The organism is Actinoplanes sp. G11-F43 (assembly GCF_050589265.1).
Lineage (GTDB): Bacteria > Actinomycetota > Actinomycetes > Mycobacteriales > Micromonosporaceae > Actinoplanes.
This window is the reverse complement of record NZ_JBNZCE010000018.1, coordinates 169,578-227,248: the sequence shown is the minus strand read 5'-3', so window position 1 is coordinate 227,248 and position 57,671 is coordinate 169,578. Positions and strand designations below refer to the sequence as shown.

Below are 57,671 nucleotides of genomic sequence, written 5' to 3'. Positions count from 1 at the left end.
GTCCACACTCTCCCGCAGTTTCATCACCGCACCCTTTCCAGTACGACGGCGAGGCCCTGCCCGACGCCGATGCAGATCGCGGCCACCCCGTACCGTTCGTCCCGCTCGTGCAGCACCTTCGCCAGGGTGCCCAGGATCCGGCCGCCGCTGGCACCGAGCGGGTGACCGATCGCGATCGCACCGCCCCGGGTGTTCACGATCTCCGGGTCGATGCCCCAGGCGTCCACGCACGCCAGTGACTGCACGGCGAACGCCTCGTTCAGTTCGACCGCGCCGACCTGATCCCAGCCGATGCCGGCCCGGGCCAGCGCCCGGTTCGCGGCCTCCACCGGGGCGTACCCGAAATCGCGGGGGTCCAGGGCGGACACGCCCCGGCCGACGATCGCGGCCAGTGGGTCCCGGCCGAGCGCCGCGTTCTCCGAGCCGAGCAGCACCGCGCTCGCGCCGTCACTGAGCGGGGAGGCGTTGCCGGCGGTGATGGTGCCGTCCGGGCGGAAGCTGGGCCTCAGGATGCTCAGCTTCTCCGGCGAGCTGTCCGGGCGTACCCCCTCGTCGGTGGTCAGGCCCTCGACCGGGACCACCAGGTCGTCGTAGAACCCGTCCGCCCACGCTTGCGCGGCCAGCCGGTGGGACCGGGCGGCGAACGCGTCCTGGCGTACCCGGTCGATCCCGTGTTTCTCGCCCAGCATCTCGTTGCACTCACCGAGCGATACGGTCCACTCGGCCGGCATCCGCGGATTGACCAGACGCCAGCCCAGCGTCGTCGACACGGCCGTCAGGTCGCCGGGCGGGAACCCCTTCGCCGGTTTCGGCAGCACCCAGGGCGCACGGGTCATCGACTCGACCCCACCGGCCACGATCACGTCGGCGTCCCCGGTCTCGATCGCCCGGGAACCGATCATCACCGCGTCCAGCCCCGACCCGCACAGCCGGTTCACCGTGGTGGCCGGGACCCCGGCGGGCAGCCCGGCGAGCAGCGCGGCCATCCGGCCCACGTTGCGGTTGTCCTCGCCGGCCCCGTTCGCGTTGCCCCAGATCACCTCGTCGACGGCCATGCCGGTCGCGCCGGTCGCGCCGGTCGCGCCGGTCTCGCCATTGAGCAGCGCCCGGATGGTGCCGGCGGCCAGGTCGTCGGGCCGGACGCCGGCCAGCGCGCCGTTGAACCGGCCGAACGGGGTGCGCACCGCGTGATAGACGAAGGCTCTCATCTCGACCACGCTATGCCGTCGGCTTGATACGTTGAAGTATCAATATCATGCGCCATTGAGAGTCCTGAGGTATCAATCCGTGGAGTTGCGGCAGCTGCGCTACTTCGTGGTCGTCGCCGAGGAACGCCACTTCGGCCGGGCCGCCGCCCGCCTGCACATGGCCCAGCCGCCACTCTCCCAGGCCATCCGCCGCCTGGAGGCGTCACTCGGCGTCGAACTGCTGCACCGGACCACCCGGCGGGTGACCCTCACCGACGCCGGCCGCGCCTACCTGGACCGGGTGCGGGCGATCCTCGCCGACCTGGACGACGCCGGGCACGAGGCCCGCCGGGTGGCCGCCGGAGCGGTCGGCCACCTGACCGTCGGGTGCGTGGGCTCGGCCACGTACAGCCTGCTCCCGGCGTTGTCCCGGCACCTGGCCGTGGAACTGCCCGGCGTCGACTTCTCGTTCCGGGGTGAGATGCTGGCCCCCGACCAGATCGAGGCGCTGCGCACCGGCGAGATCGACGTGGCCCTGCTCCGCCCGCCGGTCGACGACCCCACCCTCACGGTGATCCCGCTGCGCAGCGACCCGCTGATGGTGGCCCTACCCGCCGCGCACCCACTGGCCGCCCGGCCCACGGTGGGCGTCGCCGATCTGCGGGACGAGGCGCTGATCGTGCACTCCGCGGACCGCCGCTCGACGATGTACACCCTGGTCCTGGGCCTGTTCCGGGACGCCGCGGTGGAGCCCCGGATCCGGCACGAGGTGGGCGAGACGTCCACGCTGATCACCCTGGTGGCCGGCGGCCTGGGCGTCGCGGTGGTCCCGGCCCCGGTGGCGGCCCTGGCCCTGGACGGCGTGACATACCGCCCCCTGACCCCGCCCTCGGCGACGGTCGATCTGGCCCTGGCCCACCGCGCCGACCGCACCGAACCCCACCTCACCCGCACCCTGTCCCTGATCCGCTCCCTGACCCGATAGCGCCCCGCGCCGAAACGCGGCACGCACCCAGCGGTCACAGCGCGCGTGCCGACTTGCGGTCCGTTCCGGGCCGTTGTGCGGCACGTATCCGGTGGTCAGGGCGCGCGTGCCGATTTGCGGTGCGTTTCGGGCCGTTGTGCGGCACGTTTGCGGTGGTCAGGGCGCGCGTGCCGATTTGCGGTGCGTTTCGCGCCGTTGTGCGGCACGCGGCTGGGGTTGCTGGTTCGCGTGGTTACTTGCGGTTTGTTCTGCGCCGTGGTTCGGGGATGCGGCTTCTCGCGGTTGTTGATTTTTTACAACCGCGGGGGTACGCCAATCGGCTCCACGGAGATCGGGTCGTTCGGTGCCGTCCCCGCGAGGTCCGCGGCAGACCGGACCGAAACGCGACCGCCGGGCGAATGCGGCCGTCACCGGTGAGAGGGCGAGCGGCCCCGAGCGGGCTCGGATCCCGCGTGGTGCTTTCCGGCTCGATCCGCACCGGAAGGTGCCACACGGGTGAGGGCGGGACGCGACCAGCGGTGGGTTGGGGGGAACGAGTGGGGGCGTGTCGTTTCTGTCCAAGACGGGGGAGTGGTGGGGATCTAGCGTGGGCCCGGTAACCGCTATCGAGGAGAGAACAACCATGCGGAACCTTGTCTGGACCGGCTTCATGTCGCTCGACGGCGTTGTGGACTCGCCCGGTGGGACGGAGGAGGGGCACCGTGGTGGGGGCTGGGTTTTCAAGGATCTGGAGTTCGTGCCGGAGGCCTGGTCGCTCAAGGGCGAGGAGCTGGCCGACACGAGTGCGCTGATGTTCGGGCGGGCCAGCTACCAGGCGTTCGCCAGTGTCTGGCCGGGCTCGGAGGATCACGCGGACTATCGGGAGCTGCCCAAGTTCGTGGTCTCCGGCACGCTCACCGACGACGGCCTGGTCGAGGGCTGGGGGGCTACCACGATCCTGCGTTCCACCGAGGACGTGGCGGCGCTCAAGGAGACCGAGGGCGGGGCGATCTTCATCCACGGCAGTGCCGAGCTGGCCCGGCGGCTGTCCGACGCGGGGCTGATCGACCAGTACAACCTGCTGGTGTTCCCGGTGCTGCTGGGTGCGGGCAAGAGCCTGTTCGGGCGGGCCGATCGGGACAAGTACATGCTGTCGTTGCGGGAGTCGGGCACGTACGACAATGGGATCCTGAAGTTGATCTATGACGTGAAGCGCTGATCAGAGGCCTATCGCGCCGCCGGAACGGTCGCGTAGCTGCCCGGCGGTGCGCCCGATGTAGGTCCGCAGCGCCCGGGCCAGGTGCGGCTCGTCGAAGTAGTCGAGCTCGGCGACCACGTCGGGAGCCGTGGTCCCGGCGGTGAGCAGCCCGGCGGCGGTGCGGGCCCGGTCGATCTGCCGGATCGTGCCGTGGGTGAGGCCGGTCGCGGCGCGGAACCGGCGTTGCACGGTGCGGGCGGCCACGTCCGGCCGGTGCCCGCGCAGCACGTCGGCGACGAGCGGGTCACGCACCACCACACCGGCCCTGACCAGGGCGCTGACCAGGGCTTCGGCGTCGTCCGGGCCGGGTGTGGACCAGCGGGTGCCGTCCAGCCGGAAGGTGCGGGCGGTGGTGTCGGGCAGTTCGATGCCGCCGTCGACGAGGGCCGGGGTGGGCACCGCCCGCAGTGTGGTGCCGGTGGCGAACTCGATGCCGGTGAAGATCGCGTCCTCCGGGACGGGCGCCGTGCGGGTGCGGGTCTCGGGGCCGGTGACGGCGGCGAACGACCGGCCGTCCCGCGCCCAGAAGACCAGGCCCCAATGCGTCCCGGCGACCGAGGTCATGGTGGTGACCTGATCGCTGGTGGACGTCCAGACGGTGTCGATCCAGATCGAGTCGGATCGCCGTGTTTCGAACCGCAGCCCCACCGGCCGAACGATAACGCATGGACGTTATCAACCGAATTGGGCAATATGTGACTTATGGTAGAAAAATGAACCGCTCACTCTCCACCAGGTCGGCGCTCGTCGCGCTGGCCACCACCGGCACGCTGCTCCTCGGATCCCCGGCCCTCGCCGACACCGACCCGCCCTGGGAGAGCGTGCAGGTCAGCGGCACCGGCGAGGTGTTCGGCGAGCCCGACAAGCTGACCGCCAACCTGGCCGCCGAGACCACCGCGCCGACCGTCGCCGCGGCCCTGAACGGCACCACCGCGGCCGCCGCCAAGATGCGCGACGCGCTGGTCAAGGCCGGCATCGCCAAGGTCGACCTGCAGACCTCCAACGTCGACGTCGAGGCCAAGACCGACGACGACGGCAAGATCACCGGATACACGGTGAACCAGGGCGTCACCGTGACGATCCGGAACCTGACCAAGGCCGGCACGATCCTCTCCGACACCATCACCGCCGGTGGCGACGCGGCCCGGCTCAACGGGGTGTCCTTCGGCATCGAGGACGAGAGCGGCCTGCTGAACCAGGCCCGCAAGCGGGCCTTCGGCACCGCCCGCGGCAAGGCCGAACTCTTCGCCAAGGAGGCCGGCCGCCCGCTCGGCCGGGTCCTCAAGGTCACCGAGACGACACCCGGCTGGGGCGGCGGAGGCGAACAGTACAAGGCCATGGCCGCCTTCGCCGCCGACGCGTCACTGCCGATCGAGCCCGGCCGTCAGCGCCTGTCGGTCACCGTGTCGGTGGAGTGGGCGCTGGACACGTCAACGTCAGCGAAGTGAGATCGGCCGTGGCGTCCACCAGCACGGTCTGACCCGGGCGCAGCTCGTTGCGGAGGATCCGCTCGGACAGCGGATCCTCCAGCTCCCGCTGCACGGCCCGGCGCAACGGCCGGGCCCCGAGCAGCGGATCGAACCCCTCGGCGGCCAGGAACCGGCGGGCGGCATCGGTGAGCGTCAGACCCATGTCCAGGTCCCGGAGCCGCTCCTCGACCTGGCCGGCGAACACGTCGACGATCCGCAGGATCTCCGGCTGCCCCAGACGGCCGAACACGATCGTCTCGTCGATCCGGTTCAGGAACTCCGGCCGGAAGAACTCCGCCAGCCGGGCGTCCACCAGCGACGGCGACTCCACCGAACCGAAGCCGGCGGTCCGGGCGGACTCCCGCGTGCCCAGATTGGTGGTCAGCACCACGACAGTGTTCGCGAAGTCGACGATCCGGCCCCGGCCGTCGGTCAGCCGGCCCTCCTCCAGAACCTGCAACAGGGTGTGGAAGACATCCGGATGAGCCTTCTCGATCTCGTCGAACAACACCACCGAGAACGGCCGCCGCCGGACCCGCTCGGTCAACTGCCCGCCCTCCTCGTGACCGACATAGCCGGGCGGCGCCCCGACCAGGCGCGACACCGTCGACCGGTCGTGGAACTCGGACATGTCGAACTGGATCAGGGTGTCCTCGGACCCGAACAGGAAGGCGGCCAGCGTACGACACAATTCGGTCTTCCCCACGCCGGACGGCCCGGCGAAGATGAACGACCCGGACGGCCGCCGGGGATCCTTGACACCGGCCCGGGCCCGCCGGACCGCCCGCGCCACCGCCCGCACCGCGTCGTCCTGGCCGATCACCCGGCGGCGCAGCTCGTCCTCCATGTGCCGCAGCCGGGCGGACTCCGCCTCGGTGATCCGGTGCACCGGAATCCCGGTCCGGTCGGCGAGCACCTCGGCGATCTCCTCGTCCCCCACCTCGGCCAGCACGTCCAGGTCACCGGAGAGGCGGCGCACCGCCAGCCGGGCGCCGGCCTCGTCCAGCAGATCGATCGCCTTGTCCGGCAGGAACCGGTCCGTGAGGTAACGTCCGGCCAGCGTCGCCGCCGCCACGATCGCCCCATCGGTGTACGTCACCTGGTGATGCGTCTCGTACGCGTCCCGCAGCCCCCGCAGAATCGACACCGTGTGCTCCGTCGTCGGCTCACCCACCCGGATCGGCGACAGCCGCCGCTCCAGAGCCCGGTCCCGCTCCAGGAAACGGCGATACTCGTCCAGGGTGGTCGCCCCGACCAGCTGCAACTCGCCCCGGGCCAGCAGCGGCTTGAGAATGCTCGCCGCGTCGATCGAGCCCTCGGCCGAACCCGCCCCCACCAGAGTGTGGATCTCGTCGATGAACAGGACCACATCACCGGCCGCGGCCACCTCCGCCAGCACCCGCTTCAGCCGCTCCTCGAAATCACCCCGGTAGCGGGCGCCGGCCACCAGGGCACTCAGGTCCAGAGTGCACACCCGCTTGCCGGCCAGGGTGTCCGGGACGTCACCGGCGACGATCGCCCGGGCCAGCCCCTCGACCGCCGCGGTCTTGCCCACCCCCGGCTCGCCGACCAGCACCGGATTGTTCTTCCGGCGCCGCGACAGCGCCAGCATCACCTGCTCGATCTCCGGCTCCCGGCCGATCACCGGATCCAGCCGCCCGTCCCGGGCCAGCCGGGTCAGATCGACGCCGTACCGCTCCAGCGGCGCGGAACCATCCGCCGTCGCCGGCCGGAAACGATCAGTGAAACGCTCGACCACGACACTCACGTCCTCGCGGCAAGGCCCCACGCACCCCGCCCAAGGAGACAGAGTGGAGTCGATCGCGCTGAGTCGGAGCCTCTTGGCGCTGATGCGGGACCCGCGTGGGCGGCCCCGCGACGCTCGTGCAGGCGCGCTGCCCCCCGAGCGTAGCGCGCTTCGATTTACGATGCGTTCGGGAGGAGTCGCCATGAGTCGTCGCGCTGTTCCGGACCGAGCCCGCAAACGTGCCGTCCGTGCCCTGGCCGCCCGGCTCGGGGTGGCCTATTCGGTGGCCGCCCGCCTGCTGGAGTCCGCTCCGCCGGATTCCGGTCCCCGCCCGCCGGATGATCATCGGGCGTGGATGTTCGCCGCCCGCGAACAGCGCGGTTTCCTCGCCCGGGTCGCCGACACCAGGCTCGCCGCCGACCTGCCCCTCGGCCGGGCCACCCACCTGGTCCGCCGCTTCCCTCCGTTGCGCCCCTTCTACGACGGTGCGGGACGAGAGACCACGATCGCCATGTCGTACGCGGTGGTCCTGCACGAATATCCGCGACTCCGCCCACCCGCCGGCGAGCTGGCCTGGGCCGCCGAGCTGGGAGAGGAGACCGCCGTCGACGTGCCGTGCGCGGCCCTGGACCGGCGGGCCCGCCTGCTGCTGGACGCCGACCGCTGGCGCTTGTGGTCCCGGGTGGAGGCGGCGCTGACCGCCGGCGAGTCCAGCCCCGACCGGCACCGGCGGGACGCGGCGATCATCCTCGGCCGGGAGCTGCGCTCGACCAGTCTGCGCGGCTCGGTCGACGGTGCCCGGCACACCCTGGACGCTCTGCTGGTGGAGGCGTTCGGCGGGCACGCCCCGGGCATCCGGTTGGGGTCCGGCACGGTGGTCGGCGTCCACTGGACCGAGGCGGGGCCACCCACCTCGTACGACATCCGCCCCGATCGCTCTCCGGTCCCGGCCTGATCCGCCTTCCGGGGACGGCAGGTCCCGGTCTGATCTGCCGTCCCCCGCACCTTCTCGTTCCGGTGTGATCCGGCATCCTGGCGCCCGCCGGTCCTGGTCTGATCCAGCCGCTCGGTGCCGGCGGGCCCGCCCTTCCCGCGCCAGCCGGACCGGGCTGGATCGGCACCTCGGTCTCGGTGTGGTCCGGGTCGCCGATTCAGTCCAGGTTCCTAGGATGCTTTAGGGGGTGTGACCTCGGCCCGGGGAGCCGGCCGTCAGCGAACCCGTGCCGAACCGAGCGGCCCAGGGGTGTTCGCACGTTGTGCCAGCGGACACCAACCAGTGGATCAACCGGACAGATCGGCGGATGATGGCCGAGAATCCGTGGCGTTTCGGCTCTTCCACGAATTCTGGTGGTGAAGCGGCTTATCTCCGCGCGCGAAGTACCGATCTTGTCGTCGTGACGATTCTGACCCGTATGCGGCTCGGTGTGCGCCTGGCGGTCTCGTTCGCTGTCGTGGTCGGTCTGCTGCTGGTGATGCTGACGGTGGCGCTGATGACGTCGAACAGTCAGCAGTCCGCGGCTGACCGGATGGAGCGCAGCCAGCAGTTCGTCACCGAGGTGAAGGACGCGAAGTTCGCCGCCGCCGACTTCAACGGCTGGCAGACGGCGTACGCGTTCGACGCCTTGCGCGGGGTGCCCGGCGCGGCCCGGGACAGCGGCGAGTCGCGTGCCTCGTTCCTGGCCGCGGTGGCGACCTTCCGGGAGCGTGTCACGGCGATCAGTGCGGACGCGCCGGAGGACGCCCAGCAGATCACCGAGCTGGTCGACGAGTTCATGTCGGTGGACGAGGAGATCGCCCGGCTCTACCTCGCCGGTTCGGCCACCGCGGCGAACGCGCTGGTGCTGGGCCGGGAGATCGAGCTGTTCCAGGAGATCGGGGTGCAGCTGGACGAGGCGGCCACGCTCGCCGACGCCGAGTTCGCCGCGGCCAAGGGTGACGCGCACGCCGCGCACGATTCCGGTACGGCGACGGTGTGGGGTGTGGGTGTCGGGGCGGCGGTGCTGGCGGTGGTGCTGGCGGTGATGGTGACGTTGTCGGTGACCCGGCCGGTGGAGAAGGTGCGCCGGCGGCTGGAGTCGCTGGCCGAGGGGGATCTGGCGACGCCGGTGGAGGTGTCCGGGCAGGACGAGGTGGCGCAGATGGCCGGTGCGCTGCGGCGCAGTCTGGAGTCGTTGGGCCGGGTGGTGCGCACCATCGATGAGTCGTCGGCGTCGCTGGCCGCGGCGGCGGAGCAGATGTCGACGGTGGCGACGGAGATCTCCGCGTCGGCGGAGGAGTCGGCGGCGCAGGCGCAGGTGGTGTCGGAGGCGGCGAACCAGGTGTCGAGCAATGTGCAGATGGTGTCGGCGGGTAGTGAGCAGATGGGTGCGTCGATCCGGGAGATCGCGCATTCGACGACGGAGGCGGCGGCGGTGGCGGTGACGGCGGTGCAGGCGGCGGAGGCGGCGAATGCGACGGTGTCGTCGTTGGGGGAGTCGTCGCGGGAGATCAGCAAGGTGGTGGAGGCGATCACCGCGATCGCTGAGCAGACGAATCTGCTGGCGTTGAACGCGACGATCGAGGCGGCGCGGGCGGGGGAGTCGGGTAAGGGGTTCGCGGTGGTGGCGGGTGAGGTGAAGGAGTTGGCGCAGGAGACGGCGCGGGCGACTGAGGACATCATCCGGCGGGTGGAGGCGATCCAGTCGGGGACGGGGTCGGCGGTGTCGGCGATCGCCGAGATCACGACGGTGATCGGCAAGGTGAGTGACTATCAGACGACGATCGCGTCGGCGGTGGAGGAGCAGACGGCGACGACGGCGGAGATGAACCGGAACGTGGCGGACACGGCGACGACGGCGGAGCAGATCGCGGCGAATGTGGCGACGGTGGCGGTGGCGGCGCAGCACACCACGGAGGGGGTGTCGCAGGCGCAGCAGGCGACGGCGGAGCTGGCGCGGATGTCGGGGGATCTGCGGGCCCTGGTGTCGCATTTCCGGTACTGATCGACGGTACTGATCGACGGTACTGATCGAAAATAGTTGTTATCCGGGGGTTCCGGAACTCGTCGGCATTGACCGATGACACTCGAAATGTAAACAATGTTTCGAGTAGTTGTGCCTTTCCCCCCGGAGGATCCCCCTATGCGCAGATTACGCATGCTGCTGGGTATTGCCGTGGTCGCGACCACGCTCACCGGAGCCCTCACCGTGGCCTCCCGCGGTGACGTCGCCGACGCCGCGGTCGGGCCGGTGACCTGGTCAGACGAGTTCAACGGCGCGGCCGGCGCCCCGGTCGACGGGTCGAAGTGGAACTTCGACGTCGGCGGTGGCGGCTTCGGCAACAACGAGCTGCAGTACTACACCAACTCCACCAACAACGTGCGCCAGGACGGGCAGGGGCGCCTGGCGATCACCGCCCGCAAGGAGAACCCGAACAACTTCCAGTGCTGGTACGGCTCCTGCCAGTACACGTCCGGCCGCATCCTGACCTCGGGCAAGTTCACCCAGAAGTACGGCCGGTTCGAGGCCAGCATCAAGGTGCCGAAGGGGCAGGGCATCTGGCCGGCGTTCTGGATGCTGGGCGACAACCTGGGCAGTGTCGGCTGGCCGCAGTCCGGCGAGATCGACATCATGGAGAACGTCGGCAAGGAGCCGAACAACCTGTACGGCACCATCCACGGCCCCGGCTACAACGGTGGCAGCGCGATCAGTGGCAAGCGGACCCTGAACGCGCCGCTCGGGGACGCCTTCCACTCGTACGCGGTGGAATGGTCGCCGAATCTGATCGTCTGGCAGCTGGACGGTGTCGAGTACTTCCGGGTGACCCCGGCCTCGCTCGGCGGCCGTCAGTGGGTGTTCGACCACCCGTTCTTCCTGATCCTGAACGTGGCCGTCGGCGGCAACTGGCCGGGCAGCCCGGACGCGTCCACCTCGTTCCCGCAGACCATGCTGGTCGACTGGGTGCGGGTGTCGGCGTGGAACGAGGGCACTCCGGCGCCGGCCGGCAGCGCGCTGCGGAGCAACCTCAACGGCCGCTGCATCGACATCCCCTCGGGCAACACCGCCGACGGGACCCGGCTGCAGATGTACGACTGCAACGGTCTGGCCCCGCAGAAGTGGGCGTTCCAGGGTGACGGCACGCTGCGCGCGATGGGCAAGTGCATGGACCCGGCCGGTGGGGCGCTGGCCAACGGCACCCCGATCCAGCTGGTCACCTGCAACGGCAACCCGGTTCAGCGGTTCACCCTGTCCGGCGCCGGTGATCTGGTGAACATCTCGGCCAACCGGTGCGTGGACATCGTCGACAACAACGGCGCCAACGGTGCGCGGCTGCAGTTGTGGGACTGCGCCGGCACCGCGAACCAGAAGTGGCGGGTGGCCTAGCCGTCATCGCACAGGGGGCCGGTCCGGTCCCCTGTGCAACCTTTTCGCACTCGTGGGGAGCCGGGACGGCACCCGGGGCTCGGCACAGTCGGTGGTTCACGTTCGACTGGAGCTGAGGAGCGTACGAAAAGGTGCATGGTAGACGTCTCGCCGCCGCTGTCGTCCTGACCCTCGCGACGGCCGCGCCCGTCCTGTCCGTGCCGGCCGCGGCGCAGGCCGCCGTGCCGGCGGTGGCCACGAGTTACTCCAGCCTGATGTATCGCAGTCTGACCGCCGACGCGACGATGGCCTCGCTGCGGCTCACTCTCAAGGATCAACAGCGAGTGCTTGCGGTACGGGCGGGCGAGGTGAGCGTGGCCACCCGCGCCGAGGTGGCCGCGCAGAAGACGCTGAGCGCGGTGTCGGTCACCCACCAGGGCGTCCACGACCGGCTCAAGGCCGCCGAGCGGGCGCTGACCGACGCGAACAACGTCTTGAAGAAGGTGTCGAAGCAGCGCCCGGTGAAGAAGAGCGCGGTGACCAAGGCCAGGAAGGCCGTCGCCGCCGCCACCGTCACCCGGGACCAGCGCCGTAAGAAGCTGCACGAGGCCGCGGTGCCGTTGCGGGCCGCGCAGGCCGGGGTGAGGAGCGCCACCGTGGTGCTGAGGGCCGCCGCCACCGCGCACACCACCGCCGCCACCGCGGTGACCGGAACCCAGCGCCGGATCGCGAACCAGGGCACCGCGGCCGAGTATGCCACCCGGGCCGCCGCGCTCAGCCGCGGTGTCGTCGACCAGGTCCGCCCGGCGTTCACGGTCGCCGACACCACCAGCGTGTACGGGGTGACCGTGCACCGTACCGTGGCGTTCGCGTTCAAGCGGATGGTCGACGACGCGGCCGCGGCCGGGGTGGTGATCTCCGGTGGGGGTTTCCGCACCAAGGAGCGGCAGATCGAACTCCGGAAGATCAACGGTTGTCCGGACGTGTGGACCGCCCCGGCGTCGTCGTGCCGGGTGCCGACGGCGATCCCGGGCCGTTCGCTGCACGAGATCGGCCTGGCCGTCGACATCAGCTCCGGTGGGAAGACGATCAGCCGCAAGACGAAGGCCTTCACCTGGTTGCAGGCCAACGCGGCGAAGTACGGCTACGTCAACCTGCCGTCGGAGGCCTGGCACTGGTCCATCACCGGCGGCTGACCGGGCACGTCCGAAGCGCCCCACCGATGCGGTGGGGCGCTTCGTCGTGTCAGCGGAAGGCGGGCCAGTGTCTGGCCTGGCTCTCGATCAGGGCCTTGGAGGTGGGCACGGTGTCGGCGGTGGGCCAGCCGGCCGGGTCCCACAGCGAGGAGCGGCGCAGGGCCTGGCCGCAGTGCACGAACAGTTCCTCGACCCGGACGGTCACGCCGATCGAGGTGCCGCGGACGTCGGCCGGGGCGTAGGACGGGTCGCGCAGCAGGGTGGCGGTGCCGTTGACGCGGACGCATTCGCGCATGCCGGGGACGATGAACAGCATCCCGACCCGGGGGTGGTCCAGGATGTTGTGGAAGCTGTCCAGGCGTCGGTTGCCGGGCCGGTCCACGAAGGCCAGGTGGTGGTCGTCGAGGACCCGCACGCCGCCGGGGGTCTCGCCGCGGGGGGACACGTCCAGGGAGCCGTCGGCGCCGGTGGTGGCCAGGACGAAGAACGTGGAGGCGAGCAGGAACCGGCGGGACTCCTCGTCGATGAGGTCGAGGGCCTTGTCGCGGATGTGCGGGTGCGGCGGTTCGACCAGCTCCCGGAGTTGTTCGCTGCTGGTGATCCGGGTGTCGGTCACGGATGCTCCTGATCGATGGTGACGTACGGCCTGCCGCACCGGACGATACGGCAGGCCGTGCCGGGGTCTACCGGCCGCCGACGGTCACCGCTGTGTCGGCGCCGGTTGCCGGTTGTGGTTTTCCGGCCAGCACGACACGGTTCCGGCCGGCCTTCTTGGCCTGGTAGAGGGCGCTGTCGGCGGCTTTCAGGGCGGCGTCGAGTGTCGTGCGGGCCGGGTCGGCCGGGCAGACACCGACACTGACCGTGACGGCGAGGGGGCCGCCGTCGGTTTCGACCGGGGTGCCGGTGATCGTCTGGCGCAGGCGTTCGGCGGCGGTGGCCGGGTCGCCGTCGACGGCCCAGACCGCGGCGAACTCCTCGCCGCCGTAGCGGCCGAGTTCGCCGCCGTCGGGCAGGGCGTCGCGCAGCCGGGCGGCGACGGTGGCGATCACCTGGTCGCCGGCCTGGTGGCCGTGCTGGTCGTTGATCTTCTTGAAGTGGTCGATGTCGATCATGACGGCGGCGAACTGCTGCTCCCGCCCGGCCGCGGCGGTGTGCGCCCGCTCGGCGACGGTGAAGAAGTGCCGGCGGTTGCTGACACCGGTCAGCGCGTCGGTGGTGGCCATGTACTGGACCTGCGCGAACAGCACCGCGTTGTGGTAGGCCAGCATCGCCTCCTCGGCGATCGCGGCGGCCAGCGTGATCTCGGTCGGCCCGAACGCGGCCGGTTCCGGGGCGGCCAGCACGATCAGCCCCACCTGGGCCTCCTGCCGGTGCAGCGGCACCACCAGGTGCTTGCCGCCGTCGTCCAGGAACGGCAGCGCCAGGTGCGACACCACGATCGGGCCGGGCGCGGCCAGCAGCTGGTTCAGCATCGGGGTGCGCTCCACCGGGGTCTTCTGAGGCCCGGTCAGGTCACCGTCGTCGGAGGCGGTGATCAGGTGCGCGGCCGCGGCCGGCAGCACCCCGGTCAGGGTGTCGCACAGCTCGTCCAGGATGGCCTGCGGGTCGAGCAGCCGGCTGAACCTGATCAGCGACTCGCGCAGGGTCTCGGCCATGTCGCGCTGCTGTTCGGCGGCGCGCACGGCGACCGCCAGCTGGGCGGCCCGCGCCGTCTCCACCGCCGCCGCCACGTGCTGGGTGATCGCGGTGAGGATGCCGACGTCGGCCGCGGTGAACATGCCCTTGGCGACCCGGCTGTCCATGTAGACCACGCCCAGCAGCCGGCCGTCCATCACCAGCGGCGCGGCCATGATGCTGCGCAGCCCGTGCAGCACGACACTCTGCGAGCCGAGGGCCGCGCCCTCCTCGGTGCCGGTGACCACCACCGGTTTGCCGGTGGTGCGGACCCGGTCCACGATGGTCGAACCGTAGTCGGTGAGCACCTCCAGGTCCGCGCCGTCGGCGTCGCGGCCGCTGTACGGCTGCAGGTCGTCGCCGTCGATCAGGAACAGGTAGGCGCGTTCGGCGTTGAGGATCAGCACCGTCTCGTCGAGCACCGCCCGGCTCAGCTCGTCCAGCCGGACCACCCCGGACAGGGTGCGGCTGAGCCGTTCCAGAGCGCCGAGGCGGCGCCGGTCGGCGGCCCCGCCGTCGTCGAGCACCGACGCCTGGCTGGTGTGCCCGGCGGCGAGGCTGAACTCCCGGCGTACGGCCTGGGCGTAGCGGATCTGGCCGAGCTGGTCGGCGAGATGACCGGCCGCCTCGGCCAGCGTCACCGCCTCCTCGGTCTTGCCGGCCGCCACCGCGATCCGGGCCCGCAGCACCGTCAGCGACAGCGCCATGCCGGGCAGGTCGTCACCGGCGACCAGCCGCTCGGCGCGGGCCAGCAGCCGGTGCACGTCCCCGGTGGACAGCAGCGCCAGGTGGGCGGCGGCGACCGCGTGGTGGGCGGTCAGCTGCCGGCAGGCGCCCCGGCCCCGGTCGGCGGCCTCGCGCAGCTGCCGCACCGCGCGGCGGGCGGCGGCCAGTGCCACGTCCCGGTCCTGCGGCGCGGCCGTGCGCAGCCGCTCCAGCCGGCCGAACGCGGCCGTGGAGTACACCACCCGCAGGGTGGCGGCGACCCGGGCCGGGCGCAGTGCCAGCTCGGACAGTTCGGTGGCGGCCCGGTCGAAGGTGGGGCCGTGGTCGTGCTGGTCGCGGCAGATCTCCAGGACCCCGATCAGGGTCATCAGCCGCGAACCCGGGTCGGCGCCGGCCGGATCGGTCTGTGCCAGCACGGCGGCCGCCTCGTCGACCGTCGGGACCCGCCCGGACGGCCAGGTCAGCGCACGGATCCGGGCGTTGGGTTCATTCGCTTCGGTACGCCATACGTGGTCCATGCCCTGGGTGACGGCGGCACGCATCGGGGCCATCCGCCCGGTCAGGAACCAGCGGGCGGACATCGACAGCGCGTAGTTGAGGTTCTCGGCCGGTTCCAGCAGTGGGCCGTGCCGTTCCAGCCAGCGCTGGTACTCCTCCAGGTCGGGCTGGCCGGTCTGGGTCTCGCACAGCCGGCGCAGGTATTCGGTGTAGACCACCGCGGCCGGCTGCCCGACCCGCTCGGCGATCCGCCGCGCACGGGCGAAGGACCGGCCGTGGTGGCGGCGCAGCACGGTCTGGCTCAAGGCCGCGTTGTGGGCCGCCTGACGGGCGTACTCCATCGACAGGCCCATCCGGGCCGACACGTACCGGCCGCGCATCTCGTAGCCGATCATCGTGCCGGAGCGGGTGGCGAGCAGGGCCGCGTAGGCGCCGGCCGAGTACAGCGCGTACCGCTGCCGGTAACGGGCCAGCCGCTGCTCGTCAGCCGTGCCGAAACCCAGGCCGGTGCGTTCCACGAGCACCGCGGCGAGCAGGTAGGCGATCCCGGTGACCAGGCCGACGACACCACCGGAGATGGTGCGCAAGCCCAGTGCGGACAGGCCGTGCGCGGTCTCCTGCATCGCCGCGGTCAGCTGCCAGCGGCCCAGGTGCAGCTGGGCCAGCCGGCGGTGCAGCCGGGCCCGGACCTCGGCGTCGCCGGTGGCGGCCAGCGCCACGGTGAACCGCTGCCGGGCGTCGGAGATCCGGCCGATCTGCGCGTACGCCATCCCCAGCGCCTCGGTCCACGCCACGTCGGTGTCGGAGTCGGCGGCCAGATACGGCTCGGCAGCCTCCAGGAAGGTGATCGCGTCCGCCCCGGCGTGCTCGCGCAGCGCGTCGTGCGCGGCGGCCAGGCAGACCCGGGTGGTGCGGTCGGTGTCCCGGTCGGGGTGGCCCTGCAGCAGGTGCCGGGCCTCGGCGTAACTGGTCGGCGCCTCGTCGGCGGCCCGCTGGTGCAGGTCGCGCAGCAGCTCCGGGGCCAGGTCGGCGAGCAGGGCGCGGTGCACCCGCTCGTGCACGAAACCGTACCCGTCGCCGTTGTGTTCCAGCAGGCCCAGCCCGACCGCCGCCTCACAGCCGGTACGGACCTGCTCGGCGTCCAGCCGAGCGATCCGGGCCACCTTGTCGGTGTCGAAGTGGAACCCGGCGACCGCGGCGGTGGCCAGCAGCCGCCGGCCCTCACCGCCGAGCCCGTCGATGCGCTCCAGCAGCAGCCCGGCCAGGTCGGTCGGGATGTCCAGGTGCTGCAGGCCGTCGGCGTCCATGTCCAGCCGGCCGTCCCGGGGGAAGATCAGCCCGGCGTCGATGGCCGCCCGCGACAGCATCAGCGCGGTCAGCGGCAGCCCGCCGGCCCGCGCGCCGAGCCGCTCCAGCAGGCCGTCGGCCAGCGGGTAGCCGCCGGTGTAGGTGGCCAGCAGCTGGGCCAGGGCGGTCTGCTCCAGTGGCCGCAGGTGCAGGGTGAGCGCCTCACCGCCGGCCCAGGCCGCGCCGTCCGGGATCTGCCCGCCGCCCGGTTCGGTGCCCGCCTCCGGGTCGTCGAGGGTGGCCACGATCAGCAGCGGGGCGGTGCTGCTCTGGGTGAGCTGGTGCAGCATCTGGATGGTGGTGACGTCCAGCCACTGGGCGTTGTCCAGGGCCAGGACCAGCCCGCCGGTCTGCTCGGCCAGGTCGCCGAGGAATTCGGTGACGGCCATCATGAACGCCGACCCGCCGTCGCCGGCGCCGAAGATCTCCCGCAGCGCCGGCGACAACCGGCCCAGGTAGGCCGCCGCGTCGCCGGCCGCCGACCGGATCAGTTCCGGGCCGACCTGCTCCAGGTGGGTGTCGAAGATCCGCGACAGCACGGCCAGCGGGGCGTCACCCGGACGGCACTCGCCGCGCAGCACGCTCACCCCGGCCCTCTCCAGGCGGCCGGTGAACTCGCGCAACAGCCGGGTCCGCCCGGAACCGGCGCCGCCCCGGATCACCGCGGCCCGGCACCGGTCCGAGGTCTCGCCCCAGAGGGCGGCCAGCTCGGCGATCTCGGCGTCCCGGCCGGCCATCGGGGTGTCCGGCCGGGACGCCGGCTCGTCGCCGTCGCCGACGGTGAACACGGCGTCCGGGTCCTCGGCCAGCCGGCGCAGGTCGGCGGCCAGGCCGGTGGCCCCGGCGTACCGGTCGTCGGGGTCCTTGGCCAGCAGCCGGGCCACCACGGCGGCCAGCGTCGGCGGCAGGTCCCCGCCCAGCTTCGGCACCGCCACCGTGTGCAGGCGCAGCAGCTCACCGGCGTCCGGGGCCTGGAACGGCGGCCGGCCGGTCAGGCACTCGTAGAGCACGATGCCCAGCGCGTACAGGTCGCTGCGGGCGTCCACCGGCCGCTGCAGGGTGCCGTTCTGCTCCGGCGGGGCGTAGGTGAGGGTGCCGGCCACCGCCTCGCCGCTGTGCTGCCCGGCCCAGGTCGCGAAACCCAGATCCACCAGGCGGGCCCGGCCGTCCGGCCCGACGATGATGTTGTCCGGTTTGATGTCGCGGTGCACCACACCGGTGGCGTGCATGGCCGACAGGGCGCCGGCGATGTCGGCGGCGATCGCCGCCGACCGGGCCGGGGTCAGCGGCCCGGCCCGTAGCAGGTCACCGAGGCCGTCGCCGGCGACGAACTCCATCACCAGGTACGGCTGGCCGTCGGTCTCCCCGGTGTCGAACACCTCGGGCAGCCCCGGATGCCGGCACGCGGCCATCCACGTCGCCTCCCGGCGCAGTCGGGCACGGCCGGCCGGATCCAGCAGGATCTTGACCGCCACGTCGGTGCCGTCGGCACGACGGGCTCGGTGCACGACGCTCTGCCCACCCCGGCCGATCGGCTGGAGCGCGCTGAGACCCGGAACGACCGGACGTGGTTCTGTCACATGCCGGACGATCGGTCGGGCCGGTCGGTACTTGAACCTTTCCCTCGCCGTGGCCCCGGTGGGATGGATAGAGCGCGGCCACCATGTCCAGCGCCCAGCGCATCCGGGGCAGCGCGCACTCCGGGTGGTCACCGAACTCGGCGGCCACGTCGGCGGCACACGCCCGCACCCCGCCATGGGCGCGCACGGAGGCCCGGATGGCCTGGTCGACGATCGCGAACGTGGGCCGGCTGCCGGTGGCCAGCCCGCTGGTGAACAGGGCCTCCGCGCGGGCGGCGGTCACAACCGGGGTCGGGGTGGGCATCGCGGTTCCTCCTTCGTACGACAGTCAAGAGTCCGGTCCTCGCTTCTTGAGACCGCGGCCCTCCAACCGGGCGAACCCCGGCACGGCGCGGACGGTTCAGCCGCCCTAGGCGCGGGTTGTGCGCGCGGACGTTACGGTGCCGTTGTGGGCAGCGGGGGAGGCCGGTTTGATCCGGAGTGGATTCGGGCGCACGCCGGGCATCTTGACGTGCTGCGACTCCGGCTCGGGCGGATCGGGGAGCGGGTCGCCCGGTTCGAGCGGGACCAGGCGGCGTTCGGCCGGATGTGCGGCTGGATCCTCACCGGATTGGGGGAACGCCACGTCCGCCACGGGCATCTGGTCGACTACGTGGAGGAGACCCTCGCCCTGTTCGCGACCGGGCTGCGCCGGGTCGCCGACGGCGAACAGCGTCTCGCCGACCTGATCGGCATGCCCGAACCCGGCGCCGCCACCCCGGCAGCCGACGGCGGCGAACCGGCCCGGCCGGCCACCGCCATCATCGAGGACGTCCTCGACACCGTCGAACAGCGTGAGTGGGTGGAACCGCAACTGGCCGAGACGGCGCCGGTGGCCGAGTTCGCGCTGCCGGTCGACGACGGGTTCGCCCTGCTGCGCGCGAACGGGCTGGACAGCCTGCTGGACCGGGTGCAACCGCTGCGGCGGATGCTCGACGACCTCACCGGGATGCCCGACGTGGTCGCCAAACAGGCCGAGGAGTGGCGGGAGATGGCCGCCGAACTCCAGCGGATCGGCGCCGGGCTGCGCCGCTGCCTCGACGACGACTTCGGCGACAGCGACCGGGCGGACGTCCGGGCCTACCTGGAGATCATGGCCAACAATGTGGAGGCGCTGCACGGGCTGGCCGCGATCTCCACCGCGATGACCGTGGTGACCCGGGCCGCCGGGGACCTGATCCTGCTGACCCGCGACATCGTCCGGGGTGTGCTCGGCGACCTGGTGGCCCGGATGGTCGTCTGGTCGGGTGGGCCGGTGATGCCGCTGCCGGTGCTGGCCGCCCGCCTCGGTGAGGTGGTGGCCACCACCTGGCGCGTCGACGCCTACCTGACGGCCCTGGTGACCAGCATCGCCAACCTGTCGCGCAGCATCGACGGCTGAACCCCGCACCGTTGTGCGGCACACGGTTGCCAGGGTGGCCGCGCGTGCCGCGGTGTGGTGCGTTCCGCGCCGTTGTGCGGCACGCGGTTGTCGGGGTGGCCGCGCGTGCCGCGGTGTGGTGCGTTCCGCGCCGTTGTGCGGCACGCGGTTGTCGGGGGAACCGCGCGTGCCGCTTTGTGGTGCGATTCGCGCCGTTGTGCGGCACGGGGTCAGCTGCGCTGGGGGATCAGGGACGGCATGCGGCGCAGCGAGCCGGCCAGCAGCCCGCCGGCCAGCACGCAGGCCGCGGCCAGTGCCACCACCGTCGGCCACGCGCCGTGTGACCAGGCGGTGCCGGCCAGGTTGCCGAACAGCGACGAGCCCGCGTAGTAGGCGAACAGGTACAGCGAGGCCGCCTGCGCCGCCGGGACCCCGCCCGCGTGCGCCCGCACCGGCACCCAGCCGCTGGCCACCCCGTGCACGCAGAAGAACCCGGCGGTCATCACCGCCAGCCCGGCCACCGTGGTCACCAGATTGTCCGGCAGGGTGAGCAGCAGACCGGCCGCGGTGATCAGGCAGCCGACCGGCATCACCGCACGACGCCCGAACCGGTCGGCCAGCCGCCCGGACACCGTCGAACTGATCGTGCCGGCCGGGTACACCAGGAACACCAGCCCGGCCGCGCCCGCGCCGAGCAGGAACGGGGCGCTGGTCAGCCGGAAGCCCATCGCGTTGTAGACGGCCACGAACGCGCCCATCGACAGCGCGCCGATGCCGTACAGGCTCAGCAGTGCCGGATCGGTGAACGCGCGCCGCGACATCGACGACGCCGGGCGGGCGGTGAAGTTGCGGGAGGCGGGCAGCAGCAGCGCGACGACGGCGGCGCACCCCAGGCCGAGCAGGGCGACCGCGGCCAGACCCCACCGCCAGCCGTACGCGTCGGCGACCGCCGCGCTGACCAGCCGCCCGCTCATGCCGCCCAGTGCGGTGCCGCCGATGTACAGGCCGGCCGCCCGGGCGTGGGTGTGCTCGGGTAACTCCTCACGCAGGTAGGCGGTGGCGACCGCGGGCAGCCCGGCCAGCGTGACACCCTGCAGCAGCCGCAGCCCGAGCAGCGCCGGCCAGGACGGGGCGAGCGCGCACGCCAGGCCGACCGCCGCGGACAGTCCCAGAGACAGATGGATCAGCGGGGTACGCCCGACCCGCTCGGACAACGGCCCGGTGATCAGCAGCGCCACCCCCAGCCCGAGGGTGGCAGCGGACAGTGACCACGAGCTCTGCCCGGGTGTCACCCCGAACGTGGTGGAGAGCTCTGGAAGCAGGGCTTGTGTGCTGTACAGCAGGGCGAACGTGGCCACCCCCGCGGCGGATAGCGCGAGGCAGGCCCGGCGATAGGTGCTCACGGGGTGTCACTCTTCGCCGCCCGTCGGCATGCGTCCAATGCATGAAAATCATCAACCTCATGCGCCGTACGTATGATGTACGGCGATGCAGCTCGACGACCTGAGAAGCCTGCTCGCCCTTGGTGATCACCAACACGTCACCGAGGCGGCCGCCGCGCTCGGCATCAGCCAGCCCAGCCTGTCCCGCCTGCTCGCCCGGGTGGAGGCCGAACTCGGGGTGCGCCTGTTCGAACGCGACGCCAAGGGCGTACACCCCAATCCGCTCGGGGAGCTGACCCTGGCCGCCGCCCGTGACCTGGTCGGGCGCTACGACCGGCTGCGCCGTGACCTGGCCGGGCTGCTCGACCCGGAGGCCGGCACGGTGCGGCTGGCGTTCCTGGACTCGATGGCCACCTCACTGGTGCCGCGGATCCTGCACGACGTCCGCGAACACGCCCCGCACCTGCGCGTCGAACTGCGCCAGGAACCCGGCCATGTGATGGTGCCCGACCTGGACGCCGGGGCCGTCGACCTGGCGCTGACCTCACCCCAGCCCCGGGGCCCGTACGGCTGGCTGGCCCTGCAGTCCCAGACCCTCGTCCTCATCGTGCCGCCCGGCCATCGTCTCGCCGGACGGCGTCGCGTGCGCCTGGCCGACGTGGCCGGCGAGGACTTCGTCACCATCCCGGCCGGGTTCGGGTTCCGGGCACTGGTCGACGGCCTGTTCGCGGCGGCCGGGGTGATCCCGCGGATCGCCCTGCAGATCGGCGACCTGGCCACCATCGAAGGCCTGGTCGGCGCCGGGCTGGGGGTGGCGCTGGTGCCCGAACAGTTCGCCGGCGCCACCGGCACGATCGGGATCGCCCTGGCCGGGGCGGGCGCGGAACGGGTCGTTGGGCTGACCTGGCGCACCGACCGTCCACTGGGGCCGGCCGCCGTCCGGTTCAAGACGATCGTCGCCGACGCCGGGCCGTACGACTCGCATCGATAACGGTTCGGTTCTTTAAGGCTCTCTTATGGTGCCGGGGCATACGTTCCTGCCATCAGATCCGCACCGACCGATCGGGGTGTTCGATGATGCCCGCCATGGCTGCCCGGCGTTCGCGCCCCCTCGGCGTACTGGTCGGCCGCAAGCTGGAGTACGTGCAGCTCGGCCACTCGATCGCCCTCGGTTTCACCGGCGGCTGCCGGGTGCTGATCGAGACCATCACGCACCTGGACGGGCCCGGCGGGCGCACCGACATCGAACCCGGTGACAACCCCGACGACATCATGGCCACCCTGCTCGGCGAGGTGGTCCGGTCGGCCGGCAGCGGCGCCGACGGTGAGCTGTGCATCGACTTCGGCAGCGGGGCCCGGCTGGTCGTCGACGTCGACCCGGACGCCGAGTCGTGGGCGGTGGTCGGCCCCGGCGGATATCTGATCGTCTGTCTCGCCCGCGGTGAGCTGGCCTCCTGGGGGGAGGCCGCCCGCCGGTAGCGGTTCTCCGGCCGGCCGAAGGGGCTCGGCCGGCCGGAGAACCCGCTGTGTGGTGCTCCTCGCGCCTCCGCGGATCTTCGCGCCTCTTTCAGATCTTCGCGCCGACCGCCTGGCCGTTCGACGGGACCAGGTAGTTCGACGTGCGGATCGAGCCGTCGGCGTTGCGGGCACCGGTGATGGCCGACGCGTCGGTGCTCTGCACCGTCCAGGTGCCGCCGATGTTCCACGAGTTGCCCGACGCCGTCGACGAACCCAGCGCCACCGCCGTCTTGTTGCCCAGCGCCAGGTTCGCGGTCAGCCGGGTGGTCGAGCCGCCGTCCACGTCGAAACCGGTCTTCGCGTTGTTGTAGGCGGTACTGCGGCTGATCGTGATCGCCCCGGTGTTGCCGTTGTCGGTGAAGCCGTGCGCGGCGTTACCCCACGAGAACGTGTTGCTCACCGCGTGCGCGGCGGCCGGCCCGGTGCCGCTGCTGCCACCCAGCTTCAGCCCGTTGCCGTCACCGGAGAAGTTCGGGATGCTCCACCGGTTGTAGCCGTTGCCGTAGGCCACACTGTTCTGGATGGTGATCGGCGAGGTGAACATCCACGCGTCGAAACCGTCGTCGACGTTGTTCCACAGCCGGGCGCCGCGCACCACGTTGCCGGCGCCGGAACCCTCCTTGATGCCGAGGCCGTCGGCGCTCTCCCCGTTCTTGCGGGGGTCGCGGTTGCCGTAGCTGTCCAGGTTGAGGATCTGATTGCCGGCCGATGCGCCCTGCAACTGGAAGCCGGTCTCATAATTGTGGTACGTCTTGAGCCGGTCGAAGACGTTGTTGTTGCATCCGGCGCAGTACACCCCGTACGGGCCGTTGACGATCTCCAGATTGATCAGCCGCCAGTACGACGCCTCCATGTGGATCGCCCCGCGCTGTGCCGCCGGAATCGTCGAGCCGACCGCACCCGGGGTGTAGCCCAGCGCCTCCCCGTCGATGATCACCCGCTCGGTGCCGTAGGCGGTCAGCGTGTACGGCGCGGCCGCGGTGCCGCTCTTGGTGATCTGGATGTTGCCCGCCAGCGGGTAGGTGCCACCGCGCACCGCGACGGTGTCTCCGGCGACCGCGGCGGCGATCGCCCGCTGAATGGTCCGGAACGGCGCGGCAAGCGTTCCGGCACTGCTGTCATTGCCGTTGACCGCCACATAGAGCGTGGTCGCGGCGGCTGTCGCGGGCGCCTGGATGACTGCCGATATCACCGCGCCGACAAGGGCGCCGGCCAGCAGATTCCTTGATTTCATGGGGATTAACTCCTCGTTGGGGACGGGCGCGCGACGTGGGGGAATGCGCTTTCCCGCCCGGACGGTACGACAGTCGTGCAGGCAAGTCAATCCGATTCGCGGCAGGTGCTACTGCAACATTCCTGCAAACGCGAGAGCATTGACCGTACCGGATGGCAATTTTATGTTTTGGGTCCCGCATAATCGGAGGATCCGGCATGAAGAAAATCCTCATCGCATCGGCGGTCCTGCTGCTCGCCGCACTGATCGGCGTCCCCGCGCACGCCGCCGCCCTCTTCACCGACACCTTCGACGACGGTGATGCCGCCGGCTGGTCGCGCAACGGCGGGACCTGGTCGATCACCGGCGCCGCCTACCAGCAGTCCAGTGTCAGCGCCCAGGCCCGTGCGCTCGCCGGCACCGGCTCGTGGACCGACTACACCGTGCAGGCACGGGTCAGACCGCTGGCCTTCGGGGCGGCCGACCGCACCGCCGGGATCGCCGCCCGCGCCCAGTCCACCAGCCAGTACTACACCCTGGTGCTCACCGGCTCCGGCAGCGCCCAGCTGCAGCGGGTCTCCGGCGGCACCGCCACCACCCTGGCCACCGCCGCGGTGGGCGCCGGCACCGGAGTGTGGCGCACCCTCGCCCTGACCGTGCAGGGCGGCACCCTCACCGGGCGCGTCGACGGCAACCCGGTCGTCACCGCCACCGACAGCACGTTCGGTTCCGGGCGCATCGGGCTGGTCACCGCCTACGCCTCCGCGGCCTTCGACGACGTCACCGTCGACACCACCACACCCGGCCCGGGACCCTCACCCACCCCGACCACCCCGCCGCCGCCCGGCGGATGCGCGGTCACCGGAGCCGCCACCGGCTTCGGCGCCGGCACCACCGGAGGCGCCGGCGGGCCGACCGTGCAGGTCGACACCGCCGCCGAGCTGCTGTCCGCGATCGCCGCCGCCGGGCCGATGACCATCTGCGTGCTCGGCACCATCACCGTGCCCGCCGGCATGCACGACGTGACCAGCGACAAGTCGATCGTCGGCGTCGGCGCGACCGCCGGGATCAGCGGCGGCGGACTCAACATCGGCCTGCCGATGTCGGACGTGACCACGCCACCCGCCGACGCCGTACACAACGTGATCATCCAGAACCTGTCGTTCCGCAACGCCACCGACGACGCGATCAACGTGCAGATGTTCTCCCACCACGTGTGGATCGACCACAACGACCTGGCGTACGGCTACGACGGGCTGATCGACATCAAGCGCGGATCGTCACTGGTGACCGTGTCGTGGAACCACAACCACCACCACACCAAGAACATGCTGCTCGGCCACGACGACGGCAACGGGGCCCAGGACACCGGGCGGCTGAAGGTCACCTACCACCACAACTGGTTCGACCGGACCCCGCAGCGCAACCCCCGGGTGCGGTTCGGCGAGCCGGTGCACGTCTACAACAACTACTACGTCTACAACACCGACACCGGGGTGGCCTGCCAGAACAACGCCGGGTGCGTGGTCGAGGGCAACTACTTCGAGGACGTGGAGGAACCCGTGACCGACAGATACGCCGGGCCGGCCGGCCGTTGCGTGGCCCGCGACAACATCTACGCCGGGGAGTCCGGAACCGCCGTCTGCAGCGGGGTGGTGCAGGAACCGTCCACCTACTACAGCTACACCCTGGACGATCCGGCCACCGTGAAAGCACTGGTCACCGCCGGTGCCGGAGTGGGGAGGCTGTGATGCGCCGGCTGATCGTCCTGCCCCTGATCCTCTCCGTCGTGGCCGTGTCCCTCCCCGCCGTTCACGCCTCGCCGTCCCCGGTCGCCTTCTCCGCGCTCGCCGCGCCTTCCGCCGCCGACGGTTTCGGCGCCGGGACCACCGGTGGGGCGGCCGGGCCCACCGTCACCGTCACCACGGCCGCCCAGCTGGCGCAATACGCCGGTGCGAATACCCCGTACACCATTCTGGTCTCCGGCCGGATCACCGCGAGCGGCATGATCACGGTGGTCGCGAACAAGAGCGTCCTCGGCGTCGGCTCCACCGCCGAGATCACCGGCGGCGGCCTGCAACTCGGCACCACCACCCGCCCCGGCAACAACGTGATCATCCGCAACATCCGGTTCGGCAACGCCTCCGACGACTCGATCAGCGTCACCAACAAGGCACACCACGTGTGGATCGACCACAACGAGTTCCTGCCCGGGTACGACGGGTCCCTCGACATCAAACGCCAGTCCACCAACGTGACGGTGTCGTGGAACAGGTTCCGGGGCACCGACAAGACGATGCTGCTCGGCCATTCCGACAACCATCCCGCCGACGTCGGCTATCTGCGGGTCACCTATCACCACAACTGGTTCGAGGGCTCCCAGCAGCGGCACCCCCGCGTCCGGTTCGGCGAGCCGGTCCACCTCTACAACAACTACTACGACAACATCGGGTTGTACGGGATAGCCAGCACCCAGAACGCCGGAGTCGTCGCCGAGGGCAACTATTTCGAGAACGTCGCCCACCCGTGCCACTCGACGAGCGGATACGCCGAGAGCGACCCCGGCCGTCTGATGCAGCGCGACAACGTGTTCGTCGACTCCGGGATCTGCGAGGCCGGGGGAGCGGTGCAGTCACCCGCCGACTACTACACCTATCACCTGGACCCGGCCGCGTCGGTGCCGTCACTGGTCACCGCGGGCGCCGGCGTGGGGAGGATCTGATGCACCGACGTCTCACCGTCACCGTTCTGGCGACCGCCCTCCTGACAGCGCTCACCGCCGCGTCCGCCGCTCCCGCATCGGCGTCCTCGGCTTTCCCGTCCTCGGCTTTTCCGGTTTCGGCTTTCCCGGTTTCGGCTTTCCCGGCTTCGGATTTTCCGGTCTCGGCTTTCCCGGCGTCGGCTGACGGGTTCGCCACCGGCACCACCGGGGGCGCGGCCGGGCCGACCGTCGTGGTGGACACCACCGATGAACTGCTGGACGCCATCGACACCGTCGGTCCCCTGGTCATCCACGTGTCCGGAACGATCGCCATCACCAGCAAACAGGGAGTGCGGCCCGACAAGACGATCCTCGGCGTCGGCAGCAACCCGACGATCACCGGTGGAGGCTTGGACTTCTACAAGTCGTACAACGTGATCGTGCGGAATCTGACGTTCGTCGACGCCGAGGACGACGCGATCAATGTGGGTCAACAGTCACATCACATCTGGATCGACCACAACACGTTCGTCAGCCCGGTCGACGGATCGATCGACGTCGTGCGCGGCGCCGACTACGTGACCGTCTCCTGGAACCACTTCGCCGGCACCGACAAGAGCATGTTGATCGGGCACTCCGACGGCGCGTCGTCGACAGACGTCGGCCATCTCAAGGTGTCGATCCACCACAACTGGTTCGACGGCTCCCGGCAACGGCATCCACGGGTACGGTTCGGCGAGCCGGTCCACGTCTACAACAACCTCTTCGACACCAACGAGCTGTACGGCGTCGCGTCGACCATGAACGCCGGCGTGCTCCTGGAAGGCAACAGTTTCGCCAACGTGCCACACCCGTGCTTCTCCACCAGCGGTTATGCCGACAGCGGCCCGGGCCGCCTGGTCCAGCGAGCCAACATCTTCACATCGTCCGGACCCTGCGAGGCCGGCGGAACGGTGACCGAACCCGCCACCTACTATCCCTACACCCTCGACCCGGCGTCGTCGGTCCCGTCCCTGGTGCGGGCGGGGGCGGGCGCCGGAAAACTCTGAACCCGCGGCATACCGTCGCCGCCGGTCGCAGGAGCCGCCCCGCTTCAACCGTCCTGCTCCAACCGCCCGCTCTGCCTCTCCAACCGCCCGCTCTGCCTCACGACCCCGCTACACCGTCCCGTCTCACCACCCCGCTACACCGTCCCGCCTCACCACCCCGCCCCACCGTCCTATTTCAACCGCCCCGCCTCACCGTCGCGCTTTCGCGGTGGTGGCTCGGGGCGGTTGTCGCAGCAGGCCCTCGCCTTGTAGCCAGCGTTCGGTTCGGGCCATGCCCTCGGTGAGGTCCACCGTGGGGTGGTAGCCCAGCAGGCGGCGGGCTTTCGCGATCGAATACGTGCCGGTCCGGGCGAGATAGCGCATCGACGTGGCGTTCACCTCGGTCCGCCCGCCGGTCAGCGTGATGGCCCGGCCCAGCAGGCGGGCCACGCCGACCGCCACCGGGGTGGGCGCCACCAGCGGGCCGCGTCTGCCGAGCATCCGGTAGTAGTGGCCGAAGAACTCCCCGCACGCCACCCCGTACCCGCTGGTCAGGGTGAAGATCTGGCCGGTGGCGGCGGGGCTCGTCGCGGCCCTCACCAGCCCTTCGGCTAAATCGTCGATGTAGACCGGGCTGAATATTCCGGCGCCGCCGGCCGGCAGCAGGAACTGGAACCTTCTGATCAACTGAACGGGCAGGACGGTCCACGGGCGCGAACCCGGGCCGTACACGTCGCCGGGCCGGACCACGGTCACCGCTATCCGTCCTTCGGCATGGGCCTGCAACACCACCTGCTCGCCGGCGATCTTCGTGTCGACGTAGGGGTTGCCGTCCGGCCGTACCGGATGATCCTCGGTGACCCCGTCCGGGAACCCCACGTCGGAGAACGCCCGGACGGAGGACAGATGGACGAACCGGGTGGCGCCCGCCCGGACCGCCGCGTCGACCACCTTGCGGGTGCCGTCGACGTTGACCCGCCACTGGCCGTCCATGCCGACGGCGTTCGACACCACAGCCGCCGTGTGGATCACCAGGTCGGAGCCGGTCATCGCATCACGCCACGCGCCGTCCTCGGTGATGTCCCCGGCGACCACACCGGAACTCTCCCGGAGATCCATCCCATGGACGGTGTGCCCGTCCGAGCGCAGCCGTGCGGTCACGGCCCGCGCGATGAACCCGCCGGCCCCGGTCACAAAGACGCGCATCGCCCGACGGTAAGACACCCATCGACGCGAATCAACGGCTGCCTAGCCGGGCGACGGCTGGACGTTCCGGAGTCTTCTTCCCGGTCGCCGGTCCGCTCACGGTCAATCCCGCACCGGTCCCCACCTGGCCGCGACCTCGGCAGATGTACCGCCACAACGAGTCTCATCCTCGGCCGCCCGCCGCCCGCCGCCCGCCGCCCGCCGCCCGCCGCCCGCCGCCCGCCGCCCCGCCTGCCGGCCGCCTGCAGCCTGTCACCCGCCGCCTGCCGTCTGCCACCCGCCTGCCGGCCGCCCGCAGCCTATCGCCCGCCGCCGGCCGCCCCGCCTGCCTGCCGCCCGCCGCCTGCCACCCGCTGCCCCGCCTGCCTGCCGCCCGTAGCCCGCCACCCGCCGCCCGCCGCCCGCCGCCGGCCACCCCTGGCCTGCCACCCGCCACCCGCCCGCCGCCTGCCACCCGCCGCCCGATTCTCCGCCAGTTATTCCGCGCGGTTTCCCTGGTGGATCGTGGTCGAATTTCCATCGTTTGAGAGTCTTTTCTTGGCGGTCCGTTGTTCTCCGCAAATTCCCCGTGTGAATGCCGTCCATAGTCGATCCGGCGGATTCGCCACCGAAAAGAAGCCTTCTTAGTAGTTCTGTGCCGCGCTCCGGTCAAGCCTTCGTCGGGGCAACCTGCCAGCCACGATCTTGGTCGATTCACCACCGAAAAGGGCCTTATTCTCGGCTGCCTGATCACTTGCGGTCAATCCCTCGTGCGGGCAACCCGCTCAGCAGAGATCTTGGCGGATTTACCACCGTTTCCGGTGGTAAATCCCCCAAGATCGGCCAGGGCGGAGCTGGAAGGCGGACACTCGCTCGGGGAATTGACGCGAACAGGCCAGCAGCCGAGAAGAAGGCTCTTATCCGGTGGAAAATCCGTCAAGATCTGCCAGGGCGAGCCCGGAAGGCGGACGCTCGCGCGGGGAGTTGACCGCGGACGGGCCGGCAGTCCAGAGGAAGACTCAGAAACGGTGGTAAATGCCCTAAGATCACTCAGAATGGGGCCAGGAAGTGAGCACTAGCGCCGGGGATTCGCGTCAAATCGGGCGGCGGTAAAAGGGGAAGGCTCAATTCGATGGAAATCGACCACGATCTGCCGGGGAGGGCGCTCGCGCGGCATTGGCGGCAAAATAGGCGGTGGTAAAGGGAAGAACCAGAGCTGCGGTGAATCGACCGCGATCGCGGATCTTCCGGTTGTCTGTGCGAGGGATTTGCCGTGAGTGATTCGTTGACCAGAGAGGCGTGGTAAATCTGCCAAGATTGGCCGGGAAGTGAACACTTGAGCGCGGGCAGACCGTAGGTCGAGCAGAAGGCTCTCCTGGACGTGTATCAGCCGGCGGCTCGGCGGGCGACCACCAACTCGTAGGACAGGCCGGGGAGGGGCAGCGGGACGGTCTCGGTGTGGAAGCCGGCGGCGCGCAGGTCGGTGAGGACCGCCGGGATCGGGGTGGTGCGGTAGTACATGACGAACTTGGGCCGCCACACCGCGTTGCGCACCCGCATCACCGCGTCGAAGCCGAGCGTCATCCAGAACCACCGCGAGGTGACCGGTGGTGGCCCGCCCAACGGCATCGCGAACACCCCGCCCGGCCGGAGCGCCCGGTGGATCCCGGCGAACAGGGCCGGCCGCTCGGCGGGCAGGAAGTGGCCGAGCGCACCGAAACTCACCGCCAGATCGAAGCCGGCCCGGAACGGCAGTGTCAGCGCGTCCGCACGGACCAGGCCGGCGCCGGGGTTCGCCTGACGCGCCTCGTCCAGCATGCCGGTGCTGAAATCCACGCCGGTCACCCGTGAACGGCACACCGCGTCGAGAACCGACAGCCCGGCGCCGGTACCGCAGCACACGTCCAGCCCGTCATCGAACGGGCCGAACGAGGCCAGCGCCGCCGTGGTCGCCGTCAGGATGTTCGCCGGGGTGCGGAACGAGGTGTGATCGAACTTGGGGGCCAGCAGGTCGTATCCGTGCTCGACCGACGACAACGCCTGGACCGTCAGCTCGCGCAGAGTCGGGCCGTGGGATGAGGGCACGCCCCGAGACTACCGGCGCGCCGCCGCCGCGATCTCGCGCCGTGCCGGACCTGGGGGCGGGGCGCGAAGCGGCATCACCGGCGCAGGGCCGCCACGATCGCCTCCCGGAGCTGGTCGCCGTAGGCGTCGTCGGGTAGTACCGAAACCCGCTCGGAGGCCCGCTCCCAGGCCGCCCGCGCCAGCCGCTCGTGGGCCATCGCGATACTCACGTGCAGTGACGGGTAGAAGGCGGCCACCGTCTCGTCGCCCACCGCGTCGGCGTGCCGCAGGGCGGTCTCGTTCCACCACAGGACACGGTCCGGGTCGTCCTGGTGCCGGGCCGCGTAATGCGCTGCCACGCACGCTTCGTAGTCGCCGGTGCGGGCCTCCCACGCCTGCTCGAACAGCGCCTTCGCGTCGGTGGGACGGCCGTCGGCCTCCGCTCGCATGCCTTCCTGGCAGAGTTTCAGCACGGGGTTGTCGACGTTCATCATGGTGATGATGGTGGAGTCTCGACCAGGTCGAGAGTCAATTCAACAGCTGATGGTGTACGCGTGACCTCCCCGGTGGCCGGCAGGTCGAGCAGGGCGCCCCGGAGGGTGGCCAGTGCCAGTGTGCGTCGGGCCAGGGCGGGGGCGGTGTCGCGTACCGCGGCTGGTTGGCAGTCGGCGAGAACGGTGAGCCAGTCGTCGACGGTGACGAGGCAGGGTATGAGCGGGTCGTCCCGCCGTCCGCAGCCTCGCTGTCGGCAGCCCCGCCGCTTTGCCTTTTTGGGGCGGTGCCGCTTCGTCTCCGGGTTGCGCGCCGCTTCGCGTTCGGTGCCGGGCGAAGCGGCGTCGCCTCCGTCAGGGGGTCAGCTGGCCGGCCGTTCCGCCTGCTCCCCGAGAGCGTGCAGGCAGCAGGGGATGGCCGCCGACTTCTCGTAGGGCCGCCCGGTGCTCAGGCTCGCGCCCCGGGCCGGCGCGCTCACCCGGCCGGCCGGTTGCCGCAGGGCCGGCGGGATCTGCGGCCTCGCGGGGCGGCAGTGCTCGTAGCTGTACACATCCTCGGAGTCGGGTCCCGGAGCGGGTGAGGGAAACGCCGGGACGGTCGGCGAAGGGAGGGTGGGCGAAGGAAGGGCAGGGGTGGTGGGTGAGGGGAACCCCGGGCCGGTGAGTGACGGGTACGCGGGGTCGGTGGGTGAAGGGAACGACTGGTCGGCGGATGGGGGGCGAGCCGGGGCGGCGGGTGAGGGGAACGCCGGGTCGGGTGGGGTGAAGGGGGCTGGCTGGCGTGGTCGCCGTTTGCGCTCCATCCAGGATTCGACATCCGTCCCGCTCCAGACCTTGCCTTGGGAGAGGTTGGCGACCGGGGCCGGGAAGTCGGCCCGGGTGGTGAGCTGGTAGACGCGCTGACGGCTGATGTTGCCCAGCAACATGCGGATCTCCCGGTTCCCGACCAGGTACAACGGTGCAGTCATGCACGAGACTATAGGCCCGGGACTACTTGATTCGCGACCAGATCTAGATCCACTTAACACTCCCGAGTGTGCCAATCTCCCGAATGGGTGTCCTCAACGGCGATTTGCGCCCATAAATGCTGATCGAAATCGGTCGCGCGTGCCCAGGAATTCCGCCGGCGCCGGTTTCGGGTGGGTTGTGGCTGTCGGGCCGGGATCGCGGGACGTGGGCGGGGCGGAAACCGGCCGTTCTGCCCGGCTGATCGGTCCCGATCCCGCACGGGCCGGTGAGTGGATCGAAGGCCTTGACAGGGCAATTCCCTGAGTATTACGTTTCTGAAAACCTTTTCGGTCCTTCTTGGATGCTCTGCTGTAGCCGCTTGAGCTGCGTATATGACTGCCATCTGCCATCGGATGGCCTACCACGACGAAACTTGCCGAAACAACTGTGGCATGCCCATGGAGGTACTTCGTGCGAAGAAACCTGTTGAGCGGCGTCCGCCGTGCGGTCGTGTGGACCGCGCTGGCCGCCTTGATGACCACCACCGTGGCTGCCTGTTCGAGCAGTGACGACACCCAGCCGGCGGCGCCGGTCGCGGGCGCGGGGGTGGACGGGGTCGATGACGGCTCCGAACTGACCCTGTGGACCCGGGCGCCGCTGGAACTGCAAGCGAAGTCCCTTGTCGACGCGTACAACAAGTCGCACAAGAACCAGGTCAAGCTGACCATCGTGCCGAACGACGACTACGTGGCGAAGGTGGGTGCGGCCGCCGGTGGTGGTGGCCTGCCGGACCTGTTCGCGGCGGACATCGTCTACGTGCCGAACTGGACCGAGGCGGGGCTGTTCCACGACCTGACCGAATCGCTCGGCCAGCTGCCGTACGCCGACAAGATCAACAAAGGACATCTGGAGGCCGGTACGTACGAGGGCAAGAAGTACGTCCTCCCGTTCGTCCTGGACCTCTCGGTGATCTTCTGGAACAAGGACCTCTACAAGGAGGCCGGCCTGGACCCGGAGAAGGGCCCGACCACCCTCGACGAGTTCCGTGACCAGGCCCTGGCGGTGCAGAAGCTGAACAAGAAGGACACCTACGGCACCTACTTCGGCGGCAACTGCGGCGGCTGCAACGTCTTCACCTGGTTCCCGATGATCTGGGCCAGCGGGGCGGACGTGATGGCCCCCGACGGCAAGAAGTCGCTGCTGGACGGCCCGGCCGCGCAGAAGGTCTACAGCACCTGGCGGGAGCTGCAGACGGCCGGCGCGATCGCCCCGGGCTCCAAGGACGACACCGGTGCGACCTGGGTGGCCGCGTTCCAGGAGGGCAAGGTCGGCGTGATGCCGTACCCGGCGACGCTGCTGCCGACCGCCGCCAAGACCGTGGACGTCGGCGTGACCGCGATCCCGGGCACCGCCGCGGGCGAGGGCTCCACCTTCCTCGGCGGCGACGGCATCGGCATCTCGAAGGACTCCACGAAGACCCAGCAGGCGTGGAACTTCATGTCCTGGCTGACCTCCGAGGCCGCCCAGGTCGACGTGCTGGCCGCCGGCAACAGCACGGTGGCCCGCAGCGACCTGACCGAGAACCAGTACTCGGCGAAGGACCCCCGGGTCGCCGCGATCAACAAGGTGGCCGGTGCGGCGCAGAGCAGGACCCCGGTGGCGGTCAACTTCCAGCAGGCCTTCAACGCGCCGGGCAGCCCCTGGGTGACCCTGTTCCGCAATCAGGTCTACGGCGATCCGGCCGGCCTGGCCAAGGACAACGAGGCGCTGAGCCAGGTACTGGGCCAGTAATCGCAAGCCGGGTGGCATCCACCGATGCCACCCGGCCGACCGAATGCGGAGTAACAAACAGTGAAACTCAAGGGCTGGGCCTACGCGGCGCCGACCGCCCTGTTCGTTCTGATCTTCTTCGTCGTACCGATCGCCATCGTGGCCCGGATGTCGGTCTCCGACTGGCGGCTGCTCACCGGGAACCGCGGTTTCAACGCCCCGGAGAACTACCAGGACGTGCTCGACGACCGGCTGTTCTGGCCGGCGGTCTGGTTCACCGTCAAATACACCGTGGTCACCACGGTCATCCTGCTCGGGCTGGCGCTGATCATGGCGTTGATCGTGCAGGAGTCCGGCCGCTGGACCGGTTTTCTGCGCACCTCGTTCCTGGTGCCGAGCGCGCTGGGCCTGGCCTCGGCCTCACTGCTCTTCTACGCGCTCTATTCACCGCAGAGCACCCCGCTGGAGTTTCTCGGGATCGATTCCTTCCTGGGTACGCCGAACGCCGCCCTGTGGTCGACGGTGGTGCTGATCGTGTGGCGGTTCGCCGGCTTCTACATGCTGCTGTTGCTGGTCGGCTTGCAGGCCATTCCGGGTGACGTCTACGAGGCGGCGCGACTGGACGGGGCGAACCGCCTGCAGACCTTCCGGTACGTCACCCTGCCACTGCTCAAATCGTCGCTGGCGATGTGCGCGATCCTCTGCGTGACCGGCTCGATGCTGGCGTTCGACCAGTTCTACATCCTCACCAAGGGCGGCCCGGACAACAGCACGATCACGGTCGTCCAGCTCATCTACAACATGGCGTTCTACGGCCAGAACAACCTCGGCCGTGCCGCGGCTCTGTCCATTCTCGTGCTCGCCGCTCTGCTCATCGTCAACGTGGTTCAGTTCCGCGGCCTACGCGACAAGGAGGGGTGACGCGTGTTCCGTACCCCGCAACGGGTTCTGACCGGGGGCCTGGCCCTGCTCTTCCTCTTTCCGCTGGTGTGGGCGAGTCTCGCGTCGGTCAGCCCGCAGGCCGGCACCGCGCAGACCGACGGCTGGGGGCTGGGCAACTACGAGACGCTGGCCGACTATCAGGCCGGCATCGGGCAGTACCTGCTCAATTCGACGCTGGTGTCGGTGATGACGGTGCTGTTCACCCTCACCGTCTCGCTGCTCGGCGGATACGCGTTCGCGATGTTCACCTTCCCCGGGCGTGACGCGCTGTTCCTGGTGACGCTGGCGATCCTGATGGTGCCGTACGCGACCCTGCTCATTCCGCTCTATGTCCTGCTCAACGAACTGGGCCTGCAGAACTCACTGGTCGGGCTCTCCCTGGTGCTGACCATGTTCCAGTTGCCGTTCGCCACGTTCATGATGCGCATCTCGTTCGAATCGGTGCCGAAGGAACTGCCCGAATCGGCGCTGGTCGACGGCTGCGGCAGTCTGCGGGCGCTGCTCTACATCCTGGTGCCGGCAGTGAAGCCGGGACTGATCACGGTCGGCCTGTTCGCGTTCCTGGCCGCGTGGAACGACTTCATCACCCCGCTGGTGCTGATCAGTGATTCGGAGAAACTGCCGTTGCCGCTGGCGGTGGCGAACATGCGCCAGCAGGTGATGGGAATCGTCGACTTCGGCGCCACCGAGGCCGGCGTGGTGGTGCTGGCGTTCCCGTGCATCGTGCTCTTCCTGATCCTCCAACGGCACTACGTCCGCGGTTTCATGTCCGGCGCACTCAAGGGTTGATCACGTGACGATCGAAGAAGTTATGGTGACCGGTGAATGGGTTCGCCGCGGGGGGACTCCGGCGGCGCCGAGCAAGGGCCGGCTGCGGCCGCTCGGCCTGAAAGAAGTGACGCTGCGACCGGGATTCTGGCAGCAGCGTCAGCGGATCAGCCGGGAGAATTCGCTCGACCACATCGAGCACTGGCTGACCAGAGCCGGCTGGCTCGGCAATTTCGATCAGGCGGCGGTGCGGCAGGGCCGGGAGTTCTCCGACTCGGAGATCTACAAATACCTGGAGGCTCTGGCCTGGGCCAACGATCCGGCCCTGGAGGACCGGTTCCAGGCGATCGTGGCCCGGGTGTCGGCCGCGCAGGATCCGGACGGCTACCTGAACACCAACTTCGGCCGGCCCGGCCAGGCCCCCCGCTACTCCGACCTGGAGTGGGGGCACGAACTGTACTGTTTCGGTCACCTGATCCAGGCCGGGGTGGCCCGCGCCCGCGCCCACGGCCGCGACGAGCTGGTCGAGGTGGCGATCCGGGCCGCCGACCACGTCTGCGACGTCTTCGGGCCGGGCGGCATCGAGTCGGTCTGCGGGCACGCCGAGATCGAGCCGGCGCTCGCCGAGCTGTACCGGGTCACCGGCGACCGGCGCTACCTGGACCAGGCCAGACTCTTCATCGAACGGCGCGGCCACCAGGTGCTCGGCGACATCGAGTTCGGCCGGTCGTATTTTCAGGACGACGTGCCGATCCGGGACGCCCGGGTGCTGCGCGGGCATGCCGTCCGGGCCACCTATCTGGCCTCCGGCGCGGTGGACGTGGCCGTCGAGACCGGCGACGAGGAACTGCTCGACGCGGTCGCCGGGCAATGGGCGGAAGCGGTCGCGCGGCGCACCTATCTCACCGGGGGGATGGGTTCGCGGCACCAGGACGAGGCGTTCGGTGAGGACTGGATGCTGTCGCCGGACCGCTCCTACTCGGAGACCTGCGCCGGCGTCGGGTCGATCATGCTGGCCTGGCGGCTGCTGCTGGCCCGGGGCGAGGCCCGCTACGCCGACCTGATCGAGCGGACCCTGTTCAACGTGATCGCCGCGTCGCCCGCCGACGACGGCCGCCGCTTCTTCTACACCAACACCCTGCACCAGCGGGTGCCCGGCCACGAGCCGCCGGCCGACCAGCTGGTGCCGCGGGCCGCGTCGAGCCTGCGCGCGCCCTGGTTCGCGGTCTCCTGCTGCCCGACCAACCTGGCCCGCACCTTCGCCGGCCTGGCCGGATACCTGGCCACCGCGGACGACGACGGCCTCCAGCTCCATCAGTACACGGCCGCCTCGATCGACACCGGCGACATCGCCGTGGAGGTGGACACCGACTACCCGGCGGACGGCCGGATCACGGTGCGGGTCACGCGCGCGCCGGAGACGCCGTGGACGCTGACGCTGCGGGTGCCGCACTGGGCCGGCGGCGCGACCCTGGACGGCGAGCCGGTCGCTCCCGGATACGCGCGGGTGAGGCGCCGTTTCACGGCGGGTGAGAGCGTCACCCTCGACCTGGCGGTCCGCCCCCGGTTGACCTTCCCCGACCCCCGGATCGACGGGGTACGGGGTTGCGTGGCCGTCGAACGCGGACCGGTCGTCTACTGCCTGGAGTCGGTGGACCTCGGCGACGTCGACTTCGACACGGTCCACATCGATCCGTCGTCACCATTGACCGACCGGGACGGCGCGGTGATCGTGAACGGTCACGCCGGTGCGACAGCCGACGGCGCCTGGCCTTACGGCGGCCGGCCGGACGGCGAGGGCGCGGCGGTCGAGATCCCACTCCACCCGTACCACCGATGGGCTCGCCGCGGCCCCTCCACGATGCGCGTCTGGGTGCCGGCGACGACGGATTGATCCGGGGCCGAGGCCCGACCGCGTGCCGATCTGCGGCTCGCATCGAGCCGCAGATCGGCACACGAATGGAAACCGGTCGCCGCGAACTGCGGCGACCGGCGATCACACCTGACCACCGACAGGAAGTGAGCGCCAGAAATGTCCGAGAACGCCATCTCCCGCCGCCGGCTGTTCCAGATCGGGGCCGTCGCCGCCGGAGCGTCCCTGGCCCTGCCCGCGTCCCCGGCTCTGGCCGGTCATGGGAAGCCGAAACCGAGGGTCCGGAAGGTCAACGGCCTGCCGGTGCCGAAAGCGTGGAAGGCCGTCCCGTTCGACCTGACCGCCGTCGCGCTGGCGCCGAGCGTCTTCACCGAGAAACGCGACCGGATGCTGGCCTACGCGCGGGCCTACTCGCCGGACCGGATCCTGAGCAACTTCCGGTCCGCGGCCGGCCTGGACGACCTGGGCGCGCAACCGCCGGGCGGCTGGGACGACGCCACCGGCAACCTGCGCGGCCACTACAGCGGCCACCTGCTGTCGATGCTGGCGCAGGCGTGGGCCGGCACCGGCGAGACGGTGTTCAAGGACAAGCTCGACGCCGTGGTGACCGGGCTGAAGCAGTGCCAGGACGCGTGGGCGGAACAGGTCGGCGACCCGGGCACCCCGCCCCCGCCGGCGACCTGGGTGGACGGCGGCCTGGAACTCGACGGCGACGGCCAGTACGTCGGCCTGCCGGACGCCACCGTCGACGGCCTGACCGCGGCCACCATCGTGATCCGGCTGCGGATCGCCGAGCTGCGCACCTGGTCGCGGGCGTTCGACTTCGGGGTCGGCACGGCCGTCAACATGTTCCTGACGATCGACACCGGAGCCGGCCCGCGGTTCGCCATCACCACCGGTGGCAGTGGCGGCGAGCAGCGTATCCAGTCGTCCACCCGGCTGCCCGCCGGTGAATGGGTGGATCTGGCCGTCACACTGACCGGGCAGGTCGGCACCCTCTACGTCAACGGTGTGCAGGCCGGAGTCAACACGTCGATGACGCTGACCCCGGCCGCGCTGGGCGCGCCGAAGAACAACTGGATCGGCCGCTCCCAGTACGGCGACGCCGGGCTGAAGGGTGTGGTCGGCGAGTTCCACCTCTACGACCGGGCGCTGACCGCCGCCGAGATCGCCGCCGGGGCGTCGGCCGGCAACCTGGTCGCCTACCACTTCGACGAGACCAGCGGCACCGTGGTCGCCGACTCGTCCGGCCGGAACTGGGACGCCGCGGTGGTCACCGGCACCGGCGGGGCACCCGGCCCGAGTCACGCCGGATTCCTGGCCGCCTACCCGGAGACCCAGTTCATCCTGCTGGAGCAGTACACCACCTACCCGGCGATCTGGGCCCCGTACTACACCTGCCACAAGATCATGCGGGGGCTGCTGGACGCGTACACCCTGGGTGGTAACGCTCTTGCTCTCGATGTGGCCCGTGGCATGGGGGAGTGGGTGCACTCGCGGCTGTCGAAGCTGCCGCGCGAGCAGCTGGACCGGATGTGGGCGCTCTACATCGCCGGTGAGTACGGCGGGATGAACGAGGTGATGGCCGACCTGGCCACCCTGACCGGGAACCGGGCCTTCCTCACCACGGCCGGCTACTTCGACAACACCCGGCTGCTCGCCGACTGCGCGGCCGGCACCGACACCCTGGACGGCAAGCACGCCAACCAGCACATCCCGCAGTTCCTCGGCTACCTGCGGATGTTCGAGCAGGGCGCCGGGAAGCAGTACCGGGCGGCGGCGGCGAACTTCTACGACATGGTGGTGCCACACCGGACGTACGCCCACGGTGGTACCGGCCAGGGCGAGGTGTTCCGCGAACGGGACGTGATCGCCGGCAGCATCGTCGGCACCACCAACGCCGAGACCTGCGCGGCGTACAACATGATGAAGGTCGCCCGGAACCTGTTCTCCCTGACCCCGGACGGCCGGTACTTCGACTACTACGAGAAGACCCTGGTCAACCAGATCCTGGCGTCCCGGCGCGACACCGACAGCACCACCGACCCGCTGGTCACCTACATGGTCCCGGTCGGCCCGGCGTCGCGGCGCGGTTACGGCAACACCGGCACCTGCTGCGGCGGCACCGGACTGGAGAACCACACCAAGTACCAGGACTCGATCTACTTCCGGTCGGCCGGAGACGACGTGCTCTACGTCAACCTCTACATCCCGTCGACCCTGCACTGGACCGAGCGCAAGGTGACCGTCACCCAGAGCGGCGACTACCCGCGCACCCCGGCCGGGACGCTCACCGTCACCGGAAACGCCCGGTTCGAGCTGCGGCTGCGGGTGCCGTCCTGGGCCCGGGACACCTTCACCGTCAAGGTCAACGGCAAGAGGCAGCGGGTACGGGTGAGCCGCGACGGTTACCTCGCCATCCACCGGCACTGGCGCACCCGCGACACCGTCGAGATCGCCTTCCCGTACCACCTGCACACCGAGAGCGCCATCGACGACCCGACCCTGCAGTCGCTGCTCTACGGCCCGCTGACGCTGATCGCCAAGTCGGACAGCACCCAGACGCTGCCGCTGCCGGCGAACCTCGCCGACGTCCAGCCCGGCGACCGGCCGCTCACCTTCACCTCCGGCGGGATCACCTTCGAGCCGTTCTTCCTGGGCGACACCGCCGCCTACCACACCTATCTGCGCCGCGCCTGAATAGAGAGGTCCATGCCGATACCCCGCTCCCTCTACGGGGCTACCGCCGCTCTGCTCCTACTCACCGTCCTGTCCCCGGTGGCCGCGCAGGCCGCCCCGAACGCGAACACGCCCTTCCCCGTCTTCAAGGGTGACGCGAACCCGGTGCCCGACGACCGCACCGGATACACCCCCGGCAATCAACTGCAGGCGATCTTCGACGCCGACGTGGCCGCCGGCGCCGGCAGTGCTCCCGGTGACGACTTCTGGATCGACCGGATGCTGGCCCGCACCGGCAACCAGCCGGGCGGCTCCAACGGCGACGCCAACCAGTACCTGTTCAGCCGGGGCCGGGCCCTGTTCATGAAGACCCACCAGCCGGGCACGCTCGGGTTCGGTGGCGAGGTCGCCTACATCGAGTCGATCGAGGGCGGGCAGGGCGCCTACACCATCACCGCCTCGGTGGGTGGCGCCGACATCACCCTCACCGAGGACGCGGCGCAACGCCGGCAGACGCCGAGCTACTGGCGCGGCGTCTTCACCAACACCGCGGCCGGGCTGCGGGTGGTCCAGACCAAGTACATCACCGACGCCAACGTGGCGGTCACGAACCTGGAGCTGACCAGCACGAACGGGTCGGCCAAGGAGGTCGTGCTCACTGCCACGTCACCGTTCGCGCGTACCGCGATCGGGTCTGATCCGGAATTGACCGGGGCCGTGCGGGCCTTCAACAAGCTCACCGACCTGTTCCCGCGCTTCTCCGGCGACGGGTTCGCGGCGGCCGACGGCCGGCTGCGGCAGACCGTGAGCGTTCCGGCGAGCGGCACGGCGCGCACCAAGGTCCAGCTCGGGTTCGTGGCCCGGGAGATCCCGGCGTCCGCTGCCGACTACACGAGGATCCGCGGGCAGGCGCCGGCGGCGGCGTTCACCGAGCACGTCACCGCCTACAACAGGTGGTGGGCGCAGAACGTGCCCTACCTGGACACCCCTGAGGACAACATCGACAAGACGTTGTTCTACCGGTGGTGGCTGATGCGCTACAACTTCCTCGACGCCGACCTGCCCGGCAACGACTACCAGTTCCCCACCTCGATGGAGGGGGTACTGGGGTACAACAACGCGATCGTGCTGACGACCGGCATGTTCGTCGACGACTTGAAGTACTTCCGGGACCCGATCTACTCGTACGGTCCGTGGATCGCGGCCGGGGAGACGTCCAAGAGCTACAAGTTCGTGGACAATCCCGGTGACCCGGCGAACTGGTCGAACAGCTACACCCAGTACATCTCCGAGGCGGCCTGGCGCTCGTACCAGCTGCACGGTGGTCCTACCGGGGTGGCCCGCAACCTCGCCGAGTACGCCGAGTACGACGTCAAGGGCCTGCTGGACGCCTACGACTTCGACGGCAACGGGCTGATCGAGTACAGCTGGGGTGCGATGACCGGCAACGACGCCGACGCGGTGTCGTTCGACTGGCGCAAGAACCAGAACATGGACCGCACCGAGAACGCCTACCTCTACTCCAACGCGAAGGCTGCCGCGGCCGCCTACCGGACCGCCGGTGACCCCACGAAGGCCGCCGAGATGGAGGCGTTCGCCGAGCGGGTCAAGGCCGCCGTGCTGGAGTACCTGTGGGAACCGGCCCGGGACACCCCGGACCAGATGGGGCTGCGCGGCAACCTGCTCAAACACCGGCACGTCGCGTCCGGTGACCTGGTGCCGTGGAAGGAGATCAACAACTACTACCCGTTCTCGGTCGGGCTGATGCCGAACACCGCCGAGCACCGGGAGGCGCTGCGGCTGTTCGCCGACGACGCGCAGTACCCGATCTTCCCGTTCACCACCGCGAACCAGGCCGACAAGGCGGCCGCGGCGGCCCAGGGCGACGCGGGCAGCAACAACTTCTCGATCATCAACTCGACGGTGACGTTCCGGATGCTCGCCTCGGTGCTGCGGAACTACCCGACCGATTACATCGACGCCGAGTGGTACAAGAAGCTGCTGTACTGGAACGCCTGGGCGCACTACCAGAACAACGGCGACAACCGGTACCCGGACCAGAACGAGTTCTGGGCCGACGGGTCGGCGGCGAACCAGAGCATCGGCTACCGGTCGTGGATCCACCACACCATCCTGGGCGCCACCAACTTCACCGTCATCGAGGACGCGATGGGCCTGCGCCCGCGCGACGACGCGAAGATCGAACTGGACCCGATCAACGTCGACTGGGACCACTTCACCGCGAACAACATCAAATATCGGGACAAGGACCTGACGGTGGTCTGGGACGCCCCCGGTGGGGAGCGGCACTACGGTGACGTGCCCGAGGGGTATTCGGTCTACCTGGACGGCGAGCGTGCGTTCACCGTGTCGTCGCTGGCCAAGGTGGTGTACGACCCGGCGACCGGCCAGGTCGAGGCCCCTGGAACGAACGTTCTGTTCAGCGCCGCCGCAGCGGTGAAGGCCCCGCAGCAGGTCACCTTCGCCGCCGACGCCCGGATCACCGACGTGCTGGCCAAGGCAGGCGTCGACAGCCCGGTCAACGTCGCCGAGGGCCGTCCGGTCACCGCCACCCACTCCGCCTCCGGACGTGCTCCGGCGGGTGCGGTCAACGGCACCACGATCAACGAGCCCTTCTGGGGTACGGCCGGGTCGCCGAACACCGCCGACTCGATCGTGGTCGATCTGGAGGGCTCCCGGCGGATCGACGACGTCCGGGTGCACTTCTACAAGACGTCGACGAGCGCCACCGTGCAGGGCTACGCACCGCCCGCGCAGTTCCTGGTCGAGTACGACGACGGTGACGGCTGGACGGCCGTCCCGGGGCAGAGCCGGTTCCCGGCGTACCCGCGAGGGAACCTGAACCAGGTCCGGTTCCCGGCCGTCACCGCGCAGAAGCTGCGGATCACCACGCAGCACGCGGGCGGGGCCAAGACCGGGATCAAGGAGATCCAGGCGTACGACAGTGGGGTCGCCGCCCCGGAACAGGCCGACGCGCCGCCGCTGGCCGACGCCTGGGTGGACTCCACCTACCGGGAGGCCGGCTCGGTGCGCCTGCTCGGCCTCGCCCAGGACGACGGCCGGTCGGCGACCGCACCCACCGCCCGCTGGTCGGTGGTGGACGCGCCGGCCGGTGGGGCGGTCTCCTTCGACCCGGAGAACTGGGCGAACACCATCGCCCGGTTCACCCTGGCCGGCCGGTACACACTGCGGCTGACCGTCGGCCCGGTGCACAAGGACGTGATCGTCGAGGCGACCGCGCTGACCGAGGGCGAGATCAACGTCGCGTCCACGGCCACCCCGTCGGCCAGCTTCACCACCGGCTGGAACAGCGTCGCCGCGGTCAACGACGGGAAACCGCCGCTGTTCGCCGGTGGCGTGCAGACCGACCTGTGGGGCACCTGGACCGGCAACGAGCCGTCCACCCGCTGGCTGCAGTACGACTTCCCGTCCGCGGTCCGGGTCGACCGGGCCTCCATCGACTTCTGGACCGACAGCACCACCGGCGGCAGCGGTGTCGCGGTGCCGAAGTCCTGGAAGGTGCAGTGGTGGGACGGCGCGGCCTGGCACGACGTGACCGGCGGCACCGGGTTCGACCCGGCCGTCCGCGGGCGCACCAACCAGGTCACCTTCGACCCGGTCACCACCACCCGGCTGCGGGCCACGTTCAACGCGCTGCCCAACGCGGCCGGCACCGCCTGGTCCGCGGTCGGGGTGTCCGAGTGGCGGGTGTTCGCCGCGCCGGCCTCCTCCATCCAGGGCGTCGACGTCCGGACCCAGGTGGGGGTGGTGCCCAGCCTGCCGGCCACGGTCGAGGTCACCTACGCCGACGGCACCCGGCTGCCGGTCGCGGTGACCTGGGGCGCGATCGACCCGGACCGGGTGGCGTCGATCGGTGACTTCACCGTCTCCGGATTCGTCGCTGGAACCACCGTCACCGCGCGTGCACATGTCTGGGTGCGCGGCACCGATCCCGTGCAGATCAACACGATCGACCCGGTGTCGGTGAGCACCGCGGCCGGGGTCGCGCCCCGGCTGCCCGCCGGCGTGACCGTCGGCTACAACGACGGGTCGCGGCAGAGCGGGGTGCCGGTCAGCTGGGCGGCGATCGACCCGTCGGCCTATGCGGCGGCCGGGACCTTCGAGGTGACCGGGCGGGTCGACGGCACCGACAAGACGGCCACCGCGACCGTGACCGTCGGCTCCGGCGGCTCGCAGGACACCGTGCCGCCGGTCGCGTCCCTCACCGCGGATCCGGCCGACACCTGGACCAGGGCGTCCACCGTCACGGTCACCGCGACGGTCGTCGACAACCGCGACGACGACCCGGAGATCGAGGTCGCCGTCGGGGACGGGGCCTGGCGGGCCTACACCGGGCCGGTCAACGTTGACGACGAGGGATCAACCCGGATCCGCAGCCGGGCCACCGACACGGCCGGCAACGTCTCGGCGGTCACCGAACTGACCGTCAACATCGACCGGACCAGCCCGGCGGCCACCGCGACCCTCGACACGGCGGCCCGCGCCGTCACCATCAGCGGGACCGACGCGCTCTCCGGGATCGCCGCCGTGCAGTACCGGCTCACCGTCGGCGGCGTCGTCACCCAGGACTGGACCACCGCCACCGGGGCGGTGCCGATCGGATCGGCGGCCACCACCGTCGGATACCGGTCGGTGGACCGGGCCGGGAACACCTCGGCGGCCGGCTCCCTGGACGTCGCGGCCGGGCAGGCGCCGGTCAACGTGGCCCGCACCGGCGGGGCGTCGGCGTCGTACACCCCGTCCTGGCTGACCGTCGACAACATCGCCGACGGGGTCGTTCCCACCGGGCCGAACGGGCCCAACACCGACGTGTGGAACACCTGGCCGCAGGTCGGTGAACAGTGGATCCAGCTGGACTGGGCGTCGCCGGTGACCGTCGACCGCAGCCGCATCTGGTTCACCTCCGACCTGGACGACTCCGGTGCCGGGGTGGCCCCGCCGGGCGCGTGGAAACTCCAGTACTGGGACGGCGCCGAATTCCGGGACGTGTCCGGGGCGTCGGCCTACGGCACCTCGGCGACCGAGTGGAACACCGTCACCTTCACCGCCGTCACCACCACCCGGCTGCGTGCCCTGCTCACCAGCAGCGGCACCGAGGAGGGCAAGGGGGCGCCCGGCGTGCAGGAATGGGAGGTGTACGACGTGCCGTCGACTCCTCCGGACGCCGACGTCGAGGTGCAGGCCAAGACCCAGTGCACCGGCGGCAAGGTGTACGTCGCGGTGACGGCTCACAACGTCGGCGACGAACCGAAGAACATCGAGCTGATCACGCCGTACGGCACCCGGACGGTCCTGAACGTCGCCCCCGGGAAGTCGGCCTACCAGGCGTTCAACAGCCGCCTGGCGGTCCTGCCGGCCGGCAGCGCCACCGTGCGCACCGGTGATGTCGAGCTGAGCGCGCCCTACCCGGCGCTGAGCTGCGGATAGTCGAGGAGAACCCGTGAGACCGCTGACAGCGGCGGTCGCGGGGCTGGTCGCGGCGGGGATGCTGATCACAGCACCCGCCGCGCCGGCCCGGGCGGCCGACTCGTACACATTCATCAACACCGTCAACCCGATCCTCGGTGACGGCACCTACTACTCCGCCGACCCGGCGCCGCTGGTGGACGACGGACAGCTGTACATCTATACCGGACATGACCAGGCCGGGCCGGCCGTCAACGACTTCATCATGAACGAATGGGGCGCGTTCCGGACCGGTGACGTCGCGGCCGGCGAATGGACCCACTTCCCGTCGCTGATGCGGCCGGAGAACGTCTTCACCTGGGCCACACCCGGGCGCGCGTACGCCGGGCAGGTCGTGAAAGGACCGGACGGGCGCTACTACTGGTACGTCCCGGTCAGCGAACGCGACTCGACGGCGGCCAACCGGTTCGCCATCGGGGTGGCGGTATCGGACACCCCGACCGGGCCGTGGACCGACCACGTCGGCGGGCCGCTGATCTCACAGCGCACCCCCACCGCCAACACCATCGAGAACATCGACCCGACGATCCTGGTCGACGGCGAGCGGGTGTTCGTCTACTGGGGCACTTTCGGACAGCTGCGGATGCTGGAGTTCCAGGCCGACATGAAGACGCCGGTCGGCACCCAGCAGACGGTGTCCGGGCTGACCGGATTCTTCGAGGCGTCCTGGCTGTTCAAACGAGAGAACACCTACTATCTGGCGTACGCGGGGAACAACGCCGGGCCCACCTCGGCCTGCACCCCGGCGAACTACCACGCCTGCATCGCCTACGCCACCGCCACGTCGCCGACCGGGCCGTGGACGTACCGGGGGACGATCCTGCCGCCGGTCTCGTCCACCACCAGCCACCCGGGGATCGTCGAGTTCGACGGGCAGTGGTACCTCGTCTACCACACCGCCGACGCCGTCGGAGGCGGGCATTTCCGCAGGTCGGTGGCGATCGACAAGCTGGAGTGGGACGGCTCGCTGATCAAGCCGGTCGTTCCGACACCCGCACGCGCCGCCGACCGGACACCGCGCGCCAACATCGCCCAGGCCGCCACGGTGACCGTCTCCAACCAGCCGGTCCCCACCCAGTACTGGGTGAAGGCGCTCAACGACGAGATCGTGCGGGCCAACCCGCTGCCCCCGGACATGTGGGGGACGTGGACCGGCAGCAACCCGCCGCAACAGTGGATCCAGTACACCTGGGATCAGCCCATGCGGATCAACGGGTCGCAGATCGAGTTCTGGAACGACCAGCCGCAGGGCACCGGGGTCGGGGTGGCCGCCCCGGCCCGCTGGAAGATCCAGTACTGGGACGGGCAGTGGAAGGACGTGCCTGGCCCGAGCGGCTATCCGACCGGTACCCAGGGCTTCCAGAACACCACCTTCGACGCGGTCACGACCACGCAGGTGCGGGCGCTGTTCGACGCCTCCACCAACGGAACCACCTATTCGGCGGTGGCCGTCGAGGAGTGGAAGGTGCTCGCGGAACAGCCCTCGTCGGTGGCGTCGCCGCAGTTCATCGTGGAGGTGGGGGAGACCCTGCTGCCCGGCACGGTGCCCGTCGTCTTCGGCGGATCGACACTTCGGATCCCGGTCCACTGGGATGACGTCAGCGCCTCGGACGTGGCCGAGCCGGGAACGTTCACCGTCGGAGGCAGTGTCCTCGGGTATGCGGCGGGGCGTGTCGACGCCACCGTCACCGTGATCTCTCCGGGGGACACCGAGGGGGACACCACCGCGCCGACGTTGACCCTCACGCCCAGCGGCAGTGCGGGTGCCAACGGGTGGTTCCGGTCGGCGGTCACCGTGCGGGCGTCGGCTGTCGACGACCGGGGTGGACGGGTGAGCATCCGGTCGGCTGTCGACGGGGTGGCGTCGACTGCTGAATCGGTGCGGTCCGTTGATGTGCCGGTGTCCGGGGACGGGCGGCATGCGGTCACGGTCACGGCCACCGACCGGGCGGGGAACGTCTCCGACATCTCCGAGATCGCCGTGGACATCGACGCCACCGCGCCCACCTCGGCCGCTACCGTCGCCGACCGGCAGGTCAGCGTCATCGGGGCGGACGCCACCTCGGGGCTGGACCGGATCGAATACACCATCGGCGGCGGGGCCTGGACCGGCTACACCGGGCCGGTCGGGGCGCCCGACGCGGGCAGGCACACCGTGTCGTACCGGTCCGTCGACAAGGCCGGGAACACCTCCACCGTCGGCAGCGCGATCATCCCGGCCGACCTGTCCGCCCCGCTGACCGGCAACGTCGGGCCGATCGGGGTGCCCACCGCGTCGTACACGGCCGGCTGGAACAGCGTCGGCGCGCTCAACGACGACACCGATCCGGCGTCACCCGGGCAGGCGCAGATCTGGGGCACCTGGTCGGGCACCCGGCCGGCCAGTCAGTGGATCCAGTACGACTGGTCCCGGCCGATCCGGCTCACCGGCGCCGAGATCAAGTTCTGGCGGGACAGCAACCAGGGCACCGGCGACGGAGTGGCCGAACCCGGCGCGTGGAAACTCCAGTCCTGGGACGGCACGGCGTGGCAGGACGTCACCGGCGCCTCCGGGTACGGCACCAGCACCACCGCGTTCAACACGGTCACCTTCGACCCGGTGGTCACCTCCCGGCTGCGGGCGGTGATCAGTGCGGACGGCAACGGCACCACCTACTCGGCGGTGGCCGTGACCGAGTGGCGGGTGATCGCCGCCGAGCAGGCTTCCGTGCCCTTGACCGTCTCCGCCCAGTCGCGCTGTGTCGGCGGGAAGGCCTATGTGGCGGTCACGGCGCGCAACGGTGGTGCGGCCGCTGTGGACATCGCGCTGGTTTCGGCGTACGGCAATCGGACGGTTTCGAACGTCGCCCCGGGTGCCGGTGCCTACCAGTCCTTCGCCGCCCGGTCGGCGTCGGTGCCCGCCGGGTCGGCGTCCGCCGCGGTCGGCGCCACCGTCGTCAATGCTGACTACCCCTCCATCAACTGCTGACAGGAGCACAGATGAACAACCGAACACGACTGGGCGTGGCCGTCGCCGGGTCCCTGTTGATCGTCGCGGTCCCGGTGCCGGCCCTCGCCGACCCCGACGACGCCCGGGTCGAGGTCACCGTGGACATCGCCGAGATCGAGGAGCCCGGCATCCTCGCGCTCACCGTCGCCGGCAACGCGGTGACGCTGCGGGAGGACGGCTCCGACCCGCTGATCCGGCAGTTCACCGGCACGCTGCCGACGGTCACCGTCACCGACACCCGGACGCTGGAGGAGATCCCGGCCGGCGCGGCATGGGCGGTGCTCGGCAGTTCCAGCGACTTCACCGGTACGGCCGGGCAGGCCCCGATCGGCGCCGAACACCTCGGCTGGAAACCCCGGCTGATCAACGGTGGCGACACCGGGCTGGTGGCCGAGGGCGAGGAGGTGGTGACGGTTCTGGACGAGCCCACCCAGCCCGGCAACAACGTCGGTCTGGTCGACCAGGAGCTGCTGGTGTCCACCTACGACTCGGCGGAGGTGACCGGCGGCGCGTACACGGTCGACGCGGGCCTGACCCTGCGGGCGCCGGTGGACGTGGCCGCCGGTTCCTACAAGTCCACCCTGACCCTGTCCCTCTTCGAGTAAAAGGAACCGGTTTCCGATGCGCCGTGCCGCCGCCGTACTCGCTGCCCTGCCCCTTCTGTTCCCCGCAGCCCCGGCGGCGGCCGTGCCCGCTCAGGCCGCTCCGGCCGCTGTCACCTGGACCGTGCAGCCGGCCGGCCAGGCCGGGCCGGACGGGCGCCGCTGGATCGAGCGCACCCTCGACCCCGGTCAGCGGGTCACCGAACATCTCGCGGTCCGCAACCTCGGCGACGCCACGGCGGTGTTCACGCTGAAAGCCGCCGACGGCTACCTGACCGCCAAGGGCCGATTCAACATGTTGCCGTCGGATCGACCGTCGACCGACGGCGGCACCTGGATCGACGTCCCGTCCGAGGTGCACGTCGAACCCGGCAGGACGTCGGTGGTCCCGTTCACCATCACCGTCCCCCCGGACGCGATCCCCGGCGACCACCCGGCCGGCATCGCCGCGTCGATCGCCGGCAAGCAGGGCACCGTCCAGGTGGAGAGCCGGGTCGGTTTCCGGGTGCTGCTGCGGGCCTCCGGCACCCTGCGACCATCTCTGACCACCGACGAGATCCGATTGTCGTACGCCCGGAGCTGGCACCCGTGGCGCCCCGGCACCCTGAACATCGCCTACCGGGTCACCAACGACGGCAACGCCCGCCTGGACGTGACCTCCCGCGTCCACGGCACCACCACACCCCTGGGGGAACTGCTCCCCGGCGGCACCCGCGAGGTCCAGACCCGAGCCGGCGGCGTGTGGGCCCTGGGCCGGATGACGACAACCGTGACCCTCATACCGACGGTGGTGGGCGAGACGACACCCAGGGACCCGTTCACCGTGACCACGACCACCTGGGTCATACCGTGGCCGCAGTTGGTCGTGGTATTGGCAGTGGCGCTGTTGATCCTGGCCTGGCGTCTCCGTCGTCGACGGCTCGCCGCGCTGCTGGAACGCGCCCGTGAGGAGGGCCGCCGCTCCACCGCCTGATCCGGCCCCGGCGACCCGGCCGGCTTCTTCGGCCCACCCACCGGCTGGAGAGCGTCAGTGGTCGAGGCCGAACCGCGTGCCGATCTGCGGCTCGATTCGAGCCGCAAATCGGCACACGAACGGGGGACCCGGTCTCTAGCATGTCGGGAGTGGACGATGAGCTGACTCCGGCCCAGTCGGACGCGCTGCTGGGCCGGGAGACCGCGGATCACGCGATCCTGACCGCGCTGCTGCACGACCGGATCGGGCGGTGGCCGTGGTGGGACCGGGCCTGGCGGATCGTCGGGATTCACGAGGTCCGGCCCCGGCAGATCAACGACTGGCTGCACGAGGTGACCGTCGAGGGGACGGCCGGGCGGGACGTGGCGGAGACCCTGCCGGTCTCGGTGTTCCTGCGGGTGGCCGGGCAGCGGATCGACCGGTTCGAGGTGCGCGCCGGGGAGGCGCTGATCGGGCCGCCGATCAGGCATGGGGACCCGCACCCGTTCGGGTCGATCCTCAGTGCGCTGATGGACCGGCGGGGGATCTCGCCGGCCGAGCTGGCGCGGCGGTGCGGGCTGGCCATGACGACGGTGCGCAAACTGCGGGCCGGCCACATGGTGCCGCGGGACCCGCGCCGGGCCGCGGATCTGGCGGCGGCGCTCGGCATGCCCGCCGGGGACCTGATGGCCATCGTGGGCATGCCGGAGCCCGCGGAGGGCGAACCGGGTCCGGCCGACAGGACGTAACGGGTTCGTCATCGTTGTGACACGGCGTCCCCATAGGAACGTTGATCATCGACGTTCTCGAGGAGGATCGCATGAACCGGGTCAGGGATGCGCTGCTGGCGGCGCTCGGACGGCGCACCTTCCTGCAAGCGGTGGCCGCTGTCGGAGTAGGCGGGGCGGCCGCCGGTGCGGTCGGTGCGCCGGCGGCGGCCAGGTCCAAGCCGGCCGGGATCCTCCAGCCCGGTAAAGGGCCGATCCGTGGACGGCACTATCTGCGGTCACGGCCGGATCAGGTCCGGTGGGGGTACGTGCCGTCGACCGGGAGCACGCCGGTACTGCGGATGCGGTCGGGGGAGACGGTCACCGTGGACACCGTCTCGCACGAGGGCATCCTCGAGGACCAGGGGCGCGACCCGATCGCCTGGTTCGGCGCGCGCGGGGTCAAACGTGGTGACGTGCTGACCGACGCCGTCGACATCGCGCGCACCTACGCCCGTACCACCCGCGATTTCGATGTCGATGGTCCGCATGTCGTGACCGGGCCGATCCATGTCGACGGGGCCGAACCCGGAGACGTGCTGAAAGTCGACATGATCGAGGCGTTGCCCCGGGTGCCGTACGGCGTGATCTCCAGTCGGCACGGCAAGGGCGCCCTGCCGCGCCTGGCCGGCGGCGCGGTCCCGGCGGGCATCGCGGAGCCGGAGATCATGCCGCCGGTGGCGACCGACGGGCGGCCCACCGGCGACCCGCGCCGCTACGGCAACGTCTCGGTGTTCACGCCGGTCCGCACCGGCCGCGGCGGCGCCCTGACCGGCGTGCTGCCGCGCGGCCGGAAGCAGGTGACGTTCCCGCTGAACCCGTTCATGGGCATGATGGGCGTCGCCTTCGCGGACGCGCCGGCGTTGACCGACCCGTCGCTCAACTCGATTCCACCCACCCTCGGCGGCGGCAACATCGACATCAACCTGCTGACCACCGGATCGACCTTCTATCTGCCGGTCTTCGCCGAGGGCGCGCTCTTCTACGCCGGCGACCCGCACATGGCCATGGGGAACGGCGAGGTGGCCCTGACCGCGATGGAGGGCTCGCTGCGGGCCACCTACCGGCTCACCGTGATCAAGAAGAAGGGCGCGCCGTCGGTGGCGTTCCGCTACCCGTTCGCCGAGACACCGGACGCCTGGGTGCCGATCGGCCTCTCCGACCCGGACGGCTCGCTCGGCGGCGGGCAGGGCACCGATCTGGACGTGGCGATGCGCCGGGCGGTGGTCAACGCACTCGACTTCCTGGAGCACGATCTGGGCATGAACCGGGCGATCGCGTACGCCTACCTCTCCGCCGCGGCCGACTTCCACGTCTCCCAGGTGGTGGACCGGACGGTGGGGGTGCACGCCGTCATCCCCAAGACACACTTCTGACACCGCCGGGTGTAGAAACATGTTCATGAGCCACACGGATGACTTGCGCGAAGCGATCGACCAGGGGAACACCGCGCTCGGGATCGAGCTGGGGTCGACCCGGATCAAGGCGGTGCTGACCGGCCCGGATCATGCGGCGATCGCGGTCGGCAGTCACGATTGGGAGAACCAGTTCGTCGACCGGACCTGGACGTACTCCCTGGAAGCGGTCTGGGAGGGCCTGCAGGGCTGTGTCGCCGCGCTGGCCGCCGACGTCAAGGCGAAGTTCGGCACCGAGCTGCGCACCACCGGCGCGCTGGGCGTGTCCGCGATGATGCACGGCTACCTGGCCTTCGACGGTGACGGCGAGCTGCTGACCCCGTTCCGGACCTGGCGCAACACCAACACCGGTGACGCGTCCGAGCAGCTCAGCGAGCTGTTCGGGCACAACATCCCGCACCGGTGGTCGATCGCCCACCTCTACCAGGCGGTCCTCGACGGTGAGGAGCACGTCGCCCGGCTCGCGCACCTGACCACCCTCGCCGGGTATGTGCACTGGAAGCTGTCCGGCCGTCAGGTGCTCGGGGTCGGCGACGCGAGTGGCGTGTTCCCGATCGACGTGGCGACCGGTGGCTACGACGCCCGGATGCTGGCCCAGTTCGACGAGCTGGCCGCCGGCCGGGTGCCGGTGAAGCTGGCCGACCTGCTGCCGGCGGTGCTGCCCGCGGGTGAGGCGGCCGGCACGCTGACCGAGGCCGGCGCCCGCCTGCTCGACCCGACCGGCACGCTGCGGCCCGGCGCCGTGCTGGCCCCGCCGGAGGGTGACGCCGGCACCGGCATGGTGGCGACCAACTCGGTGGCCCGCCGCACCGGCAACATCAGCGCCGGCACCAGCATCTTCGCGATGATCGTGCTGGACGGCCCGCTCAGCCGGGTGCACCCGGAGGTGGACCTGGTCACCACCCCCGCCGGTGACCTGGTGGCGATGGTGCACTGCAACAACGGCGCCAGCGAGCTGAACGCGTGGGCCGGCCTGTTCGCCGAGTTCGCCACCGCACTGGGCGCCCAGGCCGACAGTGGCAAGGTGTTCGAGACGCTGTTCCGGTCGGCGCTGGCCGGTGCCCCGGACGGCGGCGGGCTGATGGCGTTCAACAACCTGGCCGGCGAGCCGATCACGAGACTGCACGAGGGGCGGCCGCTGTTCCTGCGCACCCCGGGCAGTGACCTGACCCTGGCGACATTCATGCGCACCCAGCTGTACGCCGCCCTGGCCACCCTGCGGATCGGCATGGACGTGCTGCAGAAGGCCGAGTCGGTCCAGCTGGACCGGATGTTCGCGCACGGTGGCCTGTTCAAGACCGAGGGGGTGGCGCAGAAGCTGCTGGCCGCCGCGATCGACACCCCGGTCACGGTCGGTGACTTCGCGTCCGAGGGTGGCGCCTGGGGTATCGCCGTGCTGGCCGCGTTCGTGTCCGGGCGCCAGCCGGGGCAGAGCCTGGACGACTTCCTGACCACCGCGGTGTTCGCCGGGGCCGAGCTGTCCACCGCCGAGCCGGAGCCGGCCGACGTCGAGGGCTTCAACGCCTTCATGCAGCGGTACGTAGCAGCATTGCCGGTCCAGGAGGCCGCAGTCGCCGCCAGCTGACCCACGAGGGCCGGATCCTGCCTGCTCAGGTGGGATCCGGAGTCCCGTGAGGTTGCAGCGTGGTTGCCATCACACTGATTTCCGCATGGTGCCGCATCACCGCCCGTAATGGTGTCCCGTGAAAGGGCACACCGGCAATTCGGGAGGCATCATGCAGGTTTCGTCACGTCTGTTCACAGCATCGGCCGCCCTCGTCCTGGGCGCCACCACGGTCCCGCTGCTGGCCACACCGGCGCTCGCGGCACCGCCACCGGTCATCACCTCGTTCACCCCGGCCAGCGCGGCCGCCGACGACACGGTCACGCTGACCGCGACCAACATCGATCTGGTCCAGGCCAACAACACGGTCAAGGTGAACGGGGTCAACGCCACGGTCACCGGCAAGACGCTGACCACGTTGACGATCAAGGTGCCGCCCGACACGTCCGGCGGCAAGATCGTGCTGACCACCCCGGGCGGCACCGGGACCAGCGCCACCGACATCTTCATCGCGCCGCCGTTCAGCACGGTGGCCGAGATGTCGTCGACCGCCCGCACCACCGTCGGGACCAAGGCGTCGCTGAGCATCCCGGCCGGTAAGAAGGCCATCCAGCTGTTCGACGCCACCGCCGGCGAACGGTTCGCGGTGCAGACCGCGGGCGCCACCCCCGGCGGCTGCTCGTTCGAGGTCGGCCTGTGGGACGCCCGCCTGGTCAACCTGGGCACCGCCGACTGCCGCCGGGTCAACACCGGCTGGCTGGAGACGACCACCGTCGCCCTGGTCACCGGCACCCAGACGCTGGTGGTCAACAACATGTCGACCTCGGCCGGCCTGGTCGACGTCACCGTCGTCAAGATCCCGGCGGACGCCAACCTGGGCACCCTCCCGCTGGACGGCACCACCAAGGCCGTCGACATCACCAGCCCGGGCCAGAACGGCTACCTGAGTTTCACCACCACCGCGATCAACCAGAAGATCTCGGTGAAGGCCACCGGGGCGTCGGCCACCTACGGCTGCTGCGGGATGCGCTGGGGCATCTACCGGGCGGACGGCACCCGGCTCGGGTCCTCCACCGGCAACGCCTACCTCGACTCGGTGCTGCTGCCCTCGATCGGTACCTACCAGCTGCGGTTCGACCCGCTGGACGCCCGGACCGGCTCGATCAACGTGACCGCGTCACTGATCGGCGCCGACGCCGACCTCGGCACCCTCGCCCTGGACGGAACCACCAAAACCGTCAATTTCAGTACGCCCGGACAGAACGCCTACCTGACGATCGCCGGCACCACCGGTCAGAAGGTGGCCATCCAGACCACCAACGCGTCCACCGCGTTCGGCTGCTGCGGCCTCAAATGGGGTCTGTACACCCCGACCGGGACCCGGATCGGCGGCTCCTCCGGCAACGCGTACCTGGACAAGCTGACCCTGCCGACCACCGGCAACTACCAGCTGCGGTTCGACCCGGCCGACACCAAGACCGGCTCGGTGACAGTCGCCGGATACGTCCTGCAGACCGACGCCGACCTGGGCGCCCTGCCCCTGACCGGCACGCCGACCACGGCCACCGTCAACACCCCCGGCCAGAACGGCTATCTGACGTTCACCGGCACCGCCGGGCAGAAGGTCGCCCTGCAGGCCACCAACACGTCGGCCACCTTCGGCAAGAAGGTCACCTGGGGGATGTACACCGCCTCCGGGACCCGGCTGGGCAGCGCGTCCGGTAACGCGTACCTCAATCCGGTCACCCTGCCGGCGACCGGGACCTACCAGGTCCGCATCGACCCGGCGGACACCCGGACCGGCTCCATCACCCTGACCGGCTGGGTGGTCCCGGCCGACATCGCGCTGGGCACACTGCCCACCGACGGCACCCCGGTCACCGCGACCATCTCCACCCCCGGCCAGAACGGCTACCTGACGTTCAGCGGCACCTCCGGCCAGAAGGTGACGCTCAAGGCCAGCCGTGCCTCCACCGCGTTCGGCTGCTGCGGGGTGACCTGGACGATCAAGCGCCCGGACGGCAGCACCCAGAAACGCTGGAGCGGCAACGTCACCGGCAAATTCACCCTCACCGCGAGCGGAACCCACCAGGTGTACGTGGACCCGGCCGACGTGAAGATCGGCTCGATCACGTTCTCCGCGACGGTCACCAACTGAACCTGACAACTACCTGACGTCCGCTCGTCAGGCTGGCCGTCCGGCACGGGGATCGCCCTGTGCCGGACGGCTCGTCGTTGTGGAGAGGGAGAAATGCGGAGTCAGGTGCTTCTGGTGGCGGCGATCGTGCTGGCCGGTCTGTCGGCGTGCGGGGCGGAGGAGCAGCCGGCCGGCGAGGCGGCCGAAGTCGCCACCCTGCAGAGCGCGGCCCCGTCGGCGGCCGCGTCCAAGGCGTCCCAGCGCCCCCGCGAACGTCTGGACACCACCCCGGAGGAGTGGGAGCAGATGCTCGCCCCGTACTACAAGTGCATGCGCGAACAGGGCGCGATCACCAAGGGCCGGCCCGGCGGCGGCATCTCGGTGAAACCGGCGACCGAGGAGGAGACGAAGAAGTACGAGGCCGCCAACAGGATCTGCGAACCTCAGTACTTCCCGCTGCCGGCCTGGGAGAAGGACCCGGCCAACCCGGAGGCCCGAGACTTCGCCGTGGCCGTGGTCAAGTGCCTGAAGATCAAGGGCGTCGAGTACGTGGCGGTCGACAGCGACGGCCTGAGCATCGCCCTGGGCGGCGACGACAACGACGCCCAGTCCATCCGCCTCGGCATGGAACTCATCCCGGACTGCGAGCGCCAGGTAGCCGCGAAGAACAAGTGATCCCCCGGAGGCGTGCGGATCCACCTGTCAGCCGGTATTTCGGCATCTGTCCGGTCGCGTAAGCTCCGGAACCGCTCTCGCCGCCCCCGTGGAATCCCTTCGAGTGCCCGCGTTTCCCGCTTCGTGGGCGGGCGTCCGGCGTCGCACATACGCCGGTTTGTGGGCGGGCGCCGGGCCCTGAGCGCCGTCGCGAGCCCTCGATCCCGGGCTGGTTTCACAGTAGGCCGGACAGGCGGTAGAGGACGAGGGAGGCGGCTACGGCGACGTTCAGGCTGGAGCCGGTGCCGACCATCGGGATCTCGACGGCGGTGTCGAGCAGGTCGAGGGCTTGTGGTGGGATGCCGGTGGCCTCGTGGCCGAGGACCATCACGGTGCGTTTGCGGGCGGGCGGGAGGTCGGCCAGGCGGACCGCCTCGTCGGCCAGTTCGACGCCGAGGATGTGCGAGCCGGAGCGGCGTTCGTCGGCCAGCCAGCGCTCCGGGTTGCCGACCCGGTGCACGCAGGCGGGCTGGCGCAGTGTGTTGCCGCGAGCCATGGCTTGGTCCACCCAGCCGAACGGTGGCACTGCCAGGCAGGCGCCGACCGCGTCGCAGGTGCGCAGCAGGGTGCCCAGGTTAGCGCCGTGCATCGGCCAGAGTGGTGCCGCGATCAGATGCCCCCAGCAGCGGTGCGGTCGCGGCCGCCGGGCGGACCGGATCTCCCGGGGCGTCCGCACCCGGATGGCGGCCGTCACCGGCGGAGGGAAGAACTCCAAAGGATCATGAGAAGGCGTGCTTGGCGGCGCACGCGAGCCATCGACGAAGAGAGACGAACGAGGGATCCCCAGCCTATCCGATCAGCTCGGCCAGGCGGGTGGCGCCGACGTTGCCGCCGGAGAGGATGGCGCCGATCCGGGCGGAATCGGTGGGGAGGCGGCGGGTCAGGAGGGCGGCCAGCCCGGCGGCGCCGCTCGGTTCCAGGACGATCTTGAGGCGGTCCAGGGCGAAGCGCATCGCGTCGCGCAGGTCGTCGTCGCTGACCAGGATCACCTCGTCGACCAGGCGCTGGTTGAGCGGGAACGTGATGTCGCCGGGGACCGGGACGGTCAGGCCGTCGGCGATGGTGCGGGCCACCGG

At 70.6% G+C, this 57,671-nt stretch carries 40 protein-coding genes and 1 pseudogene (2 of these 41 cut by a window edge); 27 read left to right on the top strand and 14 right to left on the bottom strand.

The annotated features are described in order from the left end of the window. Together ACQ0O7_RS22905 and ACQ0O7_RS22900 are read right to left on the bottom strand one after the other, a co-directional pair. Positions 1-24, bottom strand: the beginning of a protein-coding gene (locus tag ACQ0O7_RS22905; RefSeq protein WP_430784211.1) for a 3-oxoacid CoA-transferase subunit A. It extends 663 nt beyond the left edge of the window; 24 of the gene's 687 nt are visible here — the first part of the coding sequence; the start codon lies at positions 22-24; its stop codon lies beyond the left edge, outside the window. Further along, positions 24-1,208 (bottom strand): thiolase family protein, encoded by a 1,185-nt coding sequence (locus ACQ0O7_RS22900; protein WP_430784210.1) that lies wholly within the window; start codon positions 1,206-1,208, stop codon positions 24-26. The genes ACQ0O7_RS22905 and ACQ0O7_RS22900 overlap by 1 nt, the downstream gene beginning before the upstream one ends. 55 nt (positions 1,209-1,263) lie before the next feature. Between ACQ0O7_RS22900 and ACQ0O7_RS22895 the strand changes: the two genes are divergently transcribed. Both ACQ0O7_RS22895 and ACQ0O7_RS22890 read left to right on the top strand, forming a co-directional pair. Continuing rightward, positions 1,264-2,172 (top strand): LysR family transcriptional regulator, encoded by a 909-nt coding sequence (locus tag ACQ0O7_RS22895; protein WP_430784209.1) that lies wholly within the window; start codon positions 1,264-1,266, stop codon positions 2,170-2,172. 622 nt (positions 2,173-2,794) lie between these two features. Continuing rightward, complete coding sequence (locus ACQ0O7_RS22890) at positions 2,795-3,370, top strand: dihydrofolate reductase family protein (RefSeq protein WP_430784208.1); 576 nt, start codon at positions 2,795-2,797, stop codon at positions 3,368-3,370. Here the strand turns inward: ACQ0O7_RS22890 and ACQ0O7_RS22885 are convergent, their stop codons facing one another. Beyond that, positions 3,371-4,057, bottom strand: a complete 687-nt coding sequence (locus tag ACQ0O7_RS22885; RefSeq protein WP_430784207.1) for a helix-turn-helix domain-containing protein — start codon at positions 4,055-4,057, stop codon at positions 3,371-3,373. Positions 4,058-4,122: 65 nt separating this feature from the next. Here ACQ0O7_RS22885 and ACQ0O7_RS22880 point away from each other — a divergent pair, with 65 nt between their 5' ends. Then, on the top strand, positions 4,123-4,857 hold the full coding sequence (locus ACQ0O7_RS22880) for an SIMPL domain-containing protein (protein ID WP_430784206.1): 735 nt from the start codon (positions 4,123-4,125) through the stop codon (positions 4,855-4,857). Here ACQ0O7_RS22880 and ACQ0O7_RS22875 read toward each other — a convergent pair. Next, a pseudogene (locus ACQ0O7_RS22875) lies at positions 4,808-6,604 on the bottom strand (ATP-dependent Clp protease ATP-binding subunit); the annotation flags it as partial. The gene ACQ0O7_RS22880 and the pseudogene ACQ0O7_RS22875 overlap by 50 nt on opposite strands. A gap of 223 nt (positions 6,605-6,827) precedes the next feature. On the opposite strand from ACQ0O7_RS22875, the gene ACQ0O7_RS22870 reads away from it, so the two are divergent. The 4 genes from ACQ0O7_RS22870 to ACQ0O7_RS22855 all read left to right on the top strand — a co-directional run bounded on the left by ACQ0O7_RS22870 (position 6,828) and on the right by ACQ0O7_RS22855 (position 12,161). Then, a complete protein-coding gene (locus ACQ0O7_RS22870; RefSeq protein WP_430784205.1) occupies positions 6,828-7,580 on the top strand; it encodes a hypothetical protein in 753 nt (250 codons plus the stop codon). A 439-nt stretch (positions 7,581-8,019) separates the two neighbouring features. Beyond that, positions 8,020-9,606 carry a methyl-accepting chemotaxis protein gene (locus tag ACQ0O7_RS22865; protein WP_430784204.1) on the top strand — a complete coding sequence of 529 codons (1,587 nt, stop codon included), beginning with the start codon at positions 8,020-8,022 and terminating at the stop codon, positions 9,604-9,606. A 138-nt stretch (positions 9,607-9,744) separates the two neighbouring features. Then, a complete protein-coding gene (locus ACQ0O7_RS22860; protein WP_430784203.1) occupies positions 9,745-10,986 on the top strand; it encodes a family 16 glycosylhydrolase in 1,242 nt (413 codons plus the stop codon). Positions 10,987-11,117: 131 nt separating this feature from the next. Beyond that, the gene (locus tag ACQ0O7_RS22855) at positions 11,118-12,161 is read left to right on the top strand and encodes a D-alanyl-D-alanine carboxypeptidase family protein (RefSeq protein WP_430784202.1); all 1,044 of its coding nucleotides are present in this window, start codon (positions 11,118-11,120) and stop codon (positions 12,159-12,161) included. A 49-nt stretch (positions 12,162-12,210) separates the two neighbouring features. Here ACQ0O7_RS22855 and ACQ0O7_RS22850 read toward each other — a convergent pair whose 3' ends face one another. Continuing rightward, on the bottom strand, positions 12,211-12,777 hold the full coding sequence (locus ACQ0O7_RS22850) for an MSMEG_1061 family FMN-dependent PPOX-type flavoprotein (protein ID WP_430784201.1): 567 nt from the start codon (positions 12,775-12,777) through the stop codon (positions 12,211-12,213). Positions 12,778-12,844: 67 nt separating this feature from the next. Further along, a complete protein-coding gene (locus ACQ0O7_RS22845; protein ID WP_430784200.1) occupies positions 12,845-17,986 on the bottom strand; it encodes a diguanylate cyclase in 5,142 nt (1,713 codons plus the stop codon). A 511-nt stretch (positions 17,987-18,497) separates the two neighbouring features. Here ACQ0O7_RS22845 and ACQ0O7_RS22840 point away from each other — a divergent pair. Further along, the gene (locus tag ACQ0O7_RS22840; protein ID WP_430784199.1) at positions 18,498-19,406 is read left to right on the top strand and encodes a hypothetical protein; all 909 of its coding nucleotides are present in this window, start codon (positions 18,498-18,500) and stop codon (positions 19,404-19,406) included. A gap of 209 nt (positions 19,407-19,615) precedes the next feature. Here ACQ0O7_RS22840 and ACQ0O7_RS22835 read toward each other — a convergent pair whose 3' ends face one another. Next, a complete protein-coding gene (locus ACQ0O7_RS22835) occupies positions 19,616-20,788 on the bottom strand; it encodes an MFS transporter (protein ID WP_430784198.1) in 1,173 nt (390 codons plus the stop codon). Positions 20,789-20,873: 85 nt separating this feature from the next. On the opposite strand from ACQ0O7_RS22835, the gene ACQ0O7_RS22830 reads away from it, so the two are divergent. Both ACQ0O7_RS22830 and ACQ0O7_RS22825 read left to right on the top strand, forming a co-directional pair. Further along, the gene (locus tag ACQ0O7_RS22830; RefSeq protein WP_430784197.1) at positions 20,874-21,758 is read left to right on the top strand and encodes a LysR family transcriptional regulator; all 885 of its coding nucleotides are present in this window, start codon (positions 20,874-20,876) and stop codon (positions 21,756-21,758) included. A 95-nt stretch (positions 21,759-21,853) separates the two neighbouring features. Then, on the top strand, positions 21,854-22,246 hold the full coding sequence (locus ACQ0O7_RS22825) for a DUF6188 family protein (protein WP_430784196.1): 393 nt from the start codon (positions 21,854-21,856) through the stop codon (positions 22,244-22,246). 88 nt (positions 22,247-22,334) lie between these two features. Here the strand turns inward: ACQ0O7_RS22825 and ACQ0O7_RS22820 are convergent, their stop codons facing one another. Then, a complete protein-coding gene (locus ACQ0O7_RS22820) occupies positions 22,335-23,519 on the bottom strand; it encodes a right-handed parallel beta-helix repeat-containing protein (protein ID WP_430784195.1) in 1,185 nt (394 codons plus the stop codon). Between the two features lie 197 nt (positions 23,520-23,716). On the opposite strand from ACQ0O7_RS22820, the gene ACQ0O7_RS22815 reads away from it, so the two are divergent. Genes ACQ0O7_RS22815 through ACQ0O7_RS22805 form a run of 3 tightly spaced genes read left to right on the top strand, consistent with a single transcriptional unit; the run spans position 23,717 to position 27,248 of the window. Then, entirely contained in the window at positions 23,717-25,249 is a 1,533-nt protein-coding gene (locus ACQ0O7_RS22815) for a pectate lyase family protein (protein WP_430784194.1), read from the top strand. Beyond that, positions 25,249-26,220, top strand: coding sequence for a pectate lyase family protein (locus ACQ0O7_RS22810; protein WP_430784193.1), 972 nt, complete (start codon positions 25,249-25,251; stop codon positions 26,218-26,220). The genes ACQ0O7_RS22815 and ACQ0O7_RS22810 overlap by 1 nt, the downstream gene beginning before the upstream one ends. Next, positions 26,220-27,248 carry a pectate lyase family protein gene (locus tag ACQ0O7_RS22805; protein ID WP_430784192.1) on the top strand — a complete coding sequence of 343 codons (1,029 nt, stop codon included), beginning with the start codon at positions 26,220-26,222 and terminating at the stop codon, positions 27,246-27,248. Before ACQ0O7_RS22810 ends, ACQ0O7_RS22805 begins: the two co-directional genes overlap by 1 nt. Before the next feature lie 189 nt (positions 27,249-27,437). Here the strand turns inward: ACQ0O7_RS22805 and ACQ0O7_RS22800 are convergent, their stop codons facing one another. From ACQ0O7_RS22800 to ACQ0O7_RS22785, 4 genes are all read right to left on the bottom strand, one after another. Beyond that, a complete protein-coding gene (locus ACQ0O7_RS22800; protein WP_430784191.1) occupies positions 27,438-28,433 on the bottom strand; it encodes an NAD-dependent epimerase/dehydratase family protein in 996 nt (331 codons plus the stop codon). A gap of 1,365 nt (positions 28,434-29,798) precedes the next feature. Further along, on the bottom strand, positions 29,799-30,497 hold the full coding sequence (locus ACQ0O7_RS22795) for a class I SAM-dependent methyltransferase (RefSeq protein WP_430784190.1): 699 nt from the start codon (positions 30,495-30,497) through the stop codon (positions 29,799-29,801). A gap of 74 nt (positions 30,498-30,571) precedes the next feature. Continuing rightward, a complete protein-coding gene (locus ACQ0O7_RS22790; RefSeq protein ID WP_430784189.1) occupies positions 30,572-30,970 on the bottom strand; it encodes a hypothetical protein in 399 nt (132 codons plus the stop codon). Positions 30,971-31,329: 359 nt separating this feature from the next. Continuing rightward, entirely contained in the window at positions 31,330-31,935 is a 606-nt protein-coding gene (locus tag ACQ0O7_RS22785) for a hypothetical protein (RefSeq protein WP_430784188.1), read from the bottom strand. A 451-nt stretch (positions 31,936-32,386) separates the two neighbouring features. Between ACQ0O7_RS22785 and ACQ0O7_RS22780 the strand changes: the two genes are divergently transcribed. The 14 genes from ACQ0O7_RS22780 (at position 32,387) to ACQ0O7_RS22715 (ending at position 56,556) form a co-directional block, all read left to right on the top strand. After that, positions 32,387-33,706 carry an ABC transporter substrate-binding protein gene (locus ACQ0O7_RS22780; protein ID WP_430784187.1) on the top strand — a complete coding sequence of 440 codons (1,320 nt, stop codon included), beginning with the start codon at positions 32,387-32,389 and terminating at the stop codon, positions 33,704-33,706. Positions 33,707-33,766: 60 nt separating this feature from the next. Continuing rightward, entirely contained in the window at positions 33,767-34,606 is an 840-nt protein-coding gene (locus ACQ0O7_RS22775) for a carbohydrate ABC transporter permease (RefSeq protein WP_430784186.1), read from the top strand. Positions 34,607-34,609: 3 nt separating this feature from the next. Further along, positions 34,610-35,416, top strand: a complete 807-nt coding sequence (locus ACQ0O7_RS22770) for a carbohydrate ABC transporter permease (protein WP_430784185.1) — start codon at positions 34,610-34,612, stop codon at positions 35,414-35,416. A 4-nt stretch (positions 35,417-35,420) separates the two neighbouring features. Continuing rightward, positions 35,421-37,289, top strand: coding sequence for a glycoside hydrolase family 127 protein (locus ACQ0O7_RS22765; RefSeq protein ID WP_430784184.1), 1,869 nt, complete (start codon positions 35,421-35,423; stop codon positions 37,287-37,289). 138 nt (positions 37,290-37,427) lie between these two features. Further along, positions 37,428-39,968, top strand: a complete 2,541-nt coding sequence (locus ACQ0O7_RS22760) for a beta-L-arabinofuranosidase domain-containing protein (protein WP_430784183.1) — start codon at positions 37,428-37,430, stop codon at positions 39,966-39,968. 12 nt (positions 39,969-39,980) lie between these two features. Then, entirely contained in the window at positions 39,981-45,416 is a 5,436-nt protein-coding gene (locus ACQ0O7_RS22755; RefSeq protein ID WP_430784182.1) for an Ig-like domain-containing protein, read from the top strand. Positions 45,417-45,429: 13 nt separating this feature from the next. After that, positions 45,430-48,423: a family 43 glycosylhydrolase gene (locus tag ACQ0O7_RS22750; RefSeq protein WP_430784181.1), complete on the top strand. Its 2,994-nt coding sequence runs from the start codon at positions 45,430-45,432 to the stop codon at positions 48,421-48,423. Positions 48,424-48,434: 11 nt separating this feature from the next. Then, entirely contained in the window at positions 48,435-49,049 is a 615-nt protein-coding gene (locus ACQ0O7_RS22745; protein ID WP_430784180.1) for a hypothetical protein, read from the top strand. 16 nt (positions 49,050-49,065) lie between these two features. Then, the gene (locus ACQ0O7_RS22740; protein ID WP_430784178.1) at positions 49,066-50,019 is read left to right on the top strand and encodes a hypothetical protein; all 954 of its coding nucleotides are present in this window, start codon (positions 49,066-49,068) and stop codon (positions 50,017-50,019) included. Between the two features lie 149 nt (positions 50,020-50,168). Further along, a complete protein-coding gene (locus tag ACQ0O7_RS22735) occupies positions 50,169-50,747 on the top strand; it encodes a helix-turn-helix domain-containing protein (protein WP_430784177.1) in 579 nt (192 codons plus the stop codon). 71 nt (positions 50,748-50,818) lie between these two features. Further along, entirely contained in the window at positions 50,819-52,141 is a 1,323-nt protein-coding gene (locus ACQ0O7_RS22730) for an acetamidase/formamidase family protein (protein ID WP_430784176.1), read from the top strand. Between the two features lie 25 nt (positions 52,142-52,166). Next, entirely contained in the window at positions 52,167-53,765 is a 1,599-nt protein-coding gene (locus ACQ0O7_RS22725; RefSeq protein ID WP_430784175.1) for a xylulokinase, read from the top strand. A 151-nt stretch (positions 53,766-53,916) separates the two neighbouring features. After that, positions 53,917-55,902 carry an IPT/TIG domain-containing protein gene (locus ACQ0O7_RS22720; protein WP_430784174.1) on the top strand — a complete coding sequence of 662 codons (1,986 nt, stop codon included), beginning with the start codon at positions 53,917-53,919 and terminating at the stop codon, positions 55,900-55,902. Positions 55,903-55,995: 93 nt separating this feature from the next. Further along, complete coding sequence (locus ACQ0O7_RS22715) at positions 55,996-56,556, top strand: hypothetical protein (protein WP_430784173.1); 561 nt, start codon at positions 55,996-55,998, stop codon at positions 56,554-56,556. A gap of 214 nt (positions 56,557-56,770) precedes the next feature. Here the strand turns inward: ACQ0O7_RS22715 and ACQ0O7_RS22710 are convergent, their stop codons facing one another. Then, on the bottom strand, positions 56,771-57,289 hold the full coding sequence (locus ACQ0O7_RS22710; protein ID WP_430784172.1) for a TrmH family RNA methyltransferase: 519 nt from the start codon (positions 57,287-57,289) through the stop codon (positions 56,771-56,773). Between the two features lie 94 nt (positions 57,290-57,383). Then, positions 57,384-57,671 carry the 3' end of a pyridoxal-phosphate dependent enzyme gene (locus ACQ0O7_RS22705; RefSeq protein ID WP_430784171.1) on the bottom strand. It continues 663 nt past the right edge of the window, so only the last 288 of its 951 coding nucleotides appear in the window; its start codon lies off the right edge, out of view — the gene reads right to left on this strand; it ends in the stop codon at positions 57,384-57,386.

Bases quoted from the DNA above. Each gene is read 5' to 3' on its own strand.
- ACQ0O7_RS22900 (WP_430784210.1), bottom strand. From the start codon at position 1,208: ATGAGAGCCTTCGTCTATCACGCGGTGCGCACCCCGTTCGGCCGGTTC.
- ACQ0O7_RS22890 (WP_430784208.1), top strand. From the start codon at position 2,795: ATGCGGAACCTTGTCTGGACCGGCTTCATGTCGCTCGACGGCGTTGTG.
- ACQ0O7_RS22880 (WP_430784206.1), top strand. From the start codon at position 4,123: ATGAACCGCTCACTCTCCACCAGGTCGGCGCTCGTCGCGCTGGCCACC.
- ACQ0O7_RS22870 (WP_430784205.1), top strand. From the start codon at position 6,828: ATGAGTCGTCGCGCTGTTCCGGACCGAGCCCGCAAACGTGCCGTCCGT.
- ACQ0O7_RS22860 (WP_430784203.1), top strand. From the start codon at position 9,745: ATGCGCAGATTACGCATGCTGCTGGGTATTGCCGTGGTCGCGACCACG.
- ACQ0O7_RS22830 (WP_430784197.1), top strand. From the start codon at position 20,874: ATGCAGCTCGACGACCTGAGAAGCCTGCTCGCCCTTGGTGATCACCAA.
- ACQ0O7_RS22825 (WP_430784196.1), top strand. From the start codon at position 21,854: ATGGCTGCCCGGCGTTCGCGCCCCCTCGGCGTACTGGTCGGCCGCAAG.
- ACQ0O7_RS22820 (WP_430784195.1), bottom strand. From the start codon at position 23,519: ATGAAATCAAGGAATCTGCTGGCCGGCGCCCTTGTCGGCGCGGTGATA.
- ACQ0O7_RS22815 (WP_430784194.1), top strand. From the start codon at position 23,717: ATGAAGAAAATCCTCATCGCATCGGCGGTCCTGCTGCTCGCCGCACTG.
- ACQ0O7_RS22810 (WP_430784193.1), top strand. From the start codon at position 25,249: ATGCGCCGGCTGATCGTCCTGCCCCTGATCCTCTCCGTCGTGGCCGTG.
- ACQ0O7_RS22805 (WP_430784192.1), top strand. From the start codon at position 26,220: ATGCACCGACGTCTCACCGTCACCGTTCTGGCGACCGCCCTCCTGACA.
- ACQ0O7_RS22800 (WP_430784191.1), bottom strand. From the start codon at position 28,433: ATGCGCGTCTTTGTGACCGGGGCCGGCGGGTTCATCGCGCGGGCCGTG.
- ACQ0O7_RS22790 (WP_430784189.1), bottom strand. From the start codon at position 30,970: ATGATGAACGTCGACAACCCCGTGCTGAAACTCTGCCAGGAAGGCATG.
- ACQ0O7_RS22785 (WP_430784188.1), bottom strand. From the start codon at position 31,935: ATGACTGCACCGTTGTACCTGGTCGGGAACCGGGAGATCCGCATGTTG.
- ACQ0O7_RS22760 (WP_430784183.1), top strand. From the start codon at position 37,428: ATGTCCGAGAACGCCATCTCCCGCCGCCGGCTGTTCCAGATCGGGGCC.
- ACQ0O7_RS22755 (WP_430784182.1), top strand. From the start codon at position 39,981: ATGCCGATACCCCGCTCCCTCTACGGGGCTACCGCCGCTCTGCTCCTA.
- ACQ0O7_RS22745 (WP_430784180.1), top strand. From the start codon at position 48,435: ATGAACAACCGAACACGACTGGGCGTGGCCGTCGCCGGGTCCCTGTTG.
- ACQ0O7_RS22740 (WP_430784178.1), top strand. From the start codon at position 49,066: ATGCGCCGTGCCGCCGCCGTACTCGCTGCCCTGCCCCTTCTGTTCCCC.
- ACQ0O7_RS22730 (WP_430784176.1), top strand. From the start codon at position 50,819: ATGAACCGGGTCAGGGATGCGCTGCTGGCGGCGCTCGGACGGCGCACC.
- ACQ0O7_RS22725 (WP_430784175.1), top strand. From the start codon at position 52,167: ATGAGCCACACGGATGACTTGCGCGAAGCGATCGACCAGGGGAACACC.
- ACQ0O7_RS22720 (WP_430784174.1), top strand. From the start codon at position 53,917: ATGCAGGTTTCGTCACGTCTGTTCACAGCATCGGCCGCCCTCGTCCTG.
- ACQ0O7_RS22715 (WP_430784173.1), top strand. From the start codon at position 55,996: ATGCGGAGTCAGGTGCTTCTGGTGGCGGCGATCGTGCTGGCCGGTCTG.